The organism is Streptomyces sp. CWNU-52B (assembly GCF_047444975.1).
Classification (GTDB): domain Bacteria; phylum Actinomycetota; class Actinomycetes; order Streptomycetales; family Streptomycetaceae; genus Streptomyces.
In genome coordinates, this window is record NZ_JBLFJV010000005.1 from 846,615 (window position 1) to 900,933 (window position 54,319).

The window sequence follows — 54,319 nt, forward strand, 5'->3', positions numbered from 1 at the left end:
GAGGAAGAAGACGCCGCCCGCGATCAGGACCAGGCTGATGCCGACGGCCGACATGGCTCCCACCCCGACCTTGATCATCAGAGGGAGCGGAGCCAGGGGAATGGCCACCATCTCCACACCGCCCGCGATGACCCACACCGCCGCCCAGAACGGCCGGCGCCGGCGCCAGCCGCGCAGCGAGCGGCGCAGCCGGGGTGCGGGCAGGATCCGGTCGAGCCAGTCGCCGGTCTCACGCGCGAGTTCCGACAGGAACCCCAGTACGAAGCTGAACATGACCGAGTCCGTCCGTCGCCGTCAGAAGCACTGCTTGCCGGTCCTGCTGAACTCGATCGCCAGCTTCTCCAGCGTCAGGGTGCCCCCGTTGGCCGCGTAGGCCGTGCTCCTGACGTCATGGGCGACGGCGGTGCTCGCCTGGACGCCGAAGGTGCCCTCGGGGCCGGTGATCCCGGGCGCGGCGGTCAGTGTGGAGGCGTCGCGGCCGGCCTCGACGCCGGTGACCTTGCCCCCGCCGCCGGTCAGCGCGTCCGTGTTGACCACGAGGTCGGTGCCCGCGAGCGGCTTGTCCGCCCCCGAGCGCACCAGCATCGTGATGTCCCCGAGCACGGGCACCTTCTGCTTGAGCGAGACGCACACGTCGGAGATCGTGCCGCTCTTGACGCCGGCCAGGAGCACGGGCTTGGCGCCGCTCGCGGAGCCGCCGACGGACGAGGGGAACGAGGACACTCCCTTCGCGGTGACCTCGGAGGCCGAGACCTGGAACGCGGCACCGGAGACGGCGAAGGAGGCGGCCAGCGCCCCTTGCGCGAGGGCGATGCCCATCGCCCCCACGGCCAGGGTGCCGGGGACGAACATGACGGCGGCGCGCTTCCAGTGGGTCCGGCCCTCTCCCGGGGTGATCGTCCGGTCATTGACGTGTCTGGCGCTCATGGGAAGTCCCTTCCGCAGGGCGAGGCGACGGCGATGAGCACGCGGTTGCCCTCGATGAGTCGAAGATACAAAAACTATTGACTTGTTTCACGGGGCGCGTCAATACTCCCGACACAACGGAGACACGGAGGCGTGATGACCGCACTGCCGCATACGTCGGCCGACCCAACAAGCCATCCACCGAACAAAATTGACGCTGCCTCAGCTGTCCGGGCGCCTCGCCGGGGTGGGCCGGCCTGGCGGTACTTCGGAGACGCCCGCTCGACGATCATGGCGCCCCAGTTGCTGCTTCTGCAGGTCGCACACCCCGTCGTCGGCGCGGGCGTCGCCGACCACAGCAACTTCCGCGCCGAGCCCTGGCCCCGACTCGTCCGTACGCTGCTGTCGCTGACCACCGTCATCTACGGAGGCCAGCAGGCCGCCACCGACGAGGCGCGCCGGCTGATCCACGTGCACGCCGCGATGAAGGGCACCGACTCGGCGGGCCGCCGCTATCACGCGCTCAACCCGGAGGCGTACCACTGGGTGCACGCGACCCTCGTCAAGGCGCCGGTCGACGGGCAGCGCCTGTTCGGCAAGGGCATGACCGAGGAGGAGACCGAGCGCTACTACCGCGAGATGCGTGACGTCGGACGCGTCTGGGGCCTCAAGGAGCATCATCTGCCCGCCACCTGGGCGGAGTTCACCGAGTACTACGACGACATGGTCGACAACCGGCTGGAGCACAACCAGTCCGTGCAGGACGTACTGGACGAACTCGCCCACCCCGCCAAGCCGTTCCGGTGGATACCCGGTCTCCTCTGGCGGCCCCTCGCCAGGGTCGCCGCGCGGTACGCCCTGCTGGTCACCGTCGGCACCCTGCCGCCCCGGCTGCGCGAGCGCCTCCACCTCACCTGGGACCGCCGCAGGCAACGTTCCCTGCGCCGCTTCGCGTTCCTGGTGCGGGTCCTGATGCTGCCGGTCCCGCCACCGCTGCGCATCGCGGGCTCGCTCGCCATCGCCTACTGGGCGACCCACCGGCCGGGCACCGATCCCGCCACGCGGCGGCCGCTGGGGGCGTGGTGACATGACATCCACCACGCCCGCCGCGGAACCGGTCCCGATCGCGCCGGGAACCATCCTCTGGGACATCGCGGGCGACATACGGCTGCTGCTCTCCCTGCCCGCCGCTCTCGTCCTCCAGGTCGCCCATCCGGCCGTCGGCGCCGGCGTGGACGAACACTCGGTGTTCCGGACCGATCCCTGGGGGCGCGCCGAACGCTCCCTGGAATCCCTGCAGTTGTGGGTCTACGGCGGTGACCGGGCGATCGAGGAGGGGCGCCGGCTGCGCCGCCTGCACAAGACCATCAGCGGGACCGACACCCGAGGGCGCCCCTACCACGCGCTCACTCCCACGTACTACGCCTGGGTGCACGCGACCGCGTACCCCGTCTTCCTGCGGGCCGCGCGATATCTGTCCCACCCGTTGTCCCCGGAGGACGAGCGGCGCCTCTACGACGAACTGCTGCACCTCGGTGCGATCCTCGGCATCAAGGCGCGTGACATGCCCCGGACGCCCGAGGAGTTCTGGCCGTACTTCGACGCGATGATCCAGGACGAGCTGGAACGGACGGCCGTGTCCGGTGAGCTCCTCGACCCGCGCCGCGGCATCCCGCCGCCACCCGGCTCCGGCGCGCTGGTTCGCCGGCTCTGGCCCCTGTTCAGCAGGCCACTGGCCGGGCTGCACGTCTTCGTCACCACGGGCCTGCTGCCACCGGCCGTCCGGGAGAGACTCGGTCTGGTCTGGAGGCCACGCGACGAACGCAGGCTCCGGCTCTTCGGTGCCGTGGTCCGCACCCTCGTCCCGCTGCTCCCCGAACGCCTGCGCTTCCTGCCAACGGCCCGCGCCGCCCGCTCGGCGCGGCGCGGGGTGTAGTTCCGGGCGGGCTCGGCCGCCGGCGGCACGCTACCGCGTGTCGAGCGGTCCGCCGGCGGCGCGCCAGTCGACGAGGCCGCGGCTCATGTTGACGGCGTCGAAGCCGTTCTCCACCAGCAGGTTGGCCGCACCGGCGGAGCGGATACCGCCGGTGCAGAAGGTGATGAGCAGGCGGTCTTCGGGGAGTTCGAGGCAGCGTGCGGGCAGCTCCTCCAGCGGTATGTGTACGGCGCCCGGGATGTGCGCGCGGTTCCACTCGAACGCGCGGCGGACGTCCACGACGAGGGCGCCGTCCTCGACGAGCCGGATCGCCTCGACGGCGGTGATGGCTGGTGGCCTGCGCAGATAGTGCCGGAAACTCATACGCTCCCTCCTGTCGGGGCATGACAGGACGGCGGACGGGACGGCAACGAGAAGTCCATAACCTTCAGCCTAACTGAAGGTTTTGGGCGAAGGGGCGACAGGGGTCGGGTCAGCCGGTCCCCGAGATCGTCCGGGTCATCTGGACGCGCAGCGCCTCGGTCAGCTCGGGGTGCCGCGCGGCGAACTCCGCGTCGAGGCGGGCCACCACCGTCGAGGCCCGTGCCAGCAGCGACTCGCCCTCGGCCGTGACCCGCAGGCTCGACGCGGAGCCCGCGTGCGCGGTCCCGTCGTCGACGAGCCCGGCCCTGGCCAAGGCGGCCACCGCGGTGTGCGCACTCTGCACCGTGACGCGTGAACGCCGGGCGAGCTCGCTGAAGGAGATACCCGGAGTGCCGCGTACGTGCCCCAGCAGCCCGTACTTGCGGGTGGTCAGACCGAGCGGCTTGAGCGCCTCGGCGAACTCGGCCTCCCACACGCGCCCCACCGTGAGCAGCGTGACGGTCGGGCTGAAGGGGGGAGGGGGCTGGGCCATGGGGGGCAGATTACCAATCCACCACAACGCGGTCCTGCGGCTGTACGGGGCCGATAACCTCCGGCCGTGGAAAGCGAATCGAACAGCAACGCGCGGAGAACGGCCGAACTGAACGCGAGTGACCGGAAGGCGGGCGACCCGAACACAGGTGAACCGAACACGGACGGCTGGCTCGAAGCCACCCGCGCGTCCTACGACACCGTCGCCGCCGACTACGCGGACCTGCTGCGCCACTTCCTGGATGAGACACCCCACGAACGTGCGTTCCTGGCGCGGTTCGCCGAACAGGTCCACGCCGGTGACCGAGGGCCGGTCGCGGACGTGGGATGCGGACCGGGAAGGATCACGGCCCATCTGCGGACACTGGGCGTGGACGCGTTCGGGATCGACCTGTCACCCGGCATGGTCGAGGTGGCCCGGCGCGATCATCCCGGCGTGCGGTTCGAACTCGGCTCCATGACGGACCTGGACCTGCCCGACGGCTCGCTGTCGGGCCTCGTGGCCTGGTACTCGCTGATCCACATCCCCGACCGCGAGATGGAGTCGGTCCTCAGGCACTTTCGGCGTGTGCTGCGGCCCGGTGGTCCGCTGCTCGTCGGGTTCCACGTCGGTGACGAGTCCCGGCTGAAGACGCGGGGCTACGGCGGTCACCCGATGAACGTCCACGTGCACCGTCGACCGCTCGGGCGGATGACTGCCTGGCTCGACGGCGCGGGGTTCACTGTCGAGGAACACCGGACACTGACCTCGGCCGAGAGTTCGCTCGGCGGGATCGTCCTCGCCCGTCGCCGGTCCGGCCGGGATGTCAGCGGCCGGTGAACCGGGGGGCACGCCGGGCCAGGCCGGCCGCGATGCCTTCCGCGCTGTCCTCGGTGGACCACAGGCGCTGCTGCTCCCTGAGCTCATGGGCGACCGCCGCCTCGACCTCGTCGGCGAGACCGGCCCGTAGCGTCGCCCGGACGGACCTGACCGCCAAGGGGGCCGACCGGGCGATCTCCTGAGCCCACTCCACGGCGGCTGTCCGTACGGTGCCGGGCTCCGTGAGGCGGTCGGCCAGGCCGATGTCCACCGCCTCGGTGCCCCGGACGCGGCGGCCCGAGTAGAAGAGATCCGCCGCCTTCTGTACGCCCACGATGCGGGGAAGTGTGACACTGAGGCCGAACCCGGGGTGGAAGCCCAGCTGTGAGAAGTTCGCCGCGAAGCGACCGCCGGGCTCGGTGACACGGAAGTCGGCCGCACAGGCGAGCCCGAGACCGCCGCCGACCGCGGCTCCCTGGACGGCGGCGACGATCGGCTTCGGGGCACGGAAGATCCGTACGGCCTCGCGGTAGAGCCGGCCGGAGGTCTCCGGGCGGGACGCCGCAGTGAAGTCGCCGTCGTCCCCGAAGTCGGCTCCGGCGCAGAAGTGCTTTCCCTCGGAGCAGAGCACGATCACGCGGCACCGCGGGTCGTCGCCGAGCCCGGTCACCGCGTCGGCGACGGCGCGGACGAGGCCCTCGTCGAAGAAGTTGGCCGGGGGACGGCGCAGTTCGACGACGGCGACATGGCCGGCGAGGTCGACGCGCAGACCGTCGCCCGACAGGTCGGTGATGTTCCTGGGGGTGGTCACGGAGACACCTCTCGGAGGAGCGGGAGAAGAAGGGGGAGCGCGGCGGATCACGGTACGGGTGCGTAGGGGCGTACGTGTAGGTGCACGGACGGCTGAGCGGGTCGGCCCGGCGGACTCACAGCCCCATGGACTTGGCGATGATCGTCTTCATCACCTCGCTGGTGCCGCCGTAGATCCGGGTGACCCGGGCGTCGGCGTAGAGACGGCAGATGTCGTACTCGCGGATGTACCCGTACCCGCCGTGCAGTTGCAGGCACGCGTCCACCACCAGGCCCTGCGTCTCCGTGCAGTACAGCTTGACGCGGGCGGCGTCCGCCACGGACAGGTCACCCTCCTCGTGGTCGGCTATCGCCCGGTCGAGCAGGGCCTGGCCCGCGGCCACCCGCGTGTCCAGGTCGGCGAGCGTGAACTTGGTGTTCTGGAAACTCGACAGGGCCTTGTCGAAGACGCGGCGCTCCTTGACGTAGGCCGTGGTGAGGTCCATCGCGGTGACGGCCTGGGCCTGTGCGTTGACGGCGATCGAGAGCCGCTCCTGCGCGAGGTTCCCGGTGAGGTACTCGAAGGCCCGGCCCTCTTCCCCCAGCAGGTTGTCGTGCGGCACCAGCACGTCGTCGAAGAAGAGCTCCGAGGTGTCCTGGGTCAGCAGGCCCAGCTTCTTGAGGAGCCTGCCCCGCTGGAAACCCTTCATCCCGTCCTCGACGACCAGCAGGGAGAGGCCCCCGCGGCGGTCGTCGGACCGGGACGTACGCGCCACGACCACGACGATGTCGGCCTGACTGCCGCCCGTGATGAAGGTCTTCGAGCCGTTCAGCACCCACCCCTCCGGTGTGCGCCGAGCGGCCGTGGTCATACCGGCCAGATCGGAACCCGCGCCGGGTTCGGACATGGCGATGGCCGACATCAGGGTGCCGTCGGCCATCCCGGGGAGCCACCGCTCACGTTGCTCCGGTGTGGCGTAGGACATCACGTACGGCATGACCACATCGGTGTGCACGCGCAGCGAGCCGAGCGTGGCCCGGCTGTAGGCGACCTGCTCGGTGAGGATGCAGTTGAACAGGAACGACCGCTCCCCGCCGCCTCCGTACTCGGTCGGGACCTGGAGCCCGAGGGCGCCCAGGGCGGCGACGTCCCGGTACAGGGAGCGCGGCACCGCGCCCGCCTCCTCCCACTCGGGCATGTGCGGGACGACCTTCTTCGTGAGGAAGTCCTGCAACGCGTCGGCGAAGGCGTGGTGTTCGGGTCCGTACAGTGTTCGGCGCATGGTCGGATCAGCCCTTTCGGCGGGGCTCGGACGCAAGGCCGCCGAGCACAGTGGCAGTGTCGTGACCCGGACTCGGTGCGGGCCGGGGTGTCGAGGCCGGGGTGCGGCTGAACCGCGGCGCGGGCGCGGGCTGCGGGACACCGCCCACGTCGACGAAGGTCCGCCGGGCGCCGACATGGGCGTCCTGCGGGGCGTCCGCCAGCCCGAGGACGGGACTGACGCAGGCGTCGCTGCCGGCGAAGACCTCCAGCCACTCCCGCCGGGGCCGCGACGCGAACAGACCGCCCAGCCGGTCCCGTATCGCGGGCCAGTTGTGCCGCCCGGTGCGGTCCGTGGTCAGCACCGGGTCGTCGCCGGCGCCGAGCCCTGCCAGGAGCTGCGCGTAGAACTGGTCCTCCAAGGCACCGACGGCGACGAACAGTTGGTCCTCGCAGGGATAGACGGTGTAGTAGGGGGCACTTCCGTCGAGGAAGTTCCCGCCGCGCTCCGCCGTCCAGCGGCCCTGCGCCATCAGCCCGTGGAGCAGGGCACTCAAGGTGGCCGTTCCGTCGACGATCGCGGCGTCCACCACCTGCCCCTCGCCCGTGACGCGGGAGTGCAGCAGCGCGGCCAGCACGCCGACCGCGAGCAGCATGCCGCCCCCGCCGAAGTCGCCCAGCAGATTAAGCGGCAGGGCCGGAGGACCGTCCGCGGGTCCCATCGCGCCCAATGCCCCGGACACCGCGATGTAGTTGATGTCATGGCCGGCGGTCCGCGCGTACGGTCCGTCCTGGCCCCACCCCGTCATACGGCCGTACACCAGCGCGGGGTTGCGGGCCAGACAGGGCTCAGGGCCCAGCCCCAGCCGCTCCATGACACCCGGGCGGAAGCCCTCGATGAGCACGTCGGCACGCTCCACCAGGGCGAGTACGGAGTCGGCCGCGCCGGGCTGTTTGAGGTCGAGGGCGACGGAGGACCGGCCCCGCCCCAGGACGTCGGTGGCGGGCGCGTGGGGACCCGCACCGGACACCGGGCGTTCGACGCGTACGACGTCGGCTCCCAGGTCGGCCAGCATCATGCCGCAGAAGGGAGCGGGTCCGATGCCCTTGAGCTCGACCACCCGCACCCCGGTCAGCGGGCCCGTCACCGGGTCAGCTCCTTGAGCTGTCCGACGGCTCGTGGCGCGTCGGATCCCGCGTTCACGTTGACCCGGAAGTCGGTCACTCCCGCGGCGCGGAACGCGTCGAGCCGGTCGCGGACGTACGCGGGCGGTCCGCACACGGTCAGCGCTTCCACGAGCCGGTCGGACAAGGCGTCCGCCGCGGCCTCCGGCCTCCGGTCCAGGTAGAGCCGCTGCACGCGCTCCGCCTCGTCGGGGAAGCCGTAGCGGCGTACGAGGTCGTTGTAGAAGTTGGCGCCCTTGGCACCCATACCGCCGATGTAGCGGGCCAGCGAGGGGCGGGCCCGGTCGCGGGCGGCCCGCACCGCGTGGGCCGACTCGCCGGTTATCTCGGTGTGCGCGCTGACGGCGATCTGCAGCGGCGGCAGGCCGGGGTCACGGTCCGCCGTACCCTTGCGCAGGTCCTCGCCCCAGACGAGATCGGCGAGTTCCGGGATGAACAGCGAGGGCAGCCACCCTTCGGCGCGTGCGGCCGTGAGCCGCACATTGCGCGGGCCGAGACTGGCCAGCCAGATCGGGATGCGCGGACGCACGGGCCGCGTCATCAGCTTGAGCGGTTTGCCCAGACCGGTGGCGGGAGCGGTGGCCCCCGCCGCAGCGGTGCCGGTGCTCGTGCCCGCGCCTGTGCCCCTGTCCGCCGGGAGCGGCAGACGCACACTGCGGCCCTCGTACACGGCCGGTTCGCGGCGCCAGATCAGGCGGCAGACCTCCATGACCTCACGACTGCGTTCCAGGGGGCGGGAGAAGGGGACCCCGTGCCAGCCCTCGACCACCTGAGGACCCGATGTCCCCAGGCCCAGGTCGAAGCGCCCGCCGGTGAGTTCGTCACAGGAGGCGGCCGTCTGCGCGATGAGGGCGGGGGAACGGCTGAACACGTTGATCACGGCGCTGCCCAGCCGCAGGCGCGTCGTCGCGGCGGCACAGAATCCGATCACGGAGACCGCGTCACGCCCGTAGGCCTCCGGTACCCAGACCATGTCCGCGCCGGCGGCCTCCACATCGCGCAGATACCCGCGCAGCGTGGACGCGTCGGCGGTCAGGTCGACATTGACAGCGAGGACGAGCGGATCGCTCATGGTTCCTTCCTCCGTACGACTGCGCGGGGCGAAGCCGGTGGTGAGGCCGATGGTCAGGCCGTGGGTGCGGCCGTGGGCGAGGCGGGGCCCGGCTGCCGGCCGGCAGCCTCCCCGACGAGCAGGGCGGCCAGGCGTTCGCGGTGGTGCACCGCGTCACCGAACAGGTGCGCGGTGGCGCGGGCGCGTTTCAGATACAGGTGGATGTCGTGTTCCCAGGTGAATCCGATGCCGCCATGGATCTGCAGGGCGTCGGACGCACAGGAGGTGACGGCGTCGGCGCAGAAGGACTTGGCGAGACTGACGGCCACGGCCAGGTCGGGCGCGTCGGATTCCACCGCGCTGACGAGGTGATGCGTGACCGAGCGCGCCGATTCCACCCTCGCCAGCATGTCGGCACAGCGGTGTTTGACCGCCTGGAAGGACCCGATCGTCCGACCGAACTGGGTGCGTCGGCCGGCGTACTCGACCGCCATGTCCAGGCACTGTTCCGCGCCGCCGACCTGCATGGCGCACAGGCATGCGACGGTGACGGCCGCCGTCCGGTCGAGCAGCCGCACGAGCCGGTCCCCGGAGAGTCCCGGCGCCAGCCGTACGGCCGGCGCGTCGCGCATCCGCAGTCGGCCCACGGGCTGGGTGGCGTCCAGACAGACGAGGGGAGCCCGCTCCACGCCGGACGCCTTCGGCCCGAGGGCGAACACGGCGAGCCCGGTCGGGGTCCGCGCGACGACGAGGACGAGGTCCGCCGAGCCGAGGTCCGTGACATAGCGGACCTCACCGTCCAGCACCCAGCCGGTCCCGTCCTGCCGCGCCTCGACGGACACCGCGTGGGCGTCCCAGCGGCCCGCGGCGTCCAGAGCGGCGACGGTGGCGATGACCGTGCCCTCGGCGACGCCGGGCAGACGCTCACGCGCGACCTCGTCACCGGCCTCGGCCAGACCGGTCAGCAGCACGGCCGCGGTCACCGCCGAGGACAGGAAGGGCGCGGCCACCACCAGACGCCCCAGCTCCTCACCGACGAGGGCGGCCTCGGCCACTCCCGCGCCCGCACCCCCGTACCGGTCGGGCACCAGGATCCCCGCCACCCCCATCCGGCACAGGCCCGCCCAGGCCCCGGCGTCGAAGGCGGGCCCGCCCTCCAGCGACCGCCGGCTGACGGCGGTGGGCCAGGAGCGGGTCAGATAGCGGCGGACCTCCGTCTGGAAACTCAGTTGTTCCTCGTCCGGAGCGAGCATCATGAGGCACCTGCCAGGTCCGCGGTGACATGGGACAAGAGGTCGAGCTGGGGGAGCGCGTCCTCGAAGAGCAGCGACAGGAACAGGCCGTCCAGCTCCGGCGTCAGAGCGGTGAGGCGTTCCTGGCACTCCTCCACCGTGCCGACGATCGCGAAGCGGTCCAAGAGGTAGGACTCGATGTCGGGACGGTCGGCGAACAGGCCGGCCACCGGATTGGGCCCGGAGCGGCCGTGCCAGGCGAAGTCGTAGGACGCGTAACGCTCCGTCAGGACGCCCTGGTACTCGGCGGGGACGTTCTTCCCCACGAAGGTGCCGGCGAAGTTGAACCGGGAGGCGCTGATGGCCCGCGCCAGCAGCCGTCGGCGCAGCTCGGGGATGTCGGCGCGGTCCCGTGCGACCCCGATGCGTACCGAGCCCCACACCTCGACACCACCCGTGCGCCCCGGACCCGCGTGCCCGACGGCGCCCTCGCCCTCGGTGTCCGTGACGGTGCGGGCGTGGGCGTCCGCGCGGGCCCGCAGGCCGCGCAGCGCCGTGAGGTCCAGGCCGGCGCCCGCGATGACCGCGTCCGCGCTGCGTCCGGCCGCCGCGGCGGCCCGTGGCCCGCTCGCGGCGAGCAGCAGCGGGACGTCCGGCACCTGTTCGCGCAGGGTGCCGAGCTGCCGCTCCACGTCGTCCAGGGAGGCGGGCGCCAGACCGAACGTGCGCACCGCGGAGTCACCCCGGCCCATACCGACGGCGTACCGCCCCGGGGCGAGGGCGCTGAGTGCGCGGGCCGCCGAGGTGTGCACGGAGACATGGCGCGTCACGGGGTTGGTCACGCTCGGCAGCACCGCGAGCCGGTCCGTCGCCGTGAGGGCCTGTGCGCAGGACCCGTACAGCTCGTCGTAGTGCGGGGAGTCCCCGATGCCCAGACCCCACAGCCCGGCCCGCTCGGCGGCCCGCGCGACCTGCCGGGTGAGTTCGTGGCTGATCGGCAGCCAGTTGGCGCAGAGCTTCATCGTGCCGACTCCTGCCACGGCCGGTCGCGGCTGGGATCCGCTTCCCTGGGGAGCCCCAGCGCCCGCTCGGCCACCTGGTTGCGCAGCACCTCCGAGGTGCCGCCGGCGATCGTCTTGGCCTGCACCCGCAGGTACGCCCACACGTTGTGGGCGGTCCAGTCGTCGTCCGGGTCACGGGCGACCGCCGCCATCCCGGCGAGGTCGACGAAGAGCTGCTGCAGGCGCTTGGTGTGCTCGGCCTGGAGGATCTTGTTGAAGGGGGCGCCGCGCCGGACGGGACCGCGTCCCGAACGGCGCTCCACAGCCGCCCGCAGGTTGTTCAGCTCGACGACGCGGCTCTCGACGTAGACCCGTACCAGTTCGTCGAGCTGTCCGGGGGTGAGCCGGTCGCCGAAGCGGGTGACGGCCTCCTCGATGCCGCGCCCGACCACGGAACCCGGGGGAGCGGCGCCCACCCCTGACCCCGCGGAGCGCTCGAAGGAGAGAACGGCGCGCACCACCTCCCACCCCGCGCCCTCGGCACCGAGCCTCAGGTCGTCCCCGACCTCCACCTCGTCCAGGACGACCTCGAAGAACTCGTGGTCACCGGTGAGCTGCCGGATGGGACCGACCCGCACCCCGGGGGCGCTCATGTCGATGCAGAAGGTGGTGAGCCCGGCGTGCTTGGGCACCGTGGGGTCCGTGCGGCAGAGAGCCAGGCCCCACCGGGAGACGTCCGCCCGGCTGGTCCAGATCTTGCTGCCGGAGATCACCCACCGGTCGCCCTCGCGGCGGGCGCGGGTGCGCACGGACGCGAGGTCGGACCCGGCCTCCGGCTCGCTGAACAACTGGCACCAGAGCGCCTCGTTCCGGGCGATGGGAGGCAGCAGACGGGCCTTGGTGTCCGCGGCGGCGAACTTCAGGATCGCCGGCCCGACCCACGACGTGCCGATCGCGCTGCGGACGTTGCCGATACGCCACCGGCGCAGCTCCTTGCGGATCTGGACGGCGTCCTCGGTGTCCAGGCCGCGACCCCCGTAGGCAGGCGGCCATTCGGGGGTGAGCCACCCCTCGGCGGCCACCACGCTCACCACCGCCGCCGCGTCCTGCGACTGGTTCAGCTCTTCGAGGGTGGCGATGTCGTCGTCCGCCGCCGCCCGGACCCAGGCCTCGGGGAGACATGCGGTCAGCAGCGCGCGGAACTTCTCCAGCGCGCTCACAGAGCCTCCGCCCGGGGTCGCGGCTCGTCGGCGCCGGCGGTCGCGGCGGCGGGAACGCGCAGGCGCTGACTGGTGCGCCGGTCCAGCAGGAGCCCTGCCAGCAGGTTGCGCATGACTTCGGCGGTGCCACCGCCTATGGCCAGTCCGCGCCCGTCGCGGAAGAGCCGTTCGAGCGGCCACCGGCGCGAGTACCCGCGCGCGCCGTGCAGCTGGATCGCCTCGTTGGTGACGCGCTGGACCATCTCGCTGGAGAACAGCTTGGCCATGACGGTCTCCTGCTGAGGGGGGAAGCCGTCCCCGGCGGCGCGCGCGGCCCGCCAGGTGAGCATGCGGGAGATCTCCACCTCCATGCCCATGTCCGCGATCTTCCACTGGAGTCCCTGGAAGTCCGCGAGCGGACGGCCGAACTGCCGGCGGGCCTTGAGGTGGGCGACGCTGGCGTCCAGCGCGCCCTGCGCGAGGCCCGTGCACATCGCGGCGTTCCCGCAGCGCTCCGGATTGAACTGGTTGACGAGGATCTCCGCACCGCGCTTGGAGTCGGCCTCCGGCAGGATGAGGACGTTCTCGGCCTCGATCCGCACACCGTCGAACCGGTACGCGCACTCGGCGACACCGCGGATACCCATCTTCGGGTCGACCATGGGCTCCGACATCCCGTCCGGCCTGCCCTCGATGAGGACCGCGCCGATGCCGTAGGGCCCCACCGTCTCGGGCAGCCGGCAGAAGACGATCATCGTGTCCGCCTCACGGCCGCCCGTGACCCAGCTCTTGACCCCGTGCAGACGCCAGCCGTCGCCGTCCGGCCGCAGTTCGGCGGTCAGGTCGGTGCCCGCCGTACCGGCCCCCGGCTCGCTCATGGCGATGGCGAAGTGACGTTCCCCCGCGGCCACCCCGGGCAGGAACCTCTGGCGCTGCTGCTCGTCGCCCAGTACATGGACGGCCCGCCAGGGACCGTTCAGGAAGGGCTGAGCGGCCATGGCACTGGACAGGCAGACACGTGCCAGTTCCTCGACCACCAGGCAGCCGGTGAGCAGACCGAGGCCGCGCCCGCCGTACTCCTGCGGAACGGTCACGTTCAGCAGTCCCGCCTCCCGGACGGCGGCCAGGGACCGGTGCGGGAACTCCTCGTTCTCGTCCCAGTGCTGGGCCCACGGGCGCAGCTCCGTCTCGGCGACCTCCCGGGCCAGCGTGCGGATGGCGCGCTGCTCCTCGGTCAGCTCGGTCCAGGAGCCGACCGTGGGATCCCCCGACCGCGAGTCGGGTGTCACGGGCTCCCAGACGTCCGATGTGACGTCGTAGTACTGCTCGCTGGTCATGGGGAAACCACCCTTGCGTCGAGTGCGATGAGCTGTCCGTCCGTCTCGACCAGGGGGTTGCATTCCACCAGGTCGAGGTCGTGGCGCACAGCGAGGTCGATCAGCCGGGCCGCTGTCGCGGCGAGGAGAGCGGGCAGGTGGGCGTACGTGGCACCGCCGCGTTCGAAGACTTCGGCGCGGAGCCGGTCCGTCATCCACTCGGCGGGAGCGTGCGCGGGAAAGGTGACGGTCCTGGCCATGAGCTCCACATGGCCGCCGCCCAGACCGGCGGCGGCGATGAGGCCCAGTTGCGGATCCCGGCGGACGCCGACGAACAGTTCAGGACCGGCGCGCAGCTGTCGCGCGACGATCAACGAGGGCGCCGCCGCCAGCAGTTCGGTCGCGACGTCGTGGACGCGCCGGGCGTCCACGTCCAGTCGCACCGCGCCCCGCGCGGCCTTGTGCGCCAGGGTGGGGAGATTGGCCTTGACCACGACGGGCCATCCGAGCTCTTCTCCGGCCCGGTGCGCGTCCGCCGCGTCCGTGACCTCCTGCCAGGGCGCGACCCGGACCCCTGACTCCTGAAGGAACCGCAGACTGGAGACGCTGTCCGTACCGACACGGGGGACCGCGTCGGTGGCCGAGTGCCGTGGTGCCGCCTCGGCGGACGTCCGCTGTCCGGTGTGCCGTGCCGCGACGACCGTCAGGGCGCGGACGGCCGAGCACGCGGCGTCCAGGCTCGGCAGTACGGGCCGCCCGGCCCGCACATGGTCCGCGACCGTCGTGGCGTCGCCGTCCAGGACGGCCAGCAGCACGGGGACACCCCGGTCGCCGGCCACCGCCTCGGCCTGTTCGGCGCGGCCCACGACCAGGATGGCGTCGACCTCTCCGGACTCGGCGAGGGCGGCCCGCACCTTGACCACCTGGTCGGTGTCACCGATCACCTGCGCGGTCACGTCGACGGGGTTGGCCGTGGACGCGTACGACGGGAGCAGTGCGCCGATGCGCTCCCGGGTCCGCGCGCTCAGCGGTGCCAGGCCGCGGCCGTGCCGCGCGAGGAGATCGGCGGCCACGACGCCGGCTCCGCCGGAACCGGTGATGACTCCGACCCGGCTGCCGCGTGCGCCCGGCAGGAGGGACAGGGCGACCGTCGCGTCGACGAGCTCCTTGTCGGAGCGGACCACCACCGCACCGTGCAGGGCGCACAGTTCGGTGAGCATCGCGTGGTCGGTGCTCACGGCCGCGGTGTGCGAGCGGGCGGCTCCCGCTCCCGACTCGGACGCCCCGCCGAGCAGCGCGACGACCCGGACCTCGTGCCGGCGTGCCTCGCTCAGCAGGTCCTCGAACGCCCGGATGTCGCGCACGCCCTCCAGGTACAGGGCCAGGGTGCGCGGCCGCAGGGAGTCGCTGCGCACCAGGTCCACCGCGATCTCGCAGGCCGTCAGGTCGTGTTCGTTGCCCGTGCCGATGAACCCGTCGAAGTCGATGCCGTGCAGGCGGGCGGCCCGTACCAGGCGCGCTCCGAAGGCGCCGCTCTGCGACACGAGGAACACACCGCTTCCGTGGCGGCAGTCCGTCATGTCGTCGAAGGCCTTGGCGAAGGTGAGCATGGTGCGGGAGGGCGCGTAGGTGAGGCCGACGGTGTTGGGCCCCAGGAGCCGGCCGCCCGCGTGGTGCAGGGGGCTCGTCAGGCCGGCCTCGTCGAAACCGGAGGAGTAGACGATCACATGTGCGGCGCGGTCCCGCAGCTCGGCCACGACGCCCGCGGTGGCGGCGGCGGGGACGGCCACCACGGCCACGTCCGCCTGGTCGTCGATGTCCGCCGCGCTCCTGGCGCGGATGATCTCGCCCGGATAACCGGCGTCCTGCAGATGCCGTACGGTGCGGGCGCCCAGCCCGGTGGGCTTGGACAGGGAGCCGATGACGGCGATGCGCGCGGGGTTGAGGAGACGCTCGATCACCGCAGCTCCGCCGGGATGCGCTGGTCCTTGGTGGTGCCCCACTCGGGCGCCGTGCGGGACTTGAACGCCGCGATGCCCCGCAGCGTCTCGCCCAGCGTGCGGATCCAGTTGAGGGTGCGGCGCTCGAAGTTGTAGGCGCGGACCCGGTCGTTCTCCTCCAGGAACTCGTACATGAGCGCCTTGGTCGCACTCACCGACACCGGCGCGCAGTGGGTCGCCAGGTCGCGGGCGATCTCCAGCGCCTCGGGCAGTACCCGGTCGGCGGGGACGCAGCGGGAGGCCACGCCGAGCCGGTGGCCCTCGGTCCCGGAGACGGTGCGGCCGGTCAGCAGCAGGTCCATGGCGGCGGAGAAGCCGATCAGACGCGGCAGCAGCCAGGTCGAGTTGCGGTCGGGGATGACACCGATGCGGTTGAAGGAGAACGCCAGCCGGGCGTCCTCGGCGACGACACGGATGTCCCACTGCATGGCCCAGGTGAGGGCCACGCCGATCGCGTCGCCGTTGACGGCGGCGATGATGGGCGTGGCGAGTCGCCACGGAGCCTGGTCGGGATCGCTGAGGGACTCGACGCCGTGCGCCTGGGTGTCGCGCCAGTCGACCTGGTCGAGATCGGCGCCCACGCTGAAGTGTTCCCCGCGTCCGGTCACCACGATGGCCCGGACGTCGGGCAGCCGGTCCAGCTCGACCAGCGCGCTCGTCAGCTCCTTGCCCATCCGGGGGGTGTAGGCGTTGCGCCGGCCGGGCCGGTCGAGGTGGATGACGGCGACCTGTCCTTCGACCATGACAGCGATGTCGTGGTGGCGCCGCGGCGCCGGGTCGTCGGCTGCGGGGGCGTTGTCCTTGGGCGGATGTGACATCCCCTTCTCCTTGCTCGTGGGGTGGGCCGGATCTGCCCGGCGGAGGAGTGGTACGGGCACCTGCGGTGAAGGCGCACGCGGTACGGCGTGCGGCGGTGCGGTGGGCGAGGTTTCGCGGCCCACGCGCCGTGATGGGACGGGCCCGGTCAGACGGTGGGCGGACCGAGCGGTTCCTCGGTCAGGCTCTGCAGGGTGGTGTAGGCGGAGACCGACCAGGTGCCGCCGGAGCGGCCGATGCCGCTGGCCCGGTTGCCGCCGAACGGGGCGGCGCCGTGGCGCCGTGTGGTGTTGATGCCGACCTGGGCCGAACCGAGCCGGGTTGCCAGGGCGCGGGCCGCGGCCGGGTCGGCGGAGTATATGTAGTCGCTGAGCGCGTAGCGGGTGCTGTTCGCGGCCGCCACGGCGTGCTCGTCCCCGGTGCTGCGCATCACGCACAGCACCGGGCCGAACGCCTCTTCCCGCATGACGGTGTGCTCGGGCGAGCATTCCGTGATCAGGGCGGGTGCGACGAAGAAGCCTGTGCCGGGGGAGCCCTCGGCGCGTTCCACGGTGCAGTCCTGGCGCCGTGCGGAGTCGATGAGGTGCTCGACGTTGTCGCGCTGGGTGGCGGAGATGACGGGGCCGACCGTGGTCGCCGGATCGGCCGGGTCCCCCATCCGCAGGGTGCCCAGCACCGTACGCAGTCCTGCGACGACCTCGTCGTGCACGGCCTGGTCCACGATGACGCGCGCGGGGGTCAGACACACCTGTCCCGCGTGGACGGTCCAGGTACGGGTGACCGCTCGCACCACCGCGCGGGGGTCGGCGTCGTGGCGTGCGATCAGCGCGCCCTTCCCGCCGAGTTCGAGCAGCAGGTGCTTCATCGTCGCGGCCGCGCCGCGATGGATCTGGACACCGACCTGGGTGCTGCCGGTGAAACTGACCGCGCGCACCCCGTCGTGCCCGCTCAGCGCGGCACCCAGTTCGCCCCGGGCGCCGGTGAGCAGGTTGACGGTACCCAGGGGAAGGCGCTGCTCACGCAGCCCGGTGCGCAGCGCCTCGGCCAGCGCCACCACCAGCAGGGGGTCCTGCGGGGCCGGCTTCATGACCACGGTGTTCCCGCTGAAGAGCGCCGGCGCGACCTTCCCGACCATGGCGAGCAGCGGGAAGTTGTACGGGCTGATGCAGGCCACGACGCCCAGGGGCGCTCGGCGTACCAGGGCCGACAAGGACCCCGCCGGCTCGGGCTGCGGGACGTCGAGCGTCTCGTCGGGCATGGCGGCCCACTGTTCGAGACGGCTGACGGCCGCCTCGACCTGGGTGTCGGTCGCGACCCGGGTGAGGGCGCCCGCGTCCCGGACGGCGAGATCGATCAGCTCCGCCCGGCGGCGCCGCAGTTCGCGCGCGGCCGTGGCCAGCACGGCCCGGCGGGTGTCGAGGCTCGTCCGGCTCCAGTCGGTCAGCGCCTCGTCGGCGGTCGCGACAGCCAGGGCGGCGTCCGCGGGCGAGCAGTCGGTCACCTGGGCGAGGGGCTTCTCCGTGTACGGATCGACGCTCTCGTACCACTGCCCGGTCTCGTACGACTCGCCGGCGATCATGGCGGTTGCGGTGGTGGTCACGCGGCATCTCTCCTGTGCAGTGTCGTGGTGCCGCCGGTCAGGTCGAGCACTCCTCGGTCGAGCCGTCCCGAGCGCAGTTCACCGATCAGATCGCCGACCTGGTGCAGGGGGGCGACCGCGGAGACGAGCGGATCGAGAAGCAGCTCGCCGGCGAGGTAGCGCTGCGCGAGATCCGGAATGAACCGGTGCGGGTCCACCGACCCCATCCGGCAGCCGAGCAGCGACTTGTCCTGGAACAGCTCGCGCATACCGAACGTGAGCGGTGTCCTGGCCGGTGGGAGACCGACGATCACGGCGCGGCCTCCCCAGGCGAGCACCTCGACGGCCGCGGTGAGCAGCTCCGGCCGGCCGACGCACTCGAGGACGGCGTCGAATCCGCGGGGCTGAAGGTCCTGGGCCGCCCGCACCACGTCCGCCGCCGTGTCCACCTGCTGGAAGTCGGTCGCGCCGAGCCGGCGGGCCAGGGCCTCCTTACGGGGGTTGCGGTCGACCACCAGGACGCGTGAGGCACCGGCGAGCGAGGCCGCGTGCACGGCGTTGAGTCCGATGCCGCCGGCTCCGACGACCAGGGCGGACTCGCCCTCGCGCAGGCCGGCCCGCTTCCACACCGCGCCGAACCCCGTCAGGACGGCGCAGCCCAGGAGCGCGCAGATGATGTCGGGCAGGGTGTCCGGCACCGGGACGACCTGCCGTTCGTGTACGACCGTGTGCCGGGCGAACGCCCCGACGCGTGCGAACTGCTCGACGGGCTGTCCGTGGCGGACGAAGGCGGGCCGGGAGGCTGGCTGCCCGTCCCGGCAGCAGGTGGGTGCTCCCGCCAGGCAGGCCCGGCAGGTGCCGCACGAGCGCAGTGTGGACAGCACCACCTTCTGCCCGACCGGCACGGTGACACCGGGGCCCCGGTCGACGACCACCCCGCACGCCTCATGTCCCAGTACGACGGGAACGGGCTGGTCGATGTGCCCGTCCAGGGCCTTGACGTCGCTGTGGCACAGCCCCGCCGCGTCGATCCGCACCGTGACCTCTCCGGCATCGGGAGACCTGACCCGCACGTCCTGAGCGTGTTCGAGGGACGTCCCTGTCCAAACCACCGCGTCCATGATGAACCTCCCCGCGCTGCGAGCTTCTCGGACGCTCCGACGGTATACAAGAATTTCACTCAATGGAAGAGCCATTAGCTCAGCTGAATAATTTTACTGAGTCGAGTCTCTTTTGAGTCGGCTAAATGTGTGGTACCACTCATCTCATGGCGGGCAACCCGCCGCTGTTCGAGGGACCGACATGACGACCCCGTCACGTCCATGTGAACGCTGACCCGCTGAACGACACCGCCGCTGACACCGACGCCGACCTCTGAATCGGCCGGAGGGGGCGCGATGATCATCAGGAGCACTCACCCATGACAAGCACGCACTCATGACCTCCGCACTGCTGTCCCTGCCCGAACCTCCTCCACCCGCCGCGACGCGCGAGCTGCGCGCCGAGGTGAGGGAGTTCCTGGAGAGTGCGGCCGGTACCTTCACTCCGCAAGTCGACTCGTGGCTGAGCGGAGTGGACCCGGCCTTCTCCCGGCGGCTGGGCGAACGCGGCTGGCTGGGCATGACCTGGCCCCGGCGGTACGGCGGTCACGAACGCACCGCCGTGGAGCGGTACGCGGTCACCGAGGAACTGCTGGCGGCGGGCGCGCCCGTGGCCGCCCACTGGATCGCGGACCGCCAGTCGGGACCCTCCCTGCTCCGGTACGGAACCGAGGAGCTCAAGCACGAGCTGCTGCCCCGCATCGCGGCGGGCGAGTGCTTCTTCGTCATCGGCATGTCGGAGGCCGACGCGGGCTCCGACCTCGCCGGCATCCGCACCCGCGCCGACCGCGACGACCGCGGCCGGTGGGTGCTCGACGGCACCAAGATGTGGACGTCCCACGCCCACCTCGCCCACTACGCGATCGTCCTCGCCCGCACCTCACCCGCCCAGGAGGGGCGGCGCGGCCGGCACACGGGACTCACCCAGTTCGTGGTGGACCTGTCCGCTCCCGGGGTCACCGTCAACCCGATCACCATCCTCGACGGCGGCCACCACTTCAACGAGATGGTGTTCGAGAACGTGGTCCTGCCGGCCGGCGCCCTGCTGGGGGAGGAGGGCAACGGCTGGAGCCAGGTCACCGCCGAGCTCGCCTACGAGCGCTCAGGTCCCGAGCGCTGGATGTCCACCTTCCGCGTGCTCGACCTGTTCGCCCGGAGCCTCGTCGTCCACCCGGACCCGGCCGCCGAGGTGACCCTGGGGCGTCTGTGCGCACGGCTGCTCGCCGTCCGCCAGCTCTCCCTGCGTATCGCCGCCGCGTTCGACCGGGGAGATCTGCCCGACCTGCCGGCCGCGATGGTCAAGGATCTCGGGACCACCTTCGAGGGCGACCTGATCGACGAGATCCGGCGGGTCGTGGACGTCGCCCCGTCCCTCGACGCACCGAGTCCCCTCGGCCGGGCGATGGCGACGGCCCAGTTGCACGCGCCCGGTTACACACTGCGCGGCGGCACCAACGAGATCCTGCGCTCCATCGTGGCCAAGGGACTGGCACTGCGATGACCGACGCACCAGGAGAGACGAAGGAGAGGGGGGCTCATGAACACATCGGACAGCGAGCGTGACCTCGTCGTGCGCACCGTCCAGGACATCCTCGACGCAACCGCGACCACCGCGCACGGCGAGCGGCCCGAACGCTGGGACGCCGAACTGTGGGGCCTGCTGGCCGACTCGGACATGACCGGCGTGGGACTGCCGGAGAGCGCCGGCGGCGCGGGCGGCACCTATGGTGACGCGGCCGCGATCGTCGGCTGTCTCGCCGCCGGAGGCGCCGCCGTCCCGCTGGCCGAGCACCTCCTGGTCGTCGCCCCCGTCCTGGCCGGCACCTCCCTCGCGCCGGCCGACCTCTCGGTCCCCGTCACCTTCGCCGGGGGAGGGCGAGCCGTGGCGGACGGCGCGGGGCACTACCGCCTCAGCGGCGAACTCCCCGACGTGCCCTGGGCCGACGTGGCGACCCAGGTGGCCGTCCTCGCGCGGACCGGCACCGCAGGCCACAGCGTGCTCGTCCTGTCGCCGACTCTCGGAGCCGTGACGAAGACGTCGTACAACCTGGCCGACGAGCCGCGCGCGACCCTCGACTTCCACGACGCCCGCCTGGCAGGCATACCGCTCACCGCTCCGCAGGCCGCCGCCGTCGAGGCCCGCATGGCACTCGCACGGGCCGTGCAACTCACCGGCGCCCTCCAGCGGGTGTTCGACTGGACCTGCGAGTACGCCCGTGAACGCGTGCAGTTCGGGCGGACACTCAGCGCCTTCCCCGCCGTGCGCACCGACCTGGTGCGGATGGCGGGCGAGGTCACGGCGGTCACCGCGCTCACCGATGCCGCGGTCGACGCCGCCGCACACGACCGCGACCTCCTTCCCGCCGCGGCCGCCGCCAAGATCCGGGCCGGCGCCGCCGTGGAGATCGTGGCCCGCTCCGCACACCAGATCCACGGCGCCATCGGCTTCACCCGGGAACACCGCCTGCACCACCTCACCCGCCGACTGTGGGCGTGGCGCGAGGAGGCAGGTACCGAACGCCACTGGAGCGAGGTCCTCGCCAGGCGTCTTCGCCCCGCACACGAGGGCCTGTGGCCCCTGCTCGTGAACGCCGTCTGACCGTCTGCCCGAACCTCCCTCCGGGTCCGGGCCCGAGCCCCTCCGGATTCCGGTGAAAGGAACACCATGCCGTCCGCCCTGCGCACCGCAGTCATCGTCGACGCCGTCCGCTCACCCATGGCGAAGGGCCGCCCACCCCGTGCCGACCGCCCCGGGGGCGCCCTGTCCGCGCTGCACCCGGTCGAGCTGCTCTCCCAGGTCCTGCGCCAGCTCGTCGACCGCAACGCGCTGGACCCCGCCTGCGTCGACGACGTACTCGCCGGCTGTGTCAGCCAGGTGGGCGAGCAGTCCGGCCCCGTCGGACGCTACGCGTGGCTCGCCGCGGGCCTGCCGGAGTCGGTTCCCTCCGTCACCCTGCACCGGGCGTGCGGATCCAGTCAGCAGGCCGCCGACTTCGCGGCCCAGTCCGTCATGGCGGGGGCCTGCGACGTGGTCGTCGCCTGCGGTGTGGAATCCATGAGCCGCATCCCCATGCTCACCGCCCGCATGGGCCAGGACCCCTTCGGCCCGTCCGTCCACGAGCGGTACGCGCCCGGCCTCGTCCCCCAGGGCGTGTCCGCGGAGCTCATCGCCGCCCGCTGGAACCTCGGCCGGACCGCCCTCGACGCCTTCTCCGCCCGCTCCCACGAACGGGCCGCCGCCACCGATCTGAGCGGCGAGATCGTGCCCGTGCGGCTGCCCGACGGCAGTGTCGTCGACCGGGACGAAACGATTCGCCCGAGCACCACGCCGGACGCGCTCGCCGGTCTGAAGCCCTCCTTCCACAGCGACGAACTGGCCGCGCGCTTCCCCGAGATCCAGTGGCACGTCACCCCCGGGAACTCCTCACAGCTCACCGACGGCGCCGCGGCACTGCTCATCATGGAGGAGACCAAGGCACGAGAGCTGGGCCTCACCCCACGGGCCCGCTTCCACTCCTTCGCGCTGGCCGGCGACGACCCGATCAGCATGCTCACCGGCCCCATCCCCGCCACGGAGAAGATCCTCAAGCGATCGGGGCTGGCCCTGGACGACATCGACCACTACGAGGTCAACGAGGCCTTCGCGTCCGTCCCGTTGGCCTGGGCCCGCCACTTCGGAGCGGACGAGGACAAGCTCAACCCCCGCGGCGGCGCCATCGCGCTGGGCCATCCCCTGGGCGCGTCGGGCGCCCGGCTGATGACCACCATGCTGCACGGCCTGGAGGCCACCGGCGGCCGGTACGGACTGCAGACGATGTGCGAGGCCGGAGGCATGGCCAACGCGACGATCATCGAGCGGCTCTGAGCCCCACTCCTGGCGAGGGCCCCGGCCCACACCTGACCCGAGAGGAACCACATGGACGTACAAGGCATCTCCGCCCTGGTGACCGGGGGAGCGTCCGGCCTCGGCCTGGCGACGGCACGCCGCCTGCTCAACTCCGGCGCCGAGGCCGTCACGCTCGTCGACCTGCCCACCTCGGACGGTGAGACGGCCGCGAGGACGCTCGGCCCCCGCGCCCGCTTCGTCGCCGCCGACGTCCGGGAGCCCGACCAGGTGGAGGCGGCCCTGGAGGCCGCGGGCGCGGCCGGCCCGCTGCGGGCCCTGGTGCACTGCGCGGGACGTGGCGGCCCGGTCCGGCTGGTCGACCGGAACGGAGAGCCGGGCTCGCTCGACACCTACCGGACGATCATCGAGATCAACCTCATCGGCACGTTCAACGTGCTGCGCCTGGCCGCGGCGCGCATGGCACGCAACGAACCGCTCAACGGCGACCGGGGCGTGTGCGTGCTCACCGCCTCGGTCGCCGCGTACGAGGGGCAGATCGGCCAGATCCCCTATGCCTCCGCCAAGGCGGGCATCGTCGGCATGACACTCGTCGCCGCCCGGGATCTCGCCTCGAAGGCGATCCGGGTCTGCACCATCGCCCCCGGCACCTTCGACACCCCGCTGCTGAGCCGTCTGTCCGACGACGTCCGTGCCTCCCTGGCCGGGACGGTGCCGCACCCCAGCCGGCTGGGCGACCCCGCGGAGTTCGCCCGGCTCGCCGAGGCGATCATCGAGAACGGCATGCTGAACGGCGAGACGATCCGCCTCGACGGCGCGATCCGGATGGCACCCCGATGAGCGCCGCCGTACGACTGGAGGTACGGGACGGCGTGGGCGTCGTCGTCATCGACCGCCCCGAGGTCCGCAACGCCGTCGACCGGCCGACCGCCGAACTCGTCGCGGCGGCCCTCGACGAACTGGACGCACGCGACGACCTGCGGGCCGGCGTCCTCACCGGTTCCGGCGGCGTCTTCAGCGCGGGGATGGACCTCAAGGCATTCAGCCGGACCGGCGAGCGCCCGCTCACCTCGCGCGGAGGGTTCGGCATCGTCGAGCGGCCGCCGGCCACACCCCTGATCGCCGCCGTCGAAGGCAGCGCCCTGGGCGGCGGCTTCGAGATCGCCCTCGCCTGCGACCTGATCGTCGCGGCCGAGGACGCCCGGTTCGGCCTGCCCGAAGTCACCCGCGGACTGGTCGCGGCGGCAGGCGGAGTCCTGCGGCTGCCCCGTCGGCTGCCGCGCAACGTGGCCATGGAGATGGTGCTTCTCGGCGCCCCCGTACCGGCCGCCAGGCTCGCCGCGTTCGGACTCGTCAACCGCGTCGTGCCGCCCGGGCAGGCCCTCGACGAGGCACTGCGCCTCGCCCGTGCCGTCGCTGCCAACGCCCCGCTCGCGGTGCGTACGTCCAAGTTCCTCGTGGACCGGGCCGTCGACTGGCCGAGCGACGAGGCCTTCGCACACCAGGAACCCCACACCGCTGTGGTCCGCACCTCGGCCGACAGCAGGGAAGGCGCGCGCGCCTTCGTCGAAAAGCGTCCCCCCGTCTGGACCGGAGCATGAGGAGAAGTCCATGAGAACGTCGTCCACCCGCCGTCTGATCTCCGCTGTCGCTGTCGGAGCGGCCACGGTCGGCCTGGTCACCGCGTGCGGCAACCCCGCCGAACGCCGGGCCACCGCCGAACGGCAGCCCGCCGACCAGATCTGTCCCACCGCGAAGACGACCGGTGCCCTCCACATCGGTATGAGTTCCCCCTTGTCCGTCTTCTCGCCCCTGCTCCTCGCGGACACCACCGGGGCCTTCAAGAAGGCGGGCCTGGACGTCGACGTGGAGCAGATCCCCACGGCCGACTCACTGCCCCTCGTCGCCCAGGGCAAGCTGGACGCACAGGTCACCTCCTACTCCACCGCCCATTACAACGTCGTCAACTCCGGCGTGGACCTGCGGTTCGTACAGCCCTTCGACCGTCAGGTGAAGGAGCCCGCGGGCGCGACCGTGCCCGGCTACTGGGCGCGCAAGGACGTGGTGGGAAGCGCGGAGAACCCCGACTTCCGTGCCCTGCGCGGCAAGAAGGTCAGCAGCCCCACCGGCGGCACCGGCGCCTCCGCGAAGATCCTCGGGGACAAGCTCGCCGGGGTGGGCCTGGGACTCGACGACGTCCAGCTGTCGGTACAGGTGGGACCGGACGCACTGATCGCGCTCAAGAACGGCGCGGTCTCCGCGGCCTGGATCGCCGCGCCCCTGGAGATCGAAGCGGCGAAGGACAAGGGCCTCGTCCCGCTGGCCGGCTACGCGCCCGGCGTGACCGGGACCTCGCTGCTCGCGGGGCCCAAGCTCCTGGACCGCCCCGACGTCCTGGTGCGCTATCTCCAGGTCCTGAAGGACGTCACCGAGAAGTACCTTGACGGGGACTACCGCAAGCGCCCGGAGACCGTCGCCCTCCTGTCCAAGGCCACCGGCGTCAAGGAGGACGTCGTCCGCAAGTCCGCGCTGCTCCACTTCGACCCCACGTTCTCCATGAAGGGTGTCGAGACGTACCTCGGACAGCTGCAGACGTTCCTCTCCACCCACAAGGAACTCGACTACAAGAAGCCCCTGCCGACGTCCGAGCTGGTCGACCCCGCCTTCACCGAGGCGCTGGCCACGTGCGACCCGCCGTCCGCGTAGCCGGTCCGTCCGCCGACAGACACCCCCCGTTCCACTCGTCCAAGGAGGACGAAGCATGCCCGCAAACCGGGTAGGGCCAGAGCCGGTCACGCACTCCGATGCCGAGAAGATCACCGCGAAGGATCTCTGCTACAGCTACAGAACCCGTACGGGCGCCCGGGTGCCCGCACTCGACGGCGTCGACTTCACGGTGCGCGCGGGTGAGTTCGTCTCCGTGGTCGGCCCTTCCGGATGCGGCAAGTCGACCCTGCTGCGCGTCATCGCGGGCCTGCAGGAACCCGGCAGCGGGTCCGTCGCCATCCGCAAGGAACACCCCGGCCGGCCCCTGGTGGCTCCGGTGTTCCAGGAGTACTCGGTCTTTCCCTGGCGGACCGTGGAGGCCAACGTACGGCTCGGCCTCGACGCCGTCGGCACCCCCAGGGAGGAGGCCGCTCCGCGCGTCGCCGAGTGGATCCGGCGGGTGGGACTCGAGGGATTCGAGAGCTCCTACCCGAGCGGACTGTCCGGCGGGATGAAGCAGCGGGTCGCTCTCGCGCGGGCGTTCATCACGGAACCGGAGATCCTCCTCATGGACGAGCCCTTCGCCGCGCTGGACGCGCAACGCCGCAAGATCATGCAGGAACAGCTCCTGGAGATCGTCGAGGACAAGAGCCACACCGTCTTCTTCGTGACCCACAACCTCGACGAAGCCATTCTCCTGTCCGACCGCATCATCCTGATGACCTCACGGCCGGGCAGGATCAAGTGCGTGTACGACGTTCCCTTCGCCCGGCCCCGGTCACCGGAACTGCGCGCCGACGCGCGCTTCGCCGCCCTCGAGGACGCGATCTGGAAGGATCTGCGGTCCGAAGTGGAGATGGACACGGGGTCCGGACCCGCCTCCGCGGTGAAAGGGAAAGCCGGAGCATCAGGAAAGGGACCCCGATGAGCGAGAAAGTGCAGGAAAAACCCTTGCTCGAAGGAGACTGGGTCGTCCGTACCGCGACCTCGTCCAGAGCGGGGGCGGCCCAGCGGCCGAACGCGAAACTGCTGCGGGTGCTCGCCGGCGCGCTGATCCCGGTGCTGATGCTCATCTCCTGGGAGATGAGCGCCCGACTGGGCTGGACGGACCCGCGTTTCTTCGGTCAGCCCACCACCGTCGCCGAACAGGCGGTCGCCGACATCCGGGAGGGCCTGCTGTGGGACGAGGCCCGGGTCACCCTCTTCCGGCTGGTCGTCGGATTCCTGCTCGGCTCGGCGGCCGGGGTGGCCGTAGGGCTCGTGCTCAGCCAGTCGACCGTGCTGCGGTGGGTGTTCGAGCCGATCATCAGAGCGCTCTACGTCGTGCCCAAACTGGCTCTGCTGCCGATCTTCCTGCTGGTCTTCGGCATCGGTGAGACGCCCAAGCTGGTCTTCGTCGGACTCGGCACCTTCTACATCGTCGCCTTCACCACGCTGGCGGCGGCGACGATGATCCCGGTCTCCTACCACGAGGTCACGCGGTCCTACGGACTGAGCCGTTGGCAGACGTTCCGGTGGATGATCTTCCCGGCCTGTCTCCCGCAGATCGTGTCCAGTCTGCGCATCGCCACCGGAATCTCCACCCTGCTCGTCATCGCGGTGGAGTTCGTCAGCTCCAACGACGGGCTGGGCCACTACACCTGGCACGCCTGGCAACTGTTCCTGCCCGAGCGCATGTACGTGGGAGTCGTCACCATCTCGGTCATCGGCGTGCTCTTCAGCGTCCTGGTGGGCGCGGTCGGCAAGCGCCTGGTGCGGTGGTCGGACCAGGAGTTCAGCGCCCAGCGGTAGCCAGGACGGGCGGAGGCGGGCGGAGGCGGGGGAGCCGCACGGAGGGCGGGCGGGGCCGACGGGGGCTCCGCCCTCAGGCCGTGGTGACGGGACCGGGCCAGCGGCCCCCCATCTCCTTGGTCAGCGCGTTCGCCTCACGCATCACGGCCTCGATCGCGGCCTGTTCACATTCCTCGATGCGGCTCACGGGAATCGACACGCCCAGTGCCCCGACGGGCTGGCCGGTCGCGTCGAACACCGCGGCCGCTACCCCCCACAGGTCCGGCCACTGGAGGCCGGGTCCGCTGTAGTAACCCTGCCTGCGGACCTGGGAGAGCAGGGTGTCGAGGTCACCGGACTCCTCCGCTTCGCCCCCGTCCTCCGGCCGGGCCGCCGCCACGACGTGCTGGACCTGCTGGTGATCCAGCCAGGCGAGAATCACCCGGCCCGTCGCGACGCTCAGCAGTCCGTGCCGGCTTCCGAGACGCACATGCGCGCGCACGGGGGACTGCGGCTCGCTGTGCGCGGCGTACGTCACCGAGTCCTCGTCGAGGACGGCGTACACGGTGGTCTCGTGCAGCTCGCGCTGGAGACGGTCCGTGTACCGGCCGGCGAGCTGGACCGCGCCGAGCGAGGCGTTCACCAGATATCCGAGCCGCCACATGAGCATCGTGGCACGCCAGGTGCGGTCCGGCTGTTGGACGACGAATCCTTCTTCCGCCATCAGGCGGAGGGTCCGGAGTGCTGTGGGTGACACCAGACCGGTCTGCTCACTAACCTCCTTGAGGGTGAGCGGACCGCTCTCGCACAGCACGCGCAGGACGCGGAGCGTCCTGACGATGGCTCCCTCGGCCACAGATGTCTCCCGGTTCGGTAAATTTTGTTCAGTCGAATCAAATTTACTCTACCTGAGTCGTGGCGCTCCGAAGGGGCGAACGCCGGTGTGCCCGCCCCCGGTGAGGGGGACGGGCACACGACGGGGCAGGTCTTACGGGGTGTCAGGCATCCGAGGAGTTCTTCACGTAGAGAGACTCGTCCGCGCCCGCGGGCACGGACGCTCCCGCGGGCGCGGCCACGGGCTGCGGGCCGCTCTCGCTGAGGCCGTAGCGGTCGTGGAACCTGCGCAGGAGGGGCGGCGCGTACCAGGCCACGCGGCCCAGCAGGCGCATCGCGGCGGGCACGAGGACGCCGCGTACGGCGACGGCGTCGATGAGGATGGCCAGTCCGCTGCCCAGACCGAACATCTGCATGAAGCTGAGCTTGGCCGTGCCGAAGGCGAAGAAGCTCACCGCGAGCAGGCAGGCGGCCGCGCTGACGATGCGTCCGGTGTGTCCGAGGCCCTTGGTCACGGCGGACTCGTTGTCCTCGCCCGCCTCATGGAGTTCCTTGATGCGGCTGGTGACGAACACCTCGTAGTCCATCGAGAGGCCGAAGGCGATGCAGAACATCAGCACCGTCATCGACACGTCCATCGGCTGCGCGGTGAAGCCGAGCAGCGAGGAGAGGTGGCCGTCCTGGAAGATCCAGGTCATGACACCCAGGGTGGCTCCCAGACTGATCAGGTTGAGCGCCAGGGCGCGCAGGGGCTGTACGACGCTGCCGGTGAACAGGAAGAGCAGGATGAACGTGGTGATGGCGACCAGGGCCACCGCGAGCGGGAGCTTGCCGGCGATGGAGTCCTTGGAGTCGACCAGCACGGCGTCGGTTCCGCCCACCAGGGACTGGATGCCCGCGGGTGCGGCGATGTCGCGTATCTCGTCGACCAGGCTCTGCGCCTCGTCCGACTTCGGCGTCAGGGTGCTCACGACGTTGATCTGCTGGGTGTCGGGGCGGCCCAGCGCGGCGTTGGCGGGGCCGGGCGGAGTGGCGTTCCCGTCGGCGTAGGTGCCCGAGCTGGCCTCGACGCGGACGACGTCGTCGAGCTTGGACAGCGTGATCGCGTACGACTCCAGCGGGGCCCTGTCGACCGCCTTGTCGAGGACCACGTGCAGGGCCGCGTCGTCGTTGCCCTCGAAGTCGGACTGGAGTACGGCGGAGACCTCACGGCTGTGGGCGTCCTCGGGCAGCACGCGCTCGTCCGGTGTGCCGAAGGTGATGCCCAGCAGCGGACTCGCCGCAATCAGCAGCACCGCGAGCACGGGCAGCGCGGTGAAGGCCGGGCGGCGCATGACGGTGGCGGCGAGGCGTCCCCACATCGGCGCCCGGGTGCTTGCGCGCTTGGTCTTCACCCACGGCATCCGCCCGCTGTTGACGCGGTGCCCGAGGGTCACGAGGAGGGCCGGCATGACGAACAGGGTGCTGATCGCCGCGATGGCGACGACGCCGACTCCCGCGTAGCCGAACGAGCGCAGGAAGTACTGCGGGAACACCATGAGTGCCCCGAGCGCGGCGGCCACGGTCGCGGCGGAGAACGCGATCGTACGGCCGGCGGTGCTCATGGTCTGCCGGACGGCGTCGTCCACGCTCGCCCCCGCGGCGAGCTGTTCCCGGTACCGGCTGACCATCAGCAGGGCGTAGTCGATGCCCAGGCCGAGCCCCAGGGCGGTGGTGAGGTTGACCGCGAAGACGGACACATCGGTGACACTGCCGAGGAAGAAGAGCTCCGCGAAGGTGCCCACGATGGCGATGATGCCGATCACCAGCGGCAGCAGGGCCGAGACCAGGCTGCCGAAGACGACCAGGAGCAGGATCAGGGTGAGCGGTACGGCGATGCCCTCGGCCAGGACGAGGTCGGCCTCCGACTGCTCGCCCATCTCGCTGGTCACGGCGGCGCCACCACCGGCCTTGACCGTGAACGTGTCCTTGTACGAGCCGGCGTACTCGTCGATGACGCTCTTGGCGTGCTCGTCCCGCTCGGTGCCCTCACCCTTCACATGGGCGAGCACCATGGCCTCGCGGCCGTCCTTGGAGCGGAGGCTGGAACTGTCCGTCTCCCAGTACGAGATGACGTTCTCGAGGTTCTTGTCCTTCTTGAGGTCGGCCACCAGGGCCTGGCCGCTCTTCTCGGCCGCCGGGCTGTCGACACGGCCCTCGGAGGCGCGAACCAGCAGGACGAGGTTCGTCTCCCCGCCGAACTTCTCGTCGATGACCTTCCCGGCACGGCTGGACTGGGAGGCCGGGTCGTCGTAGCCACCCCCCAGCAGCTTGCCGAACGCGCCGGCGCCCGCGACGCCCATGAGCGCCACAGCCACGACGGCCACGACAAGTATGAGCCGGGAGCGACGAATCGCCAGCTCGGCTATGCGTTCAAACACGGACAATCTCCTTTGGATCCTGTATGGAAACGACGTCGGCCGGCCGGAGTTGAGAAGGGGAGTCAACGCGGTAGTCTGCGGGCGTTGTTCGTCCCGGCAGAGGCCGATGCGCGAAGGGGCACGCAGGTCGTCGCCATGACGACGTTAGTGAGACGCCGGAAGATTTGGCAGTGTTATGTTTTTCTAACAGTGTTCAACTTCATGGTGCGTGCCGGGAGTTGCCGACGTACGGTCGTCGTATGCCCGCCGACGAGCACGCAACCGCCCCGCCCTCCCTGCGCCAGCGGCGCCGGACGGCGGCCACGCACGAGATCCTGGACGCCGCCGAGCGTCAGATCGTCGAACACGGTCCCGCGGCCCTGTCCCTGCGTGGGGTCGCCCGGAGCCTGGGAATGACCGTGCAGGCGCTCTACCACTACTTCCCGAGCCGGGACGACCTCGTCACCGCGCTCATCGCCAAGGCGTACGAGGACCTGACCGAGGCCGTACGCGTCGCCGTCGAAGCGGCGTCGGACGAGACGCCCGCCGAGCGCGTGGTGATCGGAACGGAGGGATACCGCGGTTGGGCCCTCGCCCATCCCGAGCGGTTCCAGCTCCTGTACGGAACCCCGCTGCGGCACTACGCGGCCCCCGCCGACGGGCCGACCACCCAGGCGATGCGCCGGATGGCGGCGATCTTCGAACGCGAGATGTTCGACGGGTTCACCGCGGAACAGCTGGCCGCGGCCGAGACTCCGGGTCTCTCACCGGAGTTCATGGCGCGGCTGGACACGCTGCCGCCCACCGGCCGTCAGGGACTGCCGCCTGCCGCGATCGCGCTCTTCATCAGCGCGTGGGGGCACATGCACGGCCTCGTCGTCCTGGAGGTGTTCGGGCACACCACGTATCTCGGTGACCACCAGGCCGAGATCTTCCGCATGGCGATGCGGAACCTGGTCGCGGACATCCGGGGCCGGATACCCGCCGCCGGGCAGGCCGGCTGAGTGGCCGGCCCGGCCCGATCGGTGCGCGCCGGCCCGCACGGGCCGCGCGCCGGGGCTCACTCGCCCGGTGCCGCCTTCCGCAGGGCGGTGATGCAGGTGGTGACGGCCTCCTGGAGTTCCTGCAGACGCTGCAGCATGTCGTCCTCGTAGATGGTGTCGAGGTCGTCGACGTCGTCGAAGGTCAGCTCCTCGAAGACCTTGGTCGCCTTCTGCAGGCTGCTGTAGAACTTCGTACGGCGCTCCCGCAGGCGGAGTTCCGGGTCGGCCTGGATGGTCTGGGCGACGATGTCCTTCATGGAGTCGTACGCCTCCGAGGCCCACTCGCTGGTGTCCTCGCCCGCGTCCAGTTCGTCGATGAGGGAGAGATGGCGCTCGGCCTCGGCGCGGAGCTCGGCGGGCGCGTCGATGGTCTGCCCGGCAGGCGTTTTGACCTGTCCGTTCTCCACGATCTGGCGGACGTAGCCGATGCGGCCCGCCGCTTGCGTCTCGGAGGCGACCGCCTTCTTGAGGTCGTCGGTACGGGCGATGTCGCGGGCCAGTTCCGTCTGCAGCGCGGGGTCCTCCTGGAGCCGGTCGAGGAGCGCGGCCCGCGCCGCCTGCGCCGTGGAGGGGTCGGCGAGGATCGCGGCCCGCAGCGCGGTGGGGTTCTCGGCGACCTCCAGGGCCTTCGTCGGCCGGATGCCCTCGGCCTCGGCCGCCGCGCTGATCGCCGTGCCGCGCTCGGAGGAGGCGCTGGAGCGGGAGGCGTAGTACGCGTGCCACACGTCGGAGTCCGGCAGCTCCACGTCCTGGCCCGGGGCCAGCGCCTCGAAGTACGGGACGAGGCCGTCGTCGGCCGCCTTGTCCCACGCCTTGTAGTAGCGCATGACCCGCTCGGGCGAGCACCCGGCCAGCTCGGCGAACCCCTTCGCGGAGACCTTCGGGGTTTCCCCCGCCGTCTCCCCGCCGGGCCGCACGCTGCGCGCCACCTTCAGCGCGAACGCCCAGCCGCCGGCCCGCACGTACGCCCCGAAGTCCTGTGCGTCCCGCGCGACATCGGCGTGCACGTCGGCGTGCACGCCGGAGGGCGCATCGGAGGGCGTGTCGGAGGGCGTGTCGGTCCGTGCGTCGTCCCGCGCCGCTTCGTGCTGCGCCTCGTCGGCGGGCACGGCGGGCTCGACCCAGAACTCCTCGGCTCCCGAAGTCGCCTGTCCGGGAACCTGATCGGGTGCCTGGTCGGACACCTGATCGGGCGTCTGATCGGGTGCCTGGTCGACGGGCGGAACGGCCGGTTCGGGCTGGGCGGTCACTACGGTCACGGGCGGACTCCCTGAAAAGGCCGAGGCGGAACAAGGCTGCGAAGGACAGCGCGTGCAGCGTATATGAGGCTGTTCATGATGCTTTTGAGCCCCCTCGCCCGCGCGGACCCCAGGGGTGCCGGTAACGCTGCGGCGTCGCTCAAGTACGCTGAGTAAATGAACGTTTCGAGCGCGGGACTCCGTGAGACGCCGGGGCCGGCCGCCGTGGTGACGGGTGTGGGTTCGTATCTTCCTCCCCGGCGTGTGACCAACGACGAGCTCTGCTCCCGGCTGGACAGCAGCGACGCGTGGATCCGGGAGAGAATCGGCATCCAGGAGCGTCGCCGCGCGGACGCGTCGGTGTCCACGGGGGATCTGGCGCTGGAGGCTGCGCGCCGGGCGATGCGGTCGGCGGGCGTGGCGGACGTCGACGCCCTGATCCTCGCCACGACCACACCGGACCACCACTGCCCGGCCACCGCGCCCGCGGTCGCCCACCGGCTCGGACTGCGCGAGACGATCGCCTTCGACGTCACCGCGGGATGCGCGGGGTTCGTGCACGCGTCGGCCGTCGCCGCCGGGCTCATCGGCGCGGGCAGCGCGCGGAGAGTCCTGGTCGTGGGCGCGGAGACGATGTCGGCGATCATCGACTTCGACGACCGCGCCACGGCCCCGCTCTTCGGGGACGGCGCCGGAGCCATGGTCCTGGAGGCCGGGCTCCAGGGGCAGGACGGGTGCCTCGGCCCCTTCGCCTGGGGCAGCGACGGCTCACTCGCCGACGCCATCGTCATCCCGGCCGGCGGAGCCCGTGAGCGTGACCGGCGGGACACCGCGCCCGCGGGTGACCACTTCGTTCACATGCGCGGAAACGAGGTGTTCCGGCACGCCGTGCGCCGTATGGGCCAGGCGGCCCGGGAGGCGGTGCGGGCCGCGGGATGGACGCTCGACGAGGTCGACCGTCTGATCGTCCACCAGGCCAACGGACGTATCGGCGCCTCGGTCGCTGACGCGCTCGGCATCCCGCCCGAGCGCACGCCGTCCAACATCGCACAGGTCGGCAACACCGCCGCGGCCTCCGTCCCCCTGCTGCTCGCCCACGCCGCCGACGAGGGCCGGCTGAAACCCGGGCACCGTCTGCTCGTTGTCGCTTTCGGCAGCGGGCTCGCCTGGGCCGCCACCACCCTCGTGTGGCCGCCGGGCGTCACCGCGGAGCTGTAGGGGTCCGTCAGCTCAGGTACGTCGAGGACTGTCCGGGACCACCCGGGAACGTCGAGGAACGTAAGGAAATGAAGCACGTGCTGGAAGAACTCAAAGGCATCCTCACGGCGCAGGCGGGACTTCCGCCCGCGCCCATCACCGCGGACGCGAGCCTGGCCGACGCCGGTATCGACTCCATGGCCGTGACCGTGCTCTCCATGCAACTGGAGGACCGCATGGGCCTGTTCCTCACCGAGGACGAACTCTCGGGCGCACCCACCGTCAACGCCCTGGCCGACCTCATCGCGAGCCGAGCCGCCGGGACACCGTGATGCCGGCGGACACCACCGTGTGGAGTGCCCCCGAGTGGACCGCGCCCGAACAGAACAAGGAGGAGCTCGTACGCCTCGAATGGCGCGGCCTGCGCTACACCTGCCGCGTCGTCACCTCGGACCGGCCGCCGGTCACCGAGCCCCTGCTCCTGCTCGGCGGCGCCCTCCAGGACATGTACGCCTGGCCCCGGCTGGAGCGCAGGCTCAGCGCGCACATGCCGCTCGTCTTCGTCGACCTGCCCGGCGTCGGAACGGCCGACGACCTGCCCGCCGAGCAGGGCTTCGACGCGCTCGCCGAGGCCGCCCTGTGCGTCGTCGACCGGCTCGGGTTCGACCGGGTCAACCTCCTGGGTGCCTCGTACGGCGCGCCGATCGCCTACCGCGCGGCCCTGAAGCGGCCCGAGCGGGTCGCGCGGCTCGTCCTGGCCGGTGCCACGCACCGGATGAACCCGCGGCTGGTGTCCGACTGCGAACAGGTGTGGCGCGCCCGCGCCGCACTCGCGGACGGTCCCGACGGGGCGCTGACGGACTCCGGCTCGAAGGAGATCGCGGCCCACGCCGCCGGCACGCTGCTGAACACCGCCCGTCAGGACCAGGTCTCCCAGGCGCCCGCCGTGGCGAGAATGCTGCACCGGCAGTTCGCCCGCATCACCCCGGCCGAGGCCCGTCGGCACGCCGTCTGCCACCAGCGCCTGCTCGGCCCGGATCCGCTCCCGCCCGGGGGCATCGACGCGGTGCGCGCGCTGGTGTTCACCGGCGAGCACGACGACGTCAGCACGCCGGACGAGAACCGCGCCGTGGCGGCCGCCATCGCCGGTTCGACCTTCCTTCTCGTCCGGGAGGCCGATCACATGGTGCACCTGGAACGGGAAGCCGAGTACGCCGATCTGGTCCTGCGCTTCCTCACCGACCTGCCGCTCGACGGCCTGCACTACGCGACCGCGCCGGAACTCCTCGGCCGTCACCCCTAAAAGGTAACCAAGTCTGTTACGTTTATGTCGTCGAAGGCGCCACGTGATCGGCCGCCCCCTGGGGTGTTCGTGGTGCGCCCGTCGCGGCGTGCCCGGAAGTGCGTGACATCAGTCGTAACAGTAAATGTTTCTTCAAAGGAGATGGGTCGCATGGGACAGCTCGACGGGAAGATCACTCTGGTCACCGGTGGCACCACCGGCATCGGTCTGGGAGCGGCCAGGCGCTTCGCCCGCGAAGGCGCCACCGTCTACATCACGGGGCGCCGAAAGCCGGAACTCGACGCGGCCGTGGAGGCGATCGGCGGGGATGTCGTCGCCGTGCGCAGCGACGTCTCCAGGCTGGCGGACCTCGACGCCCTGTTCGCGACCATCAAGGAGCGCAGCGGGCGGCTCGACGTCCTCTTCGCGAACGCCGGGGTGGGCGCTCTGGTGGAAATCGCGGACATCACCGAGGAGGAGTACGAGCGGACGTTCGACATCAATGTGAAGGGCATGTTCTTCACCATGCAGAAGGCCCTCCCGCTGCTCCCCGACGGCGCGTCCGTCATCCTCACCTCGTCCACCAACGCCTCCCAGGGAATCCCCGCGATGAGCGTCTACAGCGCCACCAAGGCGGCCGCGCGCAACTTCGCCCGCTCCTGGGCGGCCGAGCTGGCGGGGCGGGGGATCCGGGTCAACTCGATCAGCCCCGGCCCCGTCGAGACCCCCGGCCTCCTCGGCCTGGCGGGCGAAGGCGCCGAGGCGCAGCAGGAGACCAGGCAGAACTTCGCCGGCTCCATCCCGCTGGGCCGCCTGGGACACGTGGACGAAGTGGCCTCCGCCGCGCTCTTCCTCGCCTCCGACCAGAGCTCCTTCACCACGGGCGCCGAACTGTTCGTCGACGGTGGTCTCGCCCAGATCTAGTTACACTTCGTGAGTCGGTGTCGCGGGGAGCCACCTGCCACCTCAGGACCGGAGGAGGTGTGCGGAATGAGCGCCAACAGCCGTATGAGTCTGGCCGTGCACATTCTGACCTGGCTGGCCTACGACCGCCGGGGCACCGACAAAGAGGTCGCGACGTCGCAGCGCATCGCGACCAGCGTGAACACGAACCCGGTGGTCATCAGGCGCTGTCTCGGGCACCTGAAGGACGGCGGCCTGGTCACGGTCACCCACGGCAGGAACGGCGGATGGAGCCTCGCGCGCGCCGCGGCCGACATCACTCTCCTCGACGTCTACCGGTCACTCCCCGCCGAGCCGGTCTTCGGAATGCCGGCCTCGACTCCCGACGCGGAGTGCGACGTCGGCGGCGGTATCGAACACGCGCTCTCGGACGTCTACCAGGAGGCGACCGACGCCCTCTGCCGGTCGCTGCGAGCGACCACCCTCGCCGACGTGCTGCGGATGGCGACGGCCTCGCGCGCGGCCACCGCGCGCGCCCACTGACCGGGCGGTTCACGCGTACCTGGGTGCGGCACACCCACCCTCACACAGCCTCCCTCTTCGGTGCCCCGTCAACGAGTGTGGTGTCCACACCCGCACTCGTCGCTCACCGAGAAGGAACACCATGTCTCTCACCTCGTACCGCACCCTCGGCCGCTCCGGTCTGCGGGTCAGTCCTCTCGCGTTCGGCGCGATGAACTTCGACGACGGCAGCTGGGGCTCGGCCCCCGAGGCCTCGTTCGGGCTGCTGGACCACTACCTGGAGGCAGGCGGCAACTTCGTGGACACCGCCAACATGTACAACAAGGGGGCGTCCGAGGAGACGCTCGGACACTACTTCGGCAAGCGTCCCGGAGTCCGTGACCGAGTGGTCCTGGCGACGAAGTTCGGCGGCAGCCTGGCACCCGACGACCCGAACTCGGGCGGCGCGGGCCGCAAGGCGATCCGTGCCCAACTGGACGCGTCCCTGCGCCGGTTGAACACCGACTACGTCGACCTGTACTGGATGCACCAGTGGGACCGGCACACTCCCGTCGAGGAGACGCTGTCCACTCTCACCGACCTGGTGCGCGCCGGGAAGATCCACGCCGTCGGCCTGTCCAACGTGCCGGCCTGGTGGGTCGCGGAGGCCGCCACCGTCGCCCGGCTGCGCGACCGGGAGCCGATCGCCGCGCTCCAGGTCGAGTACTCCCTGCTCGCCCGCAGCGTCGAGGGGGAGACGTTCGGCGCCGCCCGCCGCTTCGGACTGGGCATCACCCCGTGGAGCCCGCTGGCCAGTGGCGTCCTGTCCGGCAAGTACGCGCGTACCGCCACCGAGGTGGCGGGCTCCGGACGTACCGCGTACGCCGCCTCCTACCTGAGTGAGTCGACGTTCGTCCTCCTCGACGCGCTTCAGGAGATCGCCGACGGGCTGGGTGCGACCGTGGCCGCGGTGGCACTCGCCTGGGTCAGGCAGCGTTCCGAGGTGACGTCCACGCTCGTCGGCGCCCGCACCCAGGAGCAACTGGCCGCCAACCTCGCCTCGTTGGACGTCGTCCTCACCGCGGAGCAGATCGCGGAGCTGGACGGCCTCACGGCACCTCGCCTCGACTATCCGCACAACATGATCGAGTCCATGGTCGGCTTCCAGCAGGGCGACACCACCGTCAACGGCCTGGCCGCCCAGGCCTTCGTGCGCTGACTCACCTCCGACTCACCTCCGACCCACCTCTGGCCGGTCCGTGCCGACCTGCCCGCGCCGCGCTGTCCTGGCTGTCCTGAGAGAACGGAACACCCCATGCCCGAGACGCTCGAAGTGACCACCCTGCGGCCCGCACCGGGCCACACCACCCAGGACTTCGTCGAGGCCAACGCCGACATCAACGCCTACCTCGAACGGCAGCCCGGCTTCCTGTGGCGACGTATCGTCGAGACCGACGACGGACGCGTCATCGACATCGTCGCCTACGACAGCCTGCCGCACGCCCGCGCCGGTGCGGCCGGCATCACAGGTGAGATGGCGGACTCGCCCGTCCATGCCACGATCGACCATGACAGCGTGGACTGGCAGCTCACCACCGCGCTGCAGTACTTCGCGTGACGGAGAGGCCACCATGCCGTTCGCCGACGAACTCATCGGCCGCCACACCGTTCAGAGCCTCACCCGGGCCATGCGGGCCGCCGCCCCGGACGCCGCTCTCACGGCGCTCCGCGCGGCGCCCCGGCAGCTCGACGCGCTGTCCCTGCGGGAGCGCGCCGACCTGCTCCGCGACGCGCTGCTCACGGATCTTCCGGGTGACTACGCGGCGTTGGCGCGGACGGTACGTGTCGCCCGCGACAGCGCGCCCGACTTCACCGGCTGGCTGATCTGGCCGGTCACCGGCGCCCTCGCCACCCGCGCCGTGCAAGCCGGCGGGGCGTCGCAGGAAGCCGGGGAAGGAGGGGCGGCGGCCTTCGACGACGCGATGGACCTCCTGGCGGATCTCACCGGGCGCCTGTCCTCGGAATTCGCCATCAGGACACTGCTGCGGCACGACCTCGACCGGGCGCTCGGCATCATCGTCGGCGAGTGGACCGGCTCGGCCGACGCCGACGTGCGCAGACTCGCCTCCGAAGGCACCCGCCCCTACCTGCCCTGGGCGGTACGGGTGCCGGACATCATGGCCCGCCCCGGGGCGACCGTGCCCGTCCTGGACGCCCTCTACCGCGACGAGAGCGAATACGTACGCCGCTCGGTGGCCAACCATCTCAACGACCTGAGCCGTGACCATCCCGAGCTGGTCGTCGACACGGCCCGGCGCTGGCTGGACCGTCCCGGTGACACGACCGAGCGCCTGGTGCGCCACGGACTGCGCACCCTCATCAAGCGCGGCCACCCCGGCGCCCTGGAACTCCTCGGCTTCGCCCCGGCGGTCCTGGAGGTCGAAGGGCCCCGACTGGACCGGGACACCGTGCCGTTCGGCGGCAGCGTCCGCTTCACCGCCTCGATCCGCAACACCGGCGAGGCGCAGGCCCGGCTGGCGATCGACTACGTCGTGCACCACCGCAAGGCCAACGGAGGACAGACCGGCAAGACCTTCAAGCTCACCACTCGCACCCTCGCTCCGAACGAGCGGATCGAGGTCACGCGTGAGCACTCGTTCCGGCCGATCACGACCCGCCGCTACCACCCCGGTCAGCACGCGATCTCCCTCCAGATCAACGGAGTCGAATCGCCCCGCGCCGACTTCGAACTGGCGGCCCCCGACACACCGTGAGAGACACTGTGAGCGGACCTGACCCGACGTACGGGCCGGGACTCACGGATCAGGGGAGTGCTGGAATGCCGGTTGCCGTTGCCGCCGACGGATACAGACTGTGGTTCGACGCCGTCGGCGACGAGGGACTGCCGGCCCTGGTTCTTCCCGCCCGGTTCCGCGCGGAATTCGCTTCCCTGGGAGCCGCGTTGGCCGACCGGTACCGCGTGATCCGGTACAAGCCCCGGCGCGTCGTGGACGCGATGGAGGCCGAGGAGGAGGCAGGCGGCCCGTGGGAGCCGGCCGAGTGGGTCCGGTATCCGCTGGAACTGGAGGTCGCCGACCTGCATACCGTGGCGGACGCCGCAGGGGCGGGCGGCTTCGTGCTCGCCGGGTACTCGGGCATGGCCGCGCTGGCGGGCTTCCTGGCGCCGGTCAGTGACCGTGTGCGGGGACTCGTGGTCGGAGGGTTTCCGCTGCTCGCCAGTTGTGACTACTGGCTGGGCTTCGAGGAGGGGGCACGCGCGGCCCTCGTCCAGGCCGGGCTGCGGGACGAGGCGGCGGACCATCATCTGGGCCGTCTGCTGTTCCGCGAGTGGGGAAACCGGGACGACCGCGCCGCGCTGGCCGCGCTGCCCGGACCGAAGGTCCTCTGGTACGGCAGCCGGGACAGCGAACCGGACTGCCGGATGTACGACTTCGTGGGCGGGGCGGCGATCGCCCGGCACATCCGTGCGCACGCCGACGCGTTGCGTGCGGTCGGCTTCGAACTGATCGAGATCGAGGGCCAGGACCACATCGGCGCCCTGGCCACCACGGACGTGATCGCCCCGCGGCTGTTGGCCGCGCTGGGCAAGGCCGACTGGTAGACCGGCCCGCCTCCCGAAGCCTGGGCCGAACGGCTCGAACGCGTCGAACGGCTCGGGTGGCACGGGCGGCGGGACCTCGGGCCGTCAGGCGTCCATGCCGCGCAGGGTCTGCCGCAGGCCCGTGTCGATCCGGTCCATGGTGGCCGCGTAGGCCTCCGGCATGTCGACGTCGAGGCGGTCGGCGAGCACGAAGACCCACCACAGGCATTCGGCCAGCTTGTGCCGCAACTCGGCGTCCACGTCCCCGTCGATGCCCCAGGTGCGCTCGGCGGCCAGCACCAGACGCCCGACGTAGGCGGCGTCGTTGGTGAACCCGAGGGCCAGCTCCGGCAGGGTCCAGGTCCGGCCCAGTACGCGCTGTTCGATCTGCTCGTACCGGGCCCGTACCCGCAGCGCCCTGGCGTCCGCCGCGACGAGGCCGGCCCCGTCGTCGTGGTTCGGCGTCTCGGTCATCAGAACCTTCCTTCCGGCGGAGAACACGGTCCTCCACGAGGTGAGGGCGAGGGAGGTCTCAGCTCCCTCGTGTCAGAGGGTGATGCAGAACGGATGACCGGCGGGGTCCAGCAGAATCCGCCGTCGCTGGGGGAGCGGTTGCAGGCCGCCCTCGACAGCTCCCAGAGCGATGAGCCGTGCCTGGGCCTCGTCCAGGTCGTCGACGCCCAGCTCCAGATGTGCCTGCTTCTGGACGGTGGAGTCCGGCCAGGTGGGTGGCTGGTAGTTGTCCAGACGGTAGAAGGCGAGCCCGGGTGAGCCCTCACGGCCCAGCATCACGAAGTCGTCGGTGGACAGGGTGACGGGCAGGTCGAGGGCCTGACTGTAGAAGCGTGCCAGCTCGGCGGGATCGGCGCAGTCGAAGGTGACGGCCAGACAGCGGATCGCGGGACGGGGCGTGCCGTGCGACGTCATGAGGAGACTCCTGCTGATGGGACTGGGACTGGGACTGGGACTGGGGGTGGGACCAGGACTGGGTGTCGGAGGCATCGGCCGGTCACGGCGTGCGGATCTCGCCGGTCGGAAAGTCCGGAATCGGTGTGAAGACCTCCATCATGGTGGTGTCCTCGAGGGCCACGGCGGAGTGGGGGACCCCACCCGGGATCCCGAGGGCCTCGCCCGGCCCCAGGACCAGCTTCCTGCCGTCCACCACGTACTGCATCCGGCCGGTCAGGACGACGTCGATCTGTTCCATCGGGTGGACCTCCGGCTCGCCGGGATCCGCCGGATTCGGAATCACGGTGCCCGCCGTGATCTCGACCCGCAGCACCTGTGCCCTGTCGGCGGTGAGCGCCTTGATCGTCACCCGGTCACCGAAGTCCCCCAGCGGCGTCGGCTCGATCTCGCTCCAGATCCGGTGCTGCGGCCGGCCGAGTACCTGTGCGGAGGTGCGTTCTGTGGTCATGGCCAGGACGCTACGACCGGACCAGGACAACTTCTGTCCTGGTCGTGAGGCACACTCCCCAGTGTGATCAGTACCTCTGCCCGCCTGCTGCGCCTGGTCTCCCTGCTGTCCGCGCGGCCGTCGTGGACCAACGGCGACCTGGCCGTGCGCATGGAGGTCACCGAGCGCACCGTCCGGCGCGACGTGGCCAGGCTCAGGGAACTCGGCTACGCGATCGAGTCCGACCCCGGTCCCTGGGGCGGCTACCGCCTGCAGGCCGGTACGCGTATGCCGCCTCTGACCCTCGACGACGACGAGGCGCTGGCCGTGGCGGTCGGGCTCCGGGAAGCCGCACTCAGCGGTGTACTCGGCGGCGACCACGCCGCGCTGTCCGCCCTCCTGAAACTGCGCCAGGTCCTGCCGCCCAGGATCGCCGGGCGCGTCGCGGAGATGGACGCCGCCCTGGTCCACGCCCCGAGGATCGAGGAGCCGCAGATCGCCTCCGGCATGCTGCTGGAGCTGGCCGCCGCATGCCGCCGGAGCGAGCGCGTCACCCTGACGTACCGTGACCGGGAGGGCAGGGCCACGGTCCGCGAGATCGACCCCTACCGCCTGGTGCACACCGCGCGCCGCTGGTACTTCGTCGCCCGGGACGTGACACGAGGAGAGTGGCGCACCTTCCGGGCCGACCGGGTCGCACGGATCCGGTCCACCGGCCGCGCCGCGGAGATCTCCGATCCGCCCGACCCCGCGCAACTGGTGAGCGACTCCATGCCGGCGGGCACGTACCCGCTGTACGCCACGGTTCGTCTGCCGCTGCCCATGGACCAGGCGCTGCGGGCCATCCCCACGCCGATGGGTGTCCACCGCCCGGACGGACCCGACTCCACCCTCGTCGAGATCGGCGGCAACGACCCCGACGAACTGGCCCGGTACCTCCTCAGCCGGGCCACACCCCTGAAGGTCCTGACGCCCGACACCGTGCGCGACGCTCTGCGGCGCCGGGTGCGGGAGCTGCTCCAGGCGGTGTGAGTGCCTGTTCGTGGATGCGCCTTCCGCACAGGCCGCAACGATCCGGGCCCGCTCCGCCACACGAGCTGGGACCTGCCCCACAAGGCCGCCGTACCGCGTGTGTGATGAACTGTGGCCCGGTTTCGAGACGTTGATCTCGTCTTGAACAAGAGAGTGGGAGAGACCGTGGACCTTGGTGGGGGGACATGGCGGCGACTGACCGCCGTGGTGCTCGTCATGGCGGTGGCGGCCGGGTGTACGGGGCAGGGCGAAGGCGCGGGCGGCGGAGACGACGAAGACCTGCTGCGGAACCACGACTGGACGCAGATGCCGGGCACCACCGTACGGAACGACGTCCTGCGGGTCAGCGCATCGGATCGGCACATCGTGGAGCAGGACTCCTCCGGCGGCCAGCCCAACCCCCCGCTGAACCTGGCCGGCCCGCATCTCAGGTCCGACGGCGACTTCACCGTCACCGCGCGCATGTCCGGTGTGGGTGACGACGACGGCGACTCATGGCTGCGGCTGTACGGACGGGTACCGGTCATCTATGACGAGTGGCGGCAGGAGCGGCCCTCACTCCGCGCCGGCGTGACCGCCGACGGACAGGTGAAGGTACAGATATGGGACGGTGAGGGCGATGAGCCGGCCACCTCCAAGGAGTTCGACTGCGGCTGCTCCGGGACGGTGACGCTCGCCGTGTCGAGCATCGGTGACACCTTCCGCGTGGAAGCCGACGGGCGGCGGCTGGGAACCGTGCAGGACCCGGGAGTGTTCGCCGAGGGCACTGTCTGGTTCGGTCTGGAGGCGGACGCGGGCGACGACGAGCGCCGCGAGGGATGGCGTCTGACGCAGCTGATCGCGCGGGCGGAGAGCGGTGACTCGCTCCGCGTGATCAAGGCGCCGCAGCTACGCCAGGAGCAGTCCGACGACTCGCTGCGTGCGCGGGCCGCAGACGTGGGGCGGCCGTTCGACGTCGGCGCCGCCCTGGCCGAGAACCCGCTGCTCACCGACTCACGCTACCGGGCGCTCGCGGGGAGCCAGTTCTCCATGCTCACTCCGGAGAACGCGTTCAAGCCACAGTTCCTCCACCCACGCCGGGACGTCCACGACTTCCGTGACGCGGACCTGCTCGTACGCTTCGCCCGCGCGAACGACATGAAGGTGCACGCGCACACCCTCGTCTGGCACGAGGCTCTGCCCCACTGGATGCGGGAGAACGACGACCCCGAGGAGGTGCGCCGGACCATGCTCCGGCACATCGCCATGGTCGCCGGGCACTTCAAGGGAAAGGTCGCGGAATGGGATGTGGTCAACGAGCCCATGTCCGACGACGAGAAGAGCTACACCGACGGGGATCTCGGTCTGCGCTCCGAGCAGAGCCCGTGGTTCGAGGCCATGGGCGAGGAGTACATCGACGAGGCGTTCAGGGCCGCCCACCGGGCCGATCCGAAGGCACGGCTGTTCCTCAACGAGTACGGGGTCGAGGAGGAAGGCGAGCGGTGGGACGCCCTTTACGATCTGGTCGAGCGGCTCAAGGAACGCGGTGTACCGATCGACGGCGTGGGTTTCCAGAACCACGAGTACGCACCCGGCGACCGCATCGACCCGGAGACCTTCCGCAGCCATGTGCGGGATCTGGCGGAGCTCGGGGTTCAGGCACGGGTGTCGGAGATGGACGTCCCCATAGGTGAGGACGAAGAGGACGGGCGGCAGATCCAGGCTGATGAGATGGCGGGCAAGCTGCGGGTCTGCCTGGAGGAGCCGAACTGCACATCGTTCTCCACATGGGGGTTCACCGACCGGTACGGTTCCACCGCCGACACCAAGACCTATCCTCCGCGCACGGCCGATTCCCTGCCGTGGGACGCGGCCCTGCGGCCGAAGCCGGCGTACGAGCGGCTGCTCGGCGTCTTTGACGAGGTGTGAGGAATCAAGGTGCGCTCTCTCGGTCCGGTGTCGGTGGTAGGGAAAGTGCCGGTGCTGTGGGGGAAGCTGGTCATGACGGTCCCCTTGGTCTTCAGTGCATGGGGGAGTGGATGACGGAGTCGACGGTGATGGTCAGCAGGAGCCGGGTCTGGCCCGGGCCGCCGTACGAGGCGTAGGGGCGGCCTGTGTACTTCTGGGCGAGGTGTTCGATGCTCTCGGCGGCGCCGTCGGTCGTGGCGCTGGTGACGCGTCCCCGTACGGAGAAGTAGCGGGAGGTGTCATCAGGGTCGGCGATGCTGACGGCCACACGGGGGTCCCGTTGGACGTTCTTGGTTTTGCGGTAGCCCTCGACGGTGTTGATGAGGATGTGTTCACCATCGGTGTCGACCCAGGTCTGGGTGAGCTGAGGTGAGCCGTCCGGCATGGTGGTGGCGATGAAGCAGGGGCTGGGCCGGTTCAGCAGTTTGAGGAGTTCGCCGGGCAGGGGTGCCATGAGGTATCGCCCTTTCTTGGGGGGAAGCGGTCGGTGGGAGGTGCCGATGACGGCGGGCGCTCAGCGCAAGGAACGGAAGGTGGTCCGGACTTCGTCAACGAAGAGTGCCGGCTGTTCCAGGGCCGCGAAGTGCCCGCCCGCCTCGGGCTCGTTGAAGTGGACGACGTTGCTGTAGCGGCGTTCCACCCAGCGCCGGGACTTCCGGACGTGCTCCTGCGGGAACATGCTGAATCCGGTAGGCAGTGTGATCGGTGCGGCGGTGGTCGGCGCGGAGGGCCGTGCCGACCGTGCCATTTCCCAGTAGGTCCGCGCAGAGGACGTTCCGGCATTGGGAAGCCAATAGAGCATGATGTCGTCGAGCAGCTCGTCCAGGGTGAACGATGCTTCCGCGTCCCCCGGCGTGCCGCAGGTGTCCTGGAACATCGCGTAGATCCAGGCAGCCAGGCCGATGGGGGACTCCGCTAGGGAATAACCAATGGTCTGAGGACGGGTTGCCTGCTCCTTGGCGTAGCCCGAGAGGTTCTCCCAGAAGTAGGCGGCGCTGTCGAGCATTGCCTGCTCATGCGCGGTGGCGTCCCGGACCTCTTCGGGCGTTGGCGGGAACATCGCGAAGTTGAGATGCAGTCCGACGCATCCGTCGGGGGCCTTGCGGCCGATCTCGTCGGTGACCGCGCATCCGAGGTCTCCGCCCTGGGCACCCCACCGCCGGTAGCCGAGCCGGTCCATCAGCGTGATCCAGGCATCGGCGGTCCGGGGGAATCCCCAGCCGGGTTTCGTGGGCCGGTCGGAGAAACCGAACCCCGGCAGCGACGGCACCACGAGATGGAAGGCGTCCCGCGGGTCACCGCCGTGGGCCGCGGGATCGGTCAGCGGGCCGATGACCTTGTGGAAATCGAGGACGGAACTGGGCCATCCGTGGGTCATGACCAGCGGGAGGGCGTCCGGCTCGGGCGAGCGCACATGGAGGAAGTGAATGCCCAGGCCGTCGATGATGGTGCGGGACTGGCCGAAGCGGTTGAGGGTCTTCTCGCACCGCCGCCAGTCGTAGGTGTTGAGCCAGTAGTCGTGCAGCGCGCGGAGCTTCGCCAGCCGGGGTCCCTGGCTGGTGTCCGGAACGGTCTCCGGATCGGGCCACCGGGTGCGGGAGAGCCGCTCGCGCAGGTCGGTCAGCTGTTCCTCCGGCACGGACAGGGTGAAGGGTTCGACGAGTTCGGACATGGGGCGTGCTCCTTACCGGGCGATACCGCGCCGACTGCGACGCGGGTGGATTCGAGGGGGCGGAAGCCGGTGATTCAGAGGGTGTCGGGCTCACGGGTCCGTTCATCGGTGACGATCTCGGGCACCGCGTCCAGGACCTCCTGGAGCCAGGCGATCTCGGCGCGCAGCCTGTGCGCACTGTGACTGACCGCCAGTGCCTCGCTCACCGTCAGGTAGCCGCCGTCGATGGCGTTGGCGTTCAGCGCCTCGGTGTCCGAGAGCATGGAGGCGAGTTCATCCAGCCGGGATGCGATCACCGTGTGGAGCTCGTCCAGCTTCTCCGGGTCCAGGCGGGTGAGGGCCAGGTCGAACGGGTCCGGCTTCATCCAGATGTGGCGCAGACTCTCGGACTGGAGTTCCTTGAGACGCAGACGCCCTTCACCGGTGATGCCGTACACCTGACGCTCGGGCAGATTGCCCTCCTTCTCGGTCCTGACCTCTTCGAGCAATCCCTCGGCCAGCAGACGCTTGATCGCCTGGTACAGGCTGCCCACGGACACGTCCGTCCACAGGTGCAGATGTTCCCGCTCGGCCTGGAGGCGCACCCTGTGCCCGTGCATCTCGCCGTTCCTCGCGAACGTGTCGAGGATGAACAACCTGATCGATGACATACGACTACTCTTGCATGAGTACTCGTTTATAGGCAAGCCGTCGATGTGCCCGATGCCGACCACACGTCGGACGCCCCTGTGCAACGACGAAACTCCTGGTGGACGGGTTCTCGACCAAGATCACCCGTGCCTGCCAGGAGCTTCGCGTGTTTGTCTACTCGTCAGTACTCGATCGGCTGTCCTGCCGTCGGGCGATCAGAGCAGTGCGAGTTCGGCGGTGAGCTTCTCCAGGGGCTGCCAGGTGAGTCCGACCAGTGCCGCGTGCTTCCACGCGATCCGTCCGCCGGGAGCGATCAGGAACACGGACCGCCGCAGGCCGACGCCGGGGGCCGCGATGCCGAAGAGCTTCGCCACGGTGCGCTCCGGGTCGCTCAGCAGGGGCATCCGCAGATTGTTCGCACGGGCGAACTCCTCGTGGCTGTCGACGTCCTGAGGGCTGATGCCCCACACCTCGGCACCCAGCTCGGTGAACTGCTCCAGACCGCTGGAGTAGGAGCACAACTGCTTCGTGCAGACACCGGAGTTGTCCTGGGGGTAGAAGGCGAGCACCAGGGGACGCTTGCGGGCGGAGGTGAACTCGTAGGTCGCCCGGGTGAACCGACCGTCCCTCAGTACCCCTCCGGGGAGGGCGAATTCAGGTGCCTGACTGCCGGTTTCCATCGAGCCTGCCATAGGAACTTCCTTGCCGAGGGCGCCACGGTCGTGCGGCGCGGGGGACGGGGAACAGGAGGAACAGGGGGTACGGGCGCGCGGGTCAGCGCGTGGCGGTCGCGGCCTGCCGGATCAGACCGGCCACGGTGTCCGGGCGGGTGAGCATCACGGCGTGCGGCGCGCGGACCTCGGTGGTGTGCGCGTGGGCGCGCTCGGCCATGAAGCGCTGGGTGGCCGGGGGCAGCGCGTGGTCCTGCCGCGTCACCAGGTACCAGGAGGGGATGGTCCGCCAGGCGGCGTCCGTCGCGGTCTCCTCCAGGGCCGCTGTGCTGACGGGCCGTTGGACGGCGGCCAGGGCGGCGGCCCGGTTCAGGGACAGGGATGCCGCGAACACGTCACGGTACTTGTCCGGCTTGATGGAGAGGTCGATGCCGCTCGCGCCGTTGCCCAGGTCGAAGGGGACGGGGTTCAGCGCGTCAGGGGTGGCGTGGGAACCCGGATTCCGGCCGGCCAGCGCGCCGACGGACTCGCCCTCGGCCGGCGCGAAGGCCGCCACGTAGACGAGCGCCTTCACCCGGGACTCGTCCGTGGCGGCCTCACTGATGACCGCGCCCCCGTAGGAGTGCCCGACCAGGACGACCGGCCCGTCCACGCTCTCGATCCGGCTCTTCACATAGGCCGCGTCCGAAGCGAGTCCGCGCAGCGGGTCGGCGATCGCCTGTACGGGATAGCCCTGGGACTGCAGCCGTTCGATCACCGGGCTCCAGCTGGAGGAGTCGGCCCAGGCGCCGTGCACGAGGAGGACGGTCGGCTTGGGGGCCGCGTGCGAGGTGGTGGCGGAGGCGGTCGAGGTGGAGGCGGCCGTCCTCCCGTCGGCCGAAGTACCGGCGGCGACGGCCGGCACGGCGGCGGCGGCCAGGGCGACGGCGCCGGTGACCGCGAGGACCGCGCGGTGCGAACGGCGCGCGGGCCGGGTGTGACGTCGGGACATGTCGTGCCTCGTCTCATGAATGACACAGGGGGACTCGGTGGGTGGGTGAACTGGCGAGCCCCGACAGGTAGATAGAATGTTCTGTCTCCCTGTGACCGTAGTGCGTGCCGAGGTGGTGGTCAATGTGATGTAGGGATCACCGAGAGGCCGTTGGGGCCGGTCAGTGAGGCGCCCCCGGCAGGTTCCCGACCGCACCGTCGGGAAGAACGGTCGTTCCTGTAGGCTGAGAAGGTGATCTCGTCGAAAACCCCTGGAACAGCGTCTCCGGCCCGAGCCAGGCTCCTGGAGACGGCTTCCGGCATCTTCTACGCCGACGGCATCCGCCATGTCGGCGTGGACCGCATCATCGCCGAGGCCCAGGTCACCAGGGCCACCTTCTACCGGCACTTCCCCAGCAAGGAGGATCTGGTCCTCGCGCACGTCGAGCAGCGGGACCAGGAGATCAGGGCGATGGTGACGGAGGCGTTCCGGGCGAGCACCGACCCCGAGGCGCTGCTCGTCATGATGATGGCCGGAATCGGGGAGGAGATCTGCGGCCCCGGGTTCCGCGGCTGCCCGTTCATCAACGCGGCTGCCGAGTACCCCGACCCCGGACACCCGGTCCGGCAGGCGGTGGGGGCCCACCGGTCCTGGTTCCGCCAGACGGTCCTGAACCTCGTGACCGCGGCGGGCTGCTCCGACGCCGAACACACCACCGCTGTTCTCGTGCTGCTGCGGGACGGGGCGATGGCCGGGGGAGACCTGGACGATCCCACCGCGGTGCGTGAGCATCTGATGCGGACCGTCCGCACAGTCGTCGCCGACGGGCGAGAAGGTCGTTAGGGCGGAAGATGCAGCAACCACAGAACGAACTCGGCGCCTTCCTCCGTGCGAACCGCGCCCGCACCGAGCCGTCCGACGTGGGCCTGCCGGCCGGCGGCGGCAGCCGCCGGGTGAAAGGTCTGCGACGGGAGGAGGTGGCCGTCCTGGCCGGGGTGAGCGCCGACTACTACGCGCGGCTCGAACAGGGGCGTGAGCGCCACCCCTCGTCGCAGGTCGTCGACGCGGTGGGCCGGGCGATGCGGCTGACCCCCGACGCGCGGACGCACCTCTTCCGGCTGGCCGGACTGCACCCGGCCCTCACCGCCGCCGCGGGCCGCGAGACGGTCCACCCCTCCCTGCTGCACCTGCTCGACGCGTTCCCCGCGGCCGCCGCCTACGTGCTGAGCCCGGCCTTCGACATCCTCGCGAAGAACGCCGTGGCCGCCGCGCTCCTCTCCCCCTTCGAGGGCACCTCCAACATGGTCCGGGTGCTGTTCCAGCACTCCCGTGCGAAGGAGGTCTTCGTCGAGTGGCCCGTGGTGGCGCGTGCCACGGTGCACGCGCTGCGGCTGCACGCGGGCCGGTTCCCCGACGACCGCGACATCACCGACCTCGTGTCCGAGATGCTGGACGAGGCACCGGAGTTCCGGAGCCTGTGGCAGGAGAACGAGGTGGAGAACCTGGCCCGTGCGTTCAAGGTGTTCGTGCTCCCAGGGACCGGCCGCATCGAACTGACCTATCAGACCTTCGACGTCCACGACGCTCCCGGTCAGCAGCTCCTGGTCGGCGCCCCCCAGCCGGGCACCCCGAGCGCCGAAGCGATCGAGCGCCTGCGGGCAGAGGCGGAGCAGGGCGCGAGCACCGGCTGAGCGCCCGTCGCCGACCACCATGAGGTTCACCTCGGTCGTTCCGTCGGATCGGAGAGAGATGCAGCCCGGACCGTATGAAGTGGCGGCCGACGAGGCAGGTCTGTCGGCACGGCTGCGGCACGTCTTCTGGATCGGTGGCGGGAGTGGTGCGGGCAAGTCGACGACCGCCCGCAGACTGGCCGACCGCCACGGCTGGCACCTCTACGCGACCGACGACGTGATGGGGGATCACGCTGGGCGGACCACCCCCGAGGAATCCCCCTTCCTGTACGAGTTCCTTGCCATGGACATGGACGAGCGATGGGTGAACCGGTCTCCGGAGGTCATGCTGGAGACGTTCCACTGGTTCCGGGGTGAGGGCTTCGGCCTGATCGTCGAGGACCTCCTTCGTCTGCCGTCCGAGCCGTGTGTCGTCGTCGAGGGGTTCCGGCTGCTGCCGCACCTCGTCGAGCCGCTGCTCGCTGCTCCTGAGCACGCTGTCTGGCTTCTCCCCACACCTGGTTTCCGCCAGGCCGCCATCCGCAGTCGGTCGGTACCGGGGGAAGGGTTCGTGTGGAGGACCAGCGATCCGGCGACGGCCGGCCGCAACCTCGCCGCACGTGACCGCATGTTCACCGGACGCCTCAAGGAGGAAACCGAGCGCCTGCGGCTGCGCACCGTCCAGGTCGACACCACGATGACGGAAGACGATCTCGCTGAGCAGGTGACCACGGCGTTCCGACTCTGACGTCTCCTGGAACGTGGACGAGGCGCTGCTGGGCACCCGTGGCGGTCACATCGTGGGAGTCGCACACCCAGGTGGACACGTCCTTCCTGGGCGGGGACGGCGCGGTCAGACTGACGGAGTTCGCCCGGACAGGGCGAGCGCGCCCCTACCTCAAGGCGCAGCTGAGCGACTGACCGAGCCGGCTGCGCCCCTGACCGGGCCGAGTGGGCGGCTGGTCGTCGCTCCGGTGCCGCACATGCTTGGAAGGACCCCAGATGCGTATGCAGGTGCCGGTCATGCTCCTGCCCGTCGGCTCCACCCGAAGCGGCGGACACGGTGCGGGCGCTGAGGGCGCGGAGGGCGACACGTTCGGGGCGTACCTGCGGAGGTGCCGGTCGCGTCTGAGCCCCTCGGACGTCGGCCTCGTCGGCCTCAGGTCCGACGGCCGCAACCGGCGGGTCGAGGGTCTGCGCCGCGAGGAGGTGGCCGTCCTGGCCGGGGTCAGCGTCGACTACTACGGCAGGCTGGAGCAGGGACGGGAGCGCAGTCCCTCGGCCCGGACCGTGGAAGCCCTGGGCCTGGCCCTCCAGTTGGACCCAAACGCGCGAAGGCGCCTGTTCCACCTCGCCGGGCTGAACCCGAGCCTGCGTCCCGACACCACCCGCGGACAGGCGCACCCGGCACTCCTGCGCCTGCTCGACTCGTCCGACCGGGCCGTGGCCCTTGTGCTGGGCCCGAGCTTCGACATCCTGGCGGCCAACGCGCACGCGCAGGCGCTCCTGTCGCCCTTCGGCGGGGAGACGAATCTGATCAGGCTCCTCTTCCTGCACCCGGAGGCGAAGCGGTTCTTCGCCGACTGGCCCCTGGCCGCGACCGGCTCCCTGCACGCGCTGCGCCGCAACGCCGCACGGCTGCCGGGGGACACCGGGATCACGGACCTCGTCGCCGAGACGTCCGCCGGATCACCCGACTTCGCGCAGGTGTGGAAGGCCGCCGCGCCGGCCGACCTCGGCCGCGCGTACGGGACCGTGGTCCACCCCGCGGCCGGGCGTATCGAGTTCGCGTACCGCGTCCACGGCGACCCGGCCGCCCCGGCGCAGCACCTGCTGATCGCAACCGCGGTCCCGGGAGGCCGCAGCGCCGAGGCCTTCACCTATCTCGCCGCCATGGGCCGCCGGTGAGGACGGTGCGTAGGTGTCAGGTCCTGGTGTCGGCGCGCAGGCCGTCGATGATGACGGTGAGCACGCGCCTGCTGCTCTCCTGGCAGGCGGCCGCGCCGTCGGCCCGCCAGAGCGAGGACCCCAGGAGCAGGACGTCGTCCGCTTCGGCGTCCGGCCGTATCTGCCGGGCCTCCTTGCCCGCACCGAGCAGGAGGTTCACCGCCGCGACGATGGGCGGGTGGTACCGGCCGGCCCGGGTGGCGGCGTCCACGGCCAGGGACGCTCCGCGGGTGACCTGACCGCGCAGGCAGAGGTGCTCGAACCAGAGACGGAGCGCCTCCAGGGGCTCGTGCTCGCGCAACAGACGAGGGGCCGCGGCGGCGAGCGAGTCAAGCTCCTCCCGGTAGACGGTCAGCAGCAGGGCCTCGCGGCTGGGGAAGTGGCGGTACATCGTCCCCTGGCCGACCCCGGCCGCCTTCGCGATCGCCTGCAGACTCGCCGAGGGGTCGTCGGTGAAGGCCGCCTGCGCCGTCTCGACGATGCGTGCGCGGTTCTGCCGGGCGTCCGACCGCGGCGCACGTGCAGTGGGACGCGACATCCGGTGCCTTCCGTTCCGGTGTGCGGAGTGACTTCAAGGATCTTCGAGATCTTCGGGGACCTCGTGACCCGTCCGCACACGCCGTTGAGCCGCCATTCCTATCAACTTGTTGGTCGGTTGACAAGTTTGTTGTAGAGTTCCGTCCCATGACCACCGCTCACCGCACTCAGAAGCAGCGCCGTGAAGAGGCCGAGGCCGCACTGCTCGGCGCAGCCGTCGAACTGGTCGACGAACAGGGCGTCCGTGCGCTGACGCTGGCACGTGTGGGGGAACGGGCCGGTTACAGCCGGGGACTCGTCACCCACTACTTCGGGTCCAAGCAGGCGCTCGTCGAACGCCTGGCGCGCGCGGCCCAGGCCGGATTCGTACCCGGCCTCGACGGACTGCCGCCCGGTCTTGACCGGCTCCTGCGGCTGATCGACGGCTACATCGGGGAGCTCGGCCGGATGGGCGCGCTGAACAGGGTCTTCCTCAGGCTGTGGACCGAGGCCGCGACGGCACCGGAGCTGGCCCTGGTCTTCCGCGAGCGCAACGAGGCGTTCCACGCGGACCTGCTCGAGGACCTCACCGCCGGAGTCGCCGACGGCACCATACGCCCCGACCTGGCCCCCTACGAGACCGCGATCGCCGTCGTCGCGCAGCTCCGGGGAATCGCCATGCAACGCCTCGTCGATCCCCGGAGCATCGACACGGAGCGGCTGAGGACACACATCACCGGACACTGGCGACGGGCCCTGCAGGCCTGAGCAGGCCTGACCGACCGGCAAGGCCCGTCTCCGCCGGGCGGCGGCACCGCGCCGGAGCCCCGCCGCCCGGCAGGTTCTAACTCCCGCCGTGCGTCACCCGGACCGGGTCGAACGAAACCCTCGTGCGCACGCCGTCGTCCGCCCAGAGCACCTCCACGCCCGTGCCGTCGGCCCGTACGCGCGTGACGGCCTCCGCCAGCGGACCCGGCCCCGGTGCGCCGGTGAGGGCGGCCAGACACACATGCAGCGAGGTGCCGTCCGTCTCGCCGGTGAGGCGGGGCATCTCCGCCCACGGCACATAGGCGGTGCCCTGCGGGGCCCGGACCATTTCCGCCTCGGCACTCCAGCCGTGCAGCCCGTGCAGCGCCGAGACCAGCGGCTCCCGCGGTCCCGTGGCCCACCCGGTGTGGGTGAGGCGCGCCCCGGGCGGTGCTCCCACCACCCGGTGCACCCGCAGTTCGTACGCTCCCCGTGCCACCGTCACACTCTCCACCCGCAGCCCCGGCACCATCGGGGGCCCGCCGGCGAAGACGGGCCGGTGCCACGACGCCGCCCAGCCCCAGCCGTCGCCGTGCCCCGCGCCCAGCGGACGGATCCGGCGCCGCGCACTGCGGCGGCCGTTCACCTCCACCGACAGATGGTTGTCCGCGACGTTCCCGGACGCGGTCGGGCCCGTCCGGGTCGAGTAGGCCTGCCGGCCGTAGTGCGGATCGTCCTC

General features: G+C 71.0%; 58 protein-coding genes (2 of these 58 only partly in view). 29 read left to right on the plus strand and 29 right to left on the minus strand.

The window, feature by feature from the left end; genetic code table 11:
* Positions 1 to 273: the start of a DUF6114 domain-containing protein gene (locus tag ACLVWQ_RS06650; RefSeq protein WP_414107221.1), read on the minus strand. The gene continues 1,242 nt to the left of window position 1, outside the view; 273 of the gene's 1,515 nt are visible here — the first part of the coding sequence; it begins with the start codon at positions 271 to 273; the stop codon falls past the left edge of the window.
* A gap of 21 nt (positions 274 to 294) precedes the next feature.
* Positions 295 to 927 carry a DUF6230 family protein gene (locus ACLVWQ_RS06655; protein ID WP_414107222.1) on the minus strand — a complete coding sequence of 211 codons (633 nt, stop codon included), beginning with the start codon at positions 925 to 927 and terminating at the stop codon, positions 295 to 297.
* Between the two features lie 135 nt (positions 928 to 1,062).
* On the opposite strand from ACLVWQ_RS06655, the gene ACLVWQ_RS06660 reads away from it, so the two are divergent.
* A complete protein-coding gene (locus tag ACLVWQ_RS06660) occupies positions 1,063 to 1,992 on the plus strand; it encodes an oxygenase MpaB family protein (RefSeq protein ID WP_414107223.1) in 930 nt (309 codons plus the stop codon).
* A gap of 1 nt (position 1,993) precedes the next feature.
* Positions 1,994 to 2,842: an oxygenase MpaB family protein gene (locus tag ACLVWQ_RS06665; RefSeq protein WP_414107224.1), complete on the plus strand. Its 849-nt coding sequence runs from the start codon at positions 1,994 to 1,996 to the stop codon at positions 2,840 to 2,842.
* Between the two features lie 30 nt (positions 2,843 to 2,872).
* On the opposite strand, the gene ACLVWQ_RS06670 is transcribed toward ACLVWQ_RS06665, so the two are convergent.
* On the minus strand, positions 2,873 to 3,205 hold the full coding sequence (locus tag ACLVWQ_RS06670) for a rhodanese-like domain-containing protein (protein WP_414107225.1): 333 nt from the start codon (positions 3,203 to 3,205) through the stop codon (positions 2,873 to 2,875).
* A 109-nt stretch (positions 3,206 to 3,314) separates the two neighbouring features.
* Entirely contained in the window at positions 3,315 to 3,737 is a 423-nt protein-coding gene (locus ACLVWQ_RS06675; RefSeq protein ID WP_414107226.1) for a MarR family winged helix-turn-helix transcriptional regulator, read from the minus strand.
* A 108-nt stretch (positions 3,738 to 3,845) separates the two neighbouring features.
* On the opposite strand from ACLVWQ_RS06675, the gene ACLVWQ_RS06680 reads away from it, so the two are divergent.
* Positions 3,846 to 4,556, plus strand: a complete 711-nt coding sequence (locus tag ACLVWQ_RS06680) for a class I SAM-dependent methyltransferase (protein ID WP_414107418.1) — start codon at positions 3,846 to 3,848, stop codon at positions 4,554 to 4,556.
* Here ACLVWQ_RS06680 and ACLVWQ_RS06685 read toward each other — a convergent pair.
* The 12 genes from ACLVWQ_RS06685 to ACLVWQ_RS06740 all read right to left on the minus strand — a co-directional run bounded on the left by ACLVWQ_RS06685 (position 4,543) and on the right by ACLVWQ_RS06740 (position 19,085).
* Positions 4,543 to 5,346, minus strand: coding sequence for an enoyl-CoA hydratase/isomerase family protein (locus tag ACLVWQ_RS06685; protein ID WP_414107227.1), 804 nt, complete (start codon positions 5,344 to 5,346; stop codon positions 4,543 to 4,545). The two genes, ACLVWQ_RS06680 and ACLVWQ_RS06685, sit on opposite strands and share 14 nt — an antisense overlap.
* A 115-nt stretch (positions 5,347 to 5,461) precedes the next feature.
* On the minus strand, positions 5,462 to 6,607 hold the full coding sequence (locus ACLVWQ_RS06690; protein WP_414107228.1) for an acyl-CoA dehydrogenase family protein: 1,146 nt from the start codon (positions 6,605 to 6,607) through the stop codon (positions 5,462 to 5,464).
* Between the two features lie 7 nt (positions 6,608 to 6,614).
* A complete protein-coding gene (locus tag ACLVWQ_RS06695; protein WP_414107229.1) occupies positions 6,615 to 7,733 on the minus strand; it encodes a CaiB/BaiF CoA transferase family protein in 1,119 nt (372 codons plus the stop codon).
* Positions 7,730 to 8,842, minus strand: coding sequence for an LLM class flavin-dependent oxidoreductase (locus ACLVWQ_RS06700; protein WP_414107230.1), 1,113 nt, complete (start codon positions 8,840 to 8,842; stop codon positions 7,730 to 7,732). Before ACLVWQ_RS06700 ends, ACLVWQ_RS06695 begins: the two co-directional genes overlap by 4 nt.
* A gap of 53 nt (positions 8,843 to 8,895) precedes the next feature.
* Positions 8,896 to 10,077, minus strand: a complete 1,182-nt coding sequence (locus tag ACLVWQ_RS06705; protein WP_414107231.1) for an acyl-CoA dehydrogenase family protein — start codon at positions 10,075 to 10,077, stop codon at positions 8,896 to 8,898.
* Positions 10,074 to 11,075 (minus strand): LLM class flavin-dependent oxidoreductase, encoded by a 1,002-nt coding sequence (locus ACLVWQ_RS06710; protein ID WP_414107232.1) that lies wholly within the window; start codon positions 11,073 to 11,075, stop codon positions 10,074 to 10,076. The genes ACLVWQ_RS06705 and ACLVWQ_RS06710 overlap by 4 nt, the downstream gene beginning before the upstream one ends.
* Complete coding sequence (locus tag ACLVWQ_RS06715) at positions 11,072 to 12,274, minus strand: acyl-CoA dehydrogenase family protein (RefSeq protein ID WP_414107233.1); 1,203 nt, start codon at positions 12,272 to 12,274, stop codon at positions 11,072 to 11,074. Before ACLVWQ_RS06715 ends, ACLVWQ_RS06710 begins: the two co-directional genes overlap by 4 nt.
* The gene (locus ACLVWQ_RS06720) at positions 12,271 to 13,590 is read right to left on the minus strand and encodes an acyl-CoA dehydrogenase family protein (RefSeq protein WP_414107234.1); all 1,320 of its coding nucleotides are present in this window, start codon (positions 13,588 to 13,590) and stop codon (positions 12,271 to 12,273) included. The genes ACLVWQ_RS06715 and ACLVWQ_RS06720 overlap by 4 nt, the downstream gene beginning before the upstream one ends.
* Complete coding sequence (locus ACLVWQ_RS06725) at positions 13,587 to 15,530, minus strand: acetate--CoA ligase family protein (protein ID WP_414107235.1); 1,944 nt, start codon at positions 15,528 to 15,530, stop codon at positions 13,587 to 13,589. Before ACLVWQ_RS06725 ends, ACLVWQ_RS06720 begins: the two co-directional genes overlap by 4 nt.
* Entirely contained in the window at positions 15,527 to 16,387 is an 861-nt protein-coding gene (locus tag ACLVWQ_RS06730; protein WP_414107236.1) for an enoyl-CoA hydratase/isomerase family protein, read from the minus strand. The genes ACLVWQ_RS06725 and ACLVWQ_RS06730 overlap by 4 nt, the downstream gene beginning before the upstream one ends.
* A 146-nt stretch (positions 16,388 to 16,533) precedes the next feature.
* On the minus strand, positions 16,534 to 17,985 hold the full coding sequence (locus ACLVWQ_RS06735; RefSeq protein WP_414107237.1) for an aldehyde dehydrogenase family protein: 1,452 nt from the start codon (positions 17,983 to 17,985) through the stop codon (positions 16,534 to 16,536).
* Entirely contained in the window at positions 17,982 to 19,085 is a 1,104-nt protein-coding gene (locus ACLVWQ_RS06740; RefSeq protein WP_414107238.1) for a zinc-binding dehydrogenase, read from the minus strand. The genes ACLVWQ_RS06735 and ACLVWQ_RS06740 overlap by 4 nt, the downstream gene beginning before the upstream one ends.
* 316 nt (positions 19,086 to 19,401) lie before the next feature.
* On the opposite strand from ACLVWQ_RS06740, the gene ACLVWQ_RS06745 reads away from it, so the two are divergent.
* The 8 genes from ACLVWQ_RS06745 to ACLVWQ_RS06780 all read left to right on the plus strand — a co-directional run bounded on the left by ACLVWQ_RS06745 (position 19,402) and on the right by ACLVWQ_RS06780 (position 27,405).
* Complete coding sequence (locus ACLVWQ_RS06745) at positions 19,402 to 20,565, plus strand: acyl-CoA dehydrogenase family protein (RefSeq protein ID WP_414107239.1); 1,164 nt, start codon at positions 19,402 to 19,404, stop codon at positions 20,563 to 20,565.
* 36 nt (positions 20,566 to 20,601) lie between these two features.
* On the plus strand, positions 20,602 to 21,663 hold the full coding sequence (locus tag ACLVWQ_RS06750; protein WP_414107240.1) for an acyl-CoA dehydrogenase family protein: 1,062 nt from the start codon (positions 20,602 to 20,604) through the stop codon (positions 21,661 to 21,663).
* Between the two features lie 78 nt (positions 21,664 to 21,741).
* Positions 21,742 to 22,929, plus strand: a complete 1,188-nt coding sequence (locus tag ACLVWQ_RS06755) for a thiolase family protein (protein ID WP_414107419.1) — start codon at positions 21,742 to 21,744, stop codon at positions 22,927 to 22,929.
* Positions 22,930 to 22,980: 51 nt separating this feature from the next.
* Positions 22,981 to 23,748, plus strand: coding sequence for an SDR family NAD(P)-dependent oxidoreductase (locus ACLVWQ_RS06760; RefSeq protein WP_414107241.1), 768 nt, complete (start codon positions 22,981 to 22,983; stop codon positions 23,746 to 23,748).
* Positions 23,745 to 24,509: a crotonase/enoyl-CoA hydratase family protein gene (locus ACLVWQ_RS06765; RefSeq protein ID WP_414107242.1), complete on the plus strand. Its 765-nt coding sequence runs from the start codon at positions 23,745 to 23,747 to the stop codon at positions 24,507 to 24,509. Before ACLVWQ_RS06760 ends, ACLVWQ_RS06765 begins: the two co-directional genes overlap by 4 nt.
* A gap of 10 nt (positions 24,510 to 24,519) precedes the next feature.
* On the plus strand, positions 24,520 to 25,614 hold the full coding sequence (locus ACLVWQ_RS06770) for an ABC transporter substrate-binding protein (RefSeq protein ID WP_414107243.1): 1,095 nt from the start codon (positions 24,520 to 24,522) through the stop codon (positions 25,612 to 25,614).
* A 55-nt stretch (positions 25,615 to 25,669) separates the two neighbouring features.
* Positions 25,670 to 26,542, plus strand: a complete 873-nt coding sequence (locus ACLVWQ_RS06775) for an ABC transporter ATP-binding protein (protein ID WP_414107244.1) — start codon at positions 25,670 to 25,672, stop codon at positions 26,540 to 26,542.
* The gene (locus tag ACLVWQ_RS06780; RefSeq protein WP_414107245.1) at positions 26,539 to 27,405 is read left to right on the plus strand and encodes an ABC transporter permease; all 867 of its coding nucleotides are present in this window, start codon (positions 26,539 to 26,541) and stop codon (positions 27,403 to 27,405) included. Before ACLVWQ_RS06775 ends, ACLVWQ_RS06780 begins: the two co-directional genes overlap by 4 nt.
* A gap of 73 nt (positions 27,406 to 27,478) precedes the next feature.
* Here the strand turns inward: ACLVWQ_RS06780 and ACLVWQ_RS06785 are convergent, their stop codons facing one another.
* Both ACLVWQ_RS06785 and ACLVWQ_RS06790 read right to left on the minus strand, forming a co-directional pair.
* Entirely contained in the window at positions 27,479 to 28,240 is a 762-nt protein-coding gene (locus ACLVWQ_RS06785) for an IclR family transcriptional regulator (protein WP_414107246.1), read from the minus strand.
* 142 nt (positions 28,241 to 28,382) lie between these two features.
* Positions 28,383 to 30,638, minus strand: coding sequence for an MMPL family transporter (locus ACLVWQ_RS06790; RefSeq protein ID WP_414107247.1), 2,256 nt, complete (start codon positions 30,636 to 30,638; stop codon positions 28,383 to 28,385).
* Positions 30,639 to 30,877: 239 nt separating this feature from the next.
* On the opposite strand from ACLVWQ_RS06790, the gene ACLVWQ_RS06795 reads away from it, so the two are divergent.
* Entirely contained in the window at positions 30,878 to 31,621 is a 744-nt protein-coding gene (locus tag ACLVWQ_RS06795; protein ID WP_414107248.1) for a TetR/AcrR family transcriptional regulator, read from the plus strand.
* 56 nt (positions 31,622 to 31,677) lie between these two features.
* Here the strand turns inward: ACLVWQ_RS06795 and ACLVWQ_RS06800 are convergent, their stop codons facing one another.
* Positions 31,678 to 32,679: a hypothetical protein gene (locus ACLVWQ_RS06800; RefSeq protein ID WP_414107420.1), complete on the minus strand. Its 1,002-nt coding sequence runs from the start codon at positions 32,677 to 32,679 to the stop codon at positions 31,678 to 31,680.
* Between the two features lie 396 nt (positions 32,680 to 33,075).
* Between ACLVWQ_RS06800 and ACLVWQ_RS06805 the strand changes: the two genes are divergently transcribed.
* From ACLVWQ_RS06805 to ACLVWQ_RS06845, 9 genes are all read left to right on the plus strand, one after another.
* Positions 33,076 to 34,116: a beta-ketoacyl-ACP synthase III gene (locus ACLVWQ_RS06805; RefSeq protein WP_414107249.1), complete on the plus strand. Its 1,041-nt coding sequence runs from the start codon at positions 33,076 to 33,078 to the stop codon at positions 34,114 to 34,116.
* Positions 34,117 to 34,184: 68 nt separating this feature from the next.
* Entirely contained in the window at positions 34,185 to 34,427 is a 243-nt protein-coding gene (locus ACLVWQ_RS06810; protein WP_414107250.1) for an acyl carrier protein, read from the plus strand.
* Positions 34,427 to 35,398, plus strand: a complete 972-nt coding sequence (locus ACLVWQ_RS06815) for an alpha/beta fold hydrolase (protein WP_414107251.1) — start codon at positions 34,427 to 34,429, stop codon at positions 35,396 to 35,398. Before ACLVWQ_RS06810 ends, ACLVWQ_RS06815 begins: the two co-directional genes overlap by 1 nt.
* A 150-nt stretch (positions 35,399 to 35,548) precedes the next feature.
* Complete coding sequence (locus ACLVWQ_RS06820; protein WP_414107252.1) at positions 35,549 to 36,301, plus strand: SDR family oxidoreductase; 753 nt, start codon at positions 35,549 to 35,551, stop codon at positions 36,299 to 36,301.
* Positions 36,302 to 36,367: 66 nt separating this feature from the next.
* Positions 36,368 to 36,823, plus strand: coding sequence for an Rrf2 family transcriptional regulator (locus ACLVWQ_RS06825; RefSeq protein WP_414107253.1), 456 nt, complete (start codon positions 36,368 to 36,370; stop codon positions 36,821 to 36,823).
* A gap of 121 nt (positions 36,824 to 36,944) precedes the next feature.
* Positions 36,945 to 38,000 carry an aldo/keto reductase gene (locus ACLVWQ_RS06830; protein ID WP_414107254.1) on the plus strand — a complete coding sequence of 352 codons (1,056 nt, stop codon included), beginning with the start codon at positions 36,945 to 36,947 and terminating at the stop codon, positions 37,998 to 38,000.
* 96 nt (positions 38,001 to 38,096) lie between these two features.
* Positions 38,097 to 38,399, plus strand: a complete 303-nt coding sequence (locus ACLVWQ_RS06835) for a hypothetical protein (protein WP_414107255.1) — start codon at positions 38,097 to 38,099, stop codon at positions 38,397 to 38,399.
* Positions 38,400 to 38,412: 13 nt separating this feature from the next.
* A complete protein-coding gene (locus ACLVWQ_RS06840; RefSeq protein ID WP_414107256.1) occupies positions 38,413 to 39,555 on the plus strand; it encodes a DNA alkylation repair protein in 1,143 nt (380 codons plus the stop codon).
* A 65-nt stretch (positions 39,556 to 39,620) separates the two neighbouring features.
* Positions 39,621 to 40,403, plus strand: coding sequence for an alpha/beta fold hydrolase (locus ACLVWQ_RS06845; protein ID WP_414107257.1), 783 nt, complete (start codon positions 39,621 to 39,623; stop codon positions 40,401 to 40,403).
* Positions 40,404 to 40,487: 84 nt separating this feature from the next.
* Here the strand turns inward: ACLVWQ_RS06845 and ACLVWQ_RS06850 are convergent, their stop codons facing one another.
* From ACLVWQ_RS06850 to ACLVWQ_RS06860, 3 genes are all read right to left on the minus strand, one after another.
* Positions 40,488 to 40,856, minus strand: a complete 369-nt coding sequence (locus ACLVWQ_RS06850) for a hypothetical protein (protein WP_414107258.1) — start codon at positions 40,854 to 40,856, stop codon at positions 40,488 to 40,490.
* Positions 40,857 to 40,928: 72 nt separating this feature from the next.
* Positions 40,929 to 41,309: a VOC family protein gene (locus ACLVWQ_RS06855; protein ID WP_414107259.1), complete on the minus strand. Its 381-nt coding sequence runs from the start codon at positions 41,307 to 41,309 to the stop codon at positions 40,929 to 40,931.
* Between the two features lie 82 nt (positions 41,310 to 41,391).
* Positions 41,392 to 41,799, minus strand: a complete 408-nt coding sequence (locus ACLVWQ_RS06860; protein ID WP_414107260.1) for a cupin domain-containing protein — start codon at positions 41,797 to 41,799, stop codon at positions 41,392 to 41,394.
* A gap of 63 nt (positions 41,800 to 41,862) precedes the next feature.
* Here ACLVWQ_RS06860 and ACLVWQ_RS06865 point away from each other — a divergent pair, with 63 nt between their 5' ends.
* Together ACLVWQ_RS06865 and ACLVWQ_RS06870 are read left to right on the plus strand one after the other, a co-directional pair.
* Entirely contained in the window at positions 41,863 to 42,810 is a 948-nt protein-coding gene (locus ACLVWQ_RS06865; protein ID WP_414107261.1) for a helix-turn-helix transcriptional regulator, read from the plus strand.
* A 165-nt stretch (positions 42,811 to 42,975) separates the two neighbouring features.
* Positions 42,976 to 44,718, plus strand: a complete 1,743-nt coding sequence (locus tag ACLVWQ_RS06870; protein WP_414107262.1) for an endo-1,4-beta-xylanase — start codon at positions 42,976 to 42,978, stop codon at positions 44,716 to 44,718.
* 91 nt (positions 44,719 to 44,809) lie between these two features.
* On the opposite strand, the gene ACLVWQ_RS06875 is transcribed toward ACLVWQ_RS06870, so the two are convergent.
* From ACLVWQ_RS06875 to ACLVWQ_RS06895, 5 genes are all read right to left on the minus strand, one after another.
* Positions 44,810 to 45,211 carry a PPOX class F420-dependent oxidoreductase gene (locus ACLVWQ_RS06875; protein ID WP_414107263.1) on the minus strand — a complete coding sequence of 134 codons (402 nt, stop codon included), beginning with the start codon at positions 45,209 to 45,211 and terminating at the stop codon, positions 44,810 to 44,812.
* A 60-nt stretch (positions 45,212 to 45,271) separates the two neighbouring features.
* Positions 45,272 to 46,429, minus strand: coding sequence for an epoxide hydrolase family protein (locus ACLVWQ_RS06880; RefSeq protein WP_414107264.1), 1,158 nt, complete (start codon positions 46,427 to 46,429; stop codon positions 45,272 to 45,274).
* A 74-nt stretch (positions 46,430 to 46,503) separates the two neighbouring features.
* On the minus strand, positions 46,504 to 47,079 hold the full coding sequence (locus ACLVWQ_RS06885) for a PadR family transcriptional regulator (protein WP_414107265.1): 576 nt from the start codon (positions 47,077 to 47,079) through the stop codon (positions 46,504 to 46,506).
* 195 nt (positions 47,080 to 47,274) lie between these two features.
* Positions 47,275 to 47,751, minus strand: a complete 477-nt coding sequence (locus ACLVWQ_RS06890) for a peroxiredoxin (RefSeq protein WP_414107266.1) — start codon at positions 47,749 to 47,751, stop codon at positions 47,275 to 47,277.
* A gap of 82 nt (positions 47,752 to 47,833) precedes the next feature.
* Complete coding sequence (locus ACLVWQ_RS06895) at positions 47,834 to 48,721, minus strand: alpha/beta fold hydrolase (RefSeq protein WP_414107267.1); 888 nt, start codon at positions 48,719 to 48,721, stop codon at positions 47,834 to 47,836.
* A 231-nt stretch (positions 48,722 to 48,952) separates the two neighbouring features.
* On the opposite strand from ACLVWQ_RS06895, the gene ACLVWQ_RS06900 reads away from it, so the two are divergent.
* The 5 genes from ACLVWQ_RS06900 (at position 48,953) to ACLVWQ_RS06920 (ending at position 52,278) form a co-directional block, all read left to right on the plus strand.
* Entirely contained in the window at positions 48,953 to 49,543 is a 591-nt protein-coding gene (locus ACLVWQ_RS06900) for a TetR/AcrR family transcriptional regulator (protein WP_414107268.1), read from the plus strand.
* Positions 49,544 to 49,551: 8 nt separating this feature from the next.
* Positions 49,552 to 50,391 carry a helix-turn-helix transcriptional regulator gene (locus ACLVWQ_RS06905; protein WP_414107269.1) on the plus strand — a complete coding sequence of 280 codons (840 nt, stop codon included), beginning with the start codon at positions 49,552 to 49,554 and terminating at the stop codon, positions 50,389 to 50,391.
* A 58-nt stretch (positions 50,392 to 50,449) separates the two neighbouring features.
* Positions 50,450 to 51,118 (plus strand): hypothetical protein, encoded by a 669-nt coding sequence (locus ACLVWQ_RS06910; RefSeq protein WP_414107270.1) that lies wholly within the window; start codon positions 50,450 to 50,452, stop codon positions 51,116 to 51,118.
* A 38-nt stretch (positions 51,119 to 51,156) separates the two neighbouring features.
* Positions 51,157 to 51,291: a hypothetical protein gene (locus tag ACLVWQ_RS06915; RefSeq protein WP_414107271.1), complete on the plus strand. Its 135-nt coding sequence runs from the start codon at positions 51,157 to 51,159 to the stop codon at positions 51,289 to 51,291.
* Between the two features lie 81 nt (positions 51,292 to 51,372).
* Positions 51,373 to 52,278: a helix-turn-helix transcriptional regulator gene (locus ACLVWQ_RS06920; protein ID WP_414107272.1), complete on the plus strand. Its 906-nt coding sequence runs from the start codon at positions 51,373 to 51,375 to the stop codon at positions 52,276 to 52,278.
* A gap of 16 nt (positions 52,279 to 52,294) precedes the next feature.
* Here ACLVWQ_RS06920 and ACLVWQ_RS06925 read toward each other — a convergent pair whose 3' ends face one another.
* Positions 52,295 to 52,855, minus strand: a complete 561-nt coding sequence (locus ACLVWQ_RS06925) for a TetR/AcrR family transcriptional regulator (RefSeq protein ID WP_414107273.1) — start codon at positions 52,853 to 52,855, stop codon at positions 52,295 to 52,297.
* Positions 52,856 to 53,001: 146 nt separating this feature from the next.
* On the opposite strand from ACLVWQ_RS06925, the gene ACLVWQ_RS06930 reads away from it, so the two are divergent.
* Positions 53,002 to 53,601, plus strand: coding sequence for a TetR/AcrR family transcriptional regulator (locus ACLVWQ_RS06930; RefSeq protein WP_414107274.1), 600 nt, complete (start codon positions 53,002 to 53,004; stop codon positions 53,599 to 53,601).
* A 76-nt stretch (positions 53,602 to 53,677) separates the two neighbouring features.
* Here the strand turns inward: ACLVWQ_RS06930 and ACLVWQ_RS06935 are convergent, their stop codons facing one another.
* Positions 53,678 to 54,319, minus strand: the 3' end of a protein-coding gene (locus tag ACLVWQ_RS06935; RefSeq protein WP_414107275.1) for a DUF2264 domain-containing protein. 1,254 nt of this gene lie beyond the right edge of the window; the window shows 642 of its 1,896 coding nt (coding positions 1,255–1,896); its start codon lies beyond the right edge, outside the window; it ends in the stop codon at positions 53,678 to 53,680.

Excerpts from the sequence above, each read along its gene's own strand:
- ACLVWQ_RS06760 (WP_414107241.1), top strand. The coding sequence starts at position 22,981 with ATGGACGTACAAGGCATCTCCGCCCTGGTGACCGGGGGAGCGTCCGGC.
- ACLVWQ_RS06805 (WP_414107249.1), top strand. The coding sequence starts at position 33,076 with ATGAACGTTTCGAGCGCGGGACTCCGTGAGACGCCGGGGCCGGCCGCC.
- ACLVWQ_RS06905 (WP_414107269.1), top strand. The coding sequence starts at position 49,552 with ATGCAGCAACCACAGAACGAACTCGGCGCCTTCCTCCGTGCGAACCGC.
- ACLVWQ_RS06750 (WP_414107240.1), top strand. The coding sequence starts at position 20,602 with ATGAACACATCGGACAGCGAGCGTGACCTCGTCGTGCGCACCGTCCAG.
- ACLVWQ_RS06780 (WP_414107245.1), top strand. The coding sequence starts at position 26,539 with ATGAGCGAGAAAGTGCAGGAAAAACCCTTGCTCGAAGGAGACTGGGTC.
- ACLVWQ_RS06850 (WP_414107258.1), bottom strand. The coding sequence starts at position 40,856 with ATGACCGAGACGCCGAACCACGACGACGGGGCCGGCCTCGTCGCGGCG.
- ACLVWQ_RS06745 (WP_414107239.1), top strand. The coding sequence starts at position 19,402 with ATGACCTCCGCACTGCTGTCCCTGCCCGAACCTCCTCCACCCGCCGCG.
- ACLVWQ_RS06840 (WP_414107256.1), top strand. The coding sequence starts at position 38,413 with ATGCCGTTCGCCGACGAACTCATCGGCCGCCACACCGTTCAGAGCCTC.
- ACLVWQ_RS06765 (WP_414107242.1), top strand. The coding sequence starts at position 23,745 with ATGAGCGCCGCCGTACGACTGGAGGTACGGGACGGCGTGGGCGTCGTC.
- ACLVWQ_RS06880 (WP_414107264.1), bottom strand. The coding sequence starts at position 46,429 with ATGTCCGAACTCGTCGAACCCTTCACCCTGTCCGTGCCGGAGGAACAG.
- ACLVWQ_RS06885 (WP_414107265.1), bottom strand. The coding sequence starts at position 47,079 with ATGTCATCGATCAGGTTGTTCATCCTCGACACGTTCGCGAGGAACGGC.
- ACLVWQ_RS06815 (WP_414107251.1), top strand. The coding sequence starts at position 34,427 with ATGCCGGCGGACACCACCGTGTGGAGTGCCCCCGAGTGGACCGCGCCC.
- ACLVWQ_RS06875 (WP_414107263.1), bottom strand. The coding sequence starts at position 45,211 with ATGGCACCCCTGCCCGGCGAACTCCTCAAACTGCTGAACCGGCCCAGC.
- ACLVWQ_RS06930 (WP_414107274.1), top strand. The coding sequence starts at position 53,002 with ATGACCACCGCTCACCGCACTCAGAAGCAGCGCCGTGAAGAGGCCGAG.
- ACLVWQ_RS06845 (WP_414107257.1), top strand. The coding sequence starts at position 39,621 with ATGCCGGTTGCCGTTGCCGCCGACGGATACAGACTGTGGTTCGACGCC.
- ACLVWQ_RS06700 (WP_414107230.1), bottom strand. The coding sequence starts at position 8,842 with ATGAGCGATCCGCTCGTCCTCGCTGTCAATGTCGACCTGACCGCCGAC.
- ACLVWQ_RS06890 (WP_414107266.1), bottom strand. The coding sequence starts at position 47,751 with ATGGCAGGCTCGATGGAAACCGGCAGTCAGGCACCTGAATTCGCCCTC.
- ACLVWQ_RS06920 (WP_414107272.1), top strand. The coding sequence starts at position 51,373 with ATGCGTATGCAGGTGCCGGTCATGCTCCTGCCCGTCGGCTCCACCCGA.
- ACLVWQ_RS06730 (WP_414107236.1), bottom strand. The coding sequence starts at position 16,387 with ATGTCACATCCGCCCAAGGACAACGCCCCCGCAGCCGACGACCCGGCG.
- ACLVWQ_RS06910 (WP_414107270.1), top strand. The coding sequence starts at position 50,450 with ATGCAGCCCGGACCGTATGAAGTGGCGGCCGACGAGGCAGGTCTGTCG.
- ACLVWQ_RS06795 (WP_414107248.1), top strand. The coding sequence starts at position 30,878 with ATGCCCGCCGACGAGCACGCAACCGCCCCGCCCTCCCTGCGCCAGCGG.
- ACLVWQ_RS06855 (WP_414107259.1), bottom strand. The coding sequence starts at position 41,309 with ATGACGTCGCACGGCACGCCCCGTCCCGCGATCCGCTGTCTGGCCGTC.
- ACLVWQ_RS06810 (WP_414107250.1), top strand. The coding sequence starts at position 34,185 with ATGAAGCACGTGCTGGAAGAACTCAAAGGCATCCTCACGGCGCAGGCG.
- ACLVWQ_RS06660 (WP_414107223.1), top strand. The coding sequence starts at position 1,063 with ATGACCGCACTGCCGCATACGTCGGCCGACCCAACAAGCCATCCACCG.
- ACLVWQ_RS06820 (WP_414107252.1), top strand. The coding sequence starts at position 35,549 with ATGGGACAGCTCGACGGGAAGATCACTCTGGTCACCGGTGGCACCACC.
- ACLVWQ_RS06835 (WP_414107255.1), top strand. The coding sequence starts at position 38,097 with ATGCCCGAGACGCTCGAAGTGACCACCCTGCGGCCCGCACCGGGCCAC.
- ACLVWQ_RS06720 (WP_414107234.1), bottom strand. The coding sequence starts at position 13,590 with ATGACCAGCGAGCAGTACTACGACGTCACATCGGACGTCTGGGAGCCC.
- ACLVWQ_RS06690 (WP_414107228.1), bottom strand. The coding sequence starts at position 6,607 with ATGCGCCGAACACTGTACGGACCCGAACACCACGCCTTCGCCGACGCG.
- ACLVWQ_RS06675 (WP_414107226.1), bottom strand. The coding sequence starts at position 3,737 with ATGGCCCAGCCCCCTCCCCCCTTCAGCCCGACCGTCACGCTGCTCACG.
- ACLVWQ_RS06825 (WP_414107253.1), top strand. The coding sequence starts at position 36,368 with ATGAGCGCCAACAGCCGTATGAGTCTGGCCGTGCACATTCTGACCTGG.
- ACLVWQ_RS06665 (WP_414107224.1), top strand. The coding sequence starts at position 1,994 with ATGACATCCACCACGCCCGCCGCGGAACCGGTCCCGATCGCGCCGGGA.
- ACLVWQ_RS06775 (WP_414107244.1), top strand. The coding sequence starts at position 25,670 with ATGCCCGCAAACCGGGTAGGGCCAGAGCCGGTCACGCACTCCGATGCC.
- ACLVWQ_RS06895 (WP_414107267.1), bottom strand. The coding sequence starts at position 48,721 with ATGTCCCGACGTCACACCCGGCCCGCGCGCCGTTCGCACCGCGCGGTC.
- ACLVWQ_RS06670 (WP_414107225.1), bottom strand. The coding sequence starts at position 3,205 with ATGAGTTTCCGGCACTATCTGCGCAGGCCACCAGCCATCACCGCCGTC.
- ACLVWQ_RS06925 (WP_414107273.1), bottom strand. The coding sequence starts at position 52,855 with ATGTCGCGTCCCACTGCACGTGCGCCGCGGTCGGACGCCCGGCAGAAC.
- ACLVWQ_RS06860 (WP_414107260.1), bottom strand. The coding sequence starts at position 41,799 with ATGACCACAGAACGCACCTCCGCACAGGTACTCGGCCGGCCGCAGCAC.
- ACLVWQ_RS06740 (WP_414107238.1), bottom strand. The coding sequence starts at position 19,085 with ATGGACGCGGTGGTTTGGACAGGGACGTCCCTCGAACACGCTCAGGAC.
- ACLVWQ_RS06655 (WP_414107222.1), bottom strand. The coding sequence starts at position 927 with ATGAGCGCCAGACACGTCAATGACCGGACGATCACCCCGGGAGAGGGC.
- ACLVWQ_RS06705 (WP_414107231.1), bottom strand. The coding sequence starts at position 10,077 with ATGATGCTCGCTCCGGACGAGGAACAACTGAGTTTCCAGACGGAGGTC.
- ACLVWQ_RS06830 (WP_414107254.1), top strand. The coding sequence starts at position 36,945 with ATGTCTCTCACCTCGTACCGCACCCTCGGCCGCTCCGGTCTGCGGGTC.
- ACLVWQ_RS06710 (WP_414107232.1), bottom strand. The coding sequence starts at position 11,075 with ATGAAGCTCTGCGCCAACTGGCTGCCGATCAGCCACGAACTCACCCGG.
- ACLVWQ_RS06770 (WP_414107243.1), top strand. The coding sequence starts at position 24,520 with ATGAGAACGTCGTCCACCCGCCGTCTGATCTCCGCTGTCGCTGTCGGA.